Annotated in this window: 55 protein-coding genes, 1 tRNA gene, 1 pseudogene and 1 riboswitch (2 of these 58 running past the window's edge); of the genes and pseudogenes, 15 read left to right on the forward strand and 42 right to left on the reverse strand. The window is 72.6% G+C overall.

Annotated elements, in window-relative coordinates:
• On the forward strand, positions 1-254 hold the final stretch of the coding sequence (locus ACLGIH_RS04650) for an SAM-dependent methyltransferase (RefSeq protein WP_416523934.1). The gene continues 559 nt to the left of window position 1, outside the view; the window shows 254 of its 813 coding nt (coding positions 560-813); its start codon lies beyond the left edge, outside the window; its stop codon occupies positions 252-254.
• Between the two features lie 70 nt (positions 255-324).
• Positions 325-852 (forward strand): NUDIX hydrolase family protein, encoded by a 528-nt coding sequence (locus ACLGIH_RS04655; protein WP_416529279.1) that lies wholly within the window; start codon positions 325-327, stop codon positions 850-852.
• 98 nt (positions 853-950) lie between these two features.
• Here ACLGIH_RS04655 and ACLGIH_RS04660 read toward each other — a convergent pair.
• Positions 951-1,024: transfer RNA gene (locus ACLGIH_RS04660), tRNA-Pro, on the reverse strand.
• Between the two features lie 149 nt (positions 1,025-1,173).
• On the opposite strand from ACLGIH_RS04660, the gene ACLGIH_RS04665 reads away from it, so the two are divergent.
• Entirely contained in the window at positions 1,174-1,881 is a 708-nt protein-coding gene (locus ACLGIH_RS04665) for a transketolase (RefSeq protein ID WP_416523935.1), read from the forward strand.
• 115 nt (positions 1,882-1,996) lie between these two features.
• Entirely contained in the window at positions 1,997-2,917 is a 921-nt protein-coding gene (locus ACLGIH_RS04670) for a transketolase family protein (protein ID WP_416523936.1), read from the forward strand.
• Positions 2,918-2,980: 63 nt separating this feature from the next.
• Here the strand turns inward: ACLGIH_RS04670 and ACLGIH_RS04675 are convergent, their stop codons facing one another.
• The 11 genes from ACLGIH_RS04675 to ACLGIH_RS04725 form a co-directional block, all read right to left on the reverse strand.
• Complete coding sequence (locus ACLGIH_RS04675; protein WP_416523937.1) at positions 2,981-3,340, reverse strand: MmcQ/YjbR family DNA-binding protein; 360 nt, start codon at positions 3,338-3,340, stop codon at positions 2,981-2,983.
• Positions 3,341-3,370: 30 nt separating this feature from the next.
• A complete protein-coding gene (locus ACLGIH_RS04680; RefSeq protein ID WP_416523938.1) occupies positions 3,371-3,901 on the reverse strand; it encodes a GNAT family N-acetyltransferase in 531 nt (176 codons plus the stop codon).
• On the reverse strand, positions 3,898-4,473 hold the full coding sequence (locus tag ACLGIH_RS04685) for a helix-turn-helix domain-containing protein (RefSeq protein WP_416523939.1): 576 nt from the start codon (positions 4,471-4,473) through the stop codon (positions 3,898-3,900). The genes ACLGIH_RS04680 and ACLGIH_RS04685 overlap by 4 nt, the downstream gene beginning before the upstream one ends.
• Positions 4,474-4,519: 46 nt before the next feature.
• On the reverse strand, positions 4,520-5,422 hold the full coding sequence (locus tag ACLGIH_RS04690; protein WP_416523940.1) for a LysR family transcriptional regulator: 903 nt from the start codon (positions 5,420-5,422) through the stop codon (positions 4,520-4,522).
• Positions 5,423-5,451: 29 nt separating this feature from the next.
• Positions 5,452-6,651 carry a glycine C-acetyltransferase gene (locus ACLGIH_RS04695; RefSeq protein WP_416523941.1) on the reverse strand — a complete coding sequence of 400 codons (1,200 nt, stop codon included), beginning with the start codon at positions 6,649-6,651 and terminating at the stop codon, positions 5,452-5,454.
• A gap of 47 nt (positions 6,652-6,698) precedes the next feature.
• A complete protein-coding gene (gene tdh / locus ACLGIH_RS04700; RefSeq protein WP_416523942.1) occupies positions 6,699-7,727 on the reverse strand; it encodes an L-threonine 3-dehydrogenase in 1,029 nt (342 codons plus the stop codon).
• Between the two features lie 188 nt (positions 7,728-7,915).
• Positions 7,916-8,491 (reverse strand): GAF domain-containing protein, encoded by a 576-nt coding sequence (locus ACLGIH_RS04705; RefSeq protein ID WP_416523943.1) that lies wholly within the window; start codon positions 8,489-8,491, stop codon positions 7,916-7,918.
• A gap of 76 nt (positions 8,492-8,567) precedes the next feature.
• Entirely contained in the window at positions 8,568-9,203 is a 636-nt protein-coding gene (locus ACLGIH_RS04710) for a GTP-binding protein (RefSeq protein ID WP_416523944.1), read from the reverse strand.
• Positions 9,181-9,558 carry a DUF742 domain-containing protein gene (locus tag ACLGIH_RS04715; protein ID WP_416523945.1) on the reverse strand — a complete coding sequence of 126 codons (378 nt, stop codon included), beginning with the start codon at positions 9,556-9,558 and terminating at the stop codon, positions 9,181-9,183. Before ACLGIH_RS04715 ends, ACLGIH_RS04710 begins: the two co-directional genes overlap by 23 nt.
• Positions 9,555-9,989, reverse strand: a complete 435-nt coding sequence (locus tag ACLGIH_RS04720) for a roadblock/LC7 domain-containing protein (protein WP_416523946.1) — start codon at positions 9,987-9,989, stop codon at positions 9,555-9,557. Before ACLGIH_RS04720 ends, ACLGIH_RS04715 begins: the two co-directional genes overlap by 4 nt.
• 35 nt (positions 9,990-10,024) lie before the next feature.
• Positions 10,025-11,749 carry an ATP-binding protein gene (locus ACLGIH_RS04725; protein ID WP_416523947.1) on the reverse strand — a complete coding sequence of 575 codons (1,725 nt, stop codon included), beginning with the start codon at positions 11,747-11,749 and terminating at the stop codon, positions 10,025-10,027.
• Positions 11,750-12,230: 481 nt separating this feature from the next.
• Here ACLGIH_RS04725 and ACLGIH_RS04730 point away from each other — a divergent pair, with 481 nt between their 5' ends.
• Positions 12,231-13,700: a glycosyltransferase family 39 protein gene (locus ACLGIH_RS04730; RefSeq protein WP_416523948.1), complete on the forward strand. Its 1,470-nt coding sequence runs from the start codon at positions 12,231-12,233 to the stop codon at positions 13,698-13,700.
• A 111-nt stretch (positions 13,701-13,811) separates the two neighbouring features.
• On the opposite strand, the gene ACLGIH_RS04735 is transcribed toward ACLGIH_RS04730, so the two are convergent.
• Positions 13,812-15,008: an MBL fold metallo-hydrolase gene (locus tag ACLGIH_RS04735; RefSeq protein ID WP_416523949.1), complete on the reverse strand. Its 1,197-nt coding sequence runs from the start codon at positions 15,006-15,008 to the stop codon at positions 13,812-13,814.
• A 167-nt stretch (positions 15,009-15,175) separates the two neighbouring features.
• On the opposite strand from ACLGIH_RS04735, the gene ACLGIH_RS04740 reads away from it, so the two are divergent.
• Together ACLGIH_RS04740 and ACLGIH_RS04745 are read left to right on the forward strand one after the other, a co-directional pair.
• Complete coding sequence (locus tag ACLGIH_RS04740) at positions 15,176-15,754, forward strand: carboxymuconolactone decarboxylase family protein (protein WP_416523950.1); 579 nt, start codon at positions 15,176-15,178, stop codon at positions 15,752-15,754.
• A gap of 40 nt (positions 15,755-15,794) precedes the next feature.
• On the forward strand, positions 15,795-16,466 hold the full coding sequence (locus ACLGIH_RS04745) for a TetR/AcrR family transcriptional regulator (protein WP_416523951.1): 672 nt from the start codon (positions 15,795-15,797) through the stop codon (positions 16,464-16,466).
• 242 nt (positions 16,467-16,708) lie between these two features.
• Here the strand turns inward: ACLGIH_RS04745 and ACLGIH_RS04750 are convergent, their stop codons facing one another.
• Complete coding sequence (locus ACLGIH_RS04750) at positions 16,709-17,494, reverse strand: SGNH/GDSL hydrolase family protein (RefSeq protein WP_416529280.1); 786 nt, start codon at positions 17,492-17,494, stop codon at positions 16,709-16,711.
• Between the two features lie 247 nt (positions 17,495-17,741).
• Complete coding sequence (locus ACLGIH_RS04755; protein WP_416523952.1) at positions 17,742-18,707, reverse strand: M23 family metallopeptidase; 966 nt, start codon at positions 18,705-18,707, stop codon at positions 17,742-17,744.
• 4 nt (positions 18,708-18,711) lie between these two features.
• Positions 18,712-18,875, reverse strand: a riboswitch (cyclic di-AMP (ydaO/yuaA leader).
• Between the two features lie 464 nt (positions 18,876-19,339).
• Between ACLGIH_RS04755 and ACLGIH_RS04760 the strand changes: the two genes are divergently transcribed.
• Positions 19,340-20,137, forward strand: a complete 798-nt coding sequence (locus ACLGIH_RS04760; protein ID WP_416523953.1) for a tyrosine-protein phosphatase — start codon at positions 19,340-19,342, stop codon at positions 20,135-20,137.
• A gap of 29 nt (positions 20,138-20,166) precedes the next feature.
• On the opposite strand, the gene ACLGIH_RS04765 is transcribed toward ACLGIH_RS04760, so the two are convergent.
• The 20 genes and pseudogenes from ACLGIH_RS04765 to ACLGIH_RS04860 all read right to left on the reverse strand — a co-directional run bounded on the left by ACLGIH_RS04765 (position 20,167) and on the right by ACLGIH_RS04860 (position 41,299).
• Positions 20,167-20,286: a DUF6126 family protein gene (locus ACLGIH_RS04765; RefSeq protein ID WP_416523954.1), complete on the reverse strand. Its 120-nt coding sequence runs from the start codon at positions 20,284-20,286 to the stop codon at positions 20,167-20,169.
• Positions 20,283-20,903 (reverse strand): helix-turn-helix domain-containing protein, encoded by a 621-nt coding sequence (locus ACLGIH_RS04770; protein ID WP_416523955.1) that lies wholly within the window; start codon positions 20,901-20,903, stop codon positions 20,283-20,285. Before ACLGIH_RS04770 ends, ACLGIH_RS04765 begins: the two co-directional genes overlap by 4 nt.
• Positions 20,904-20,965: 62 nt before the next feature.
• Complete coding sequence (locus ACLGIH_RS04775; protein ID WP_416523956.1) at positions 20,966-22,351, reverse strand: aspartate aminotransferase family protein; 1,386 nt, start codon at positions 22,349-22,351, stop codon at positions 20,966-20,968.
• Positions 22,348-24,270 carry a 1-deoxy-D-xylulose-5-phosphate synthase gene (gene dxs, locus ACLGIH_RS04780; RefSeq protein ID WP_416523957.1) on the reverse strand — a complete coding sequence of 641 codons (1,923 nt, stop codon included), beginning with the start codon at positions 24,268-24,270 and terminating at the stop codon, positions 22,348-22,350. Before dxs ends, ACLGIH_RS04775 begins: the two co-directional genes overlap by 4 nt.
• A 27-nt stretch (positions 24,271-24,297) precedes the next feature.
• Positions 24,298-25,454: pseudogene (gene ispG, locus ACLGIH_RS04785) on the reverse strand (flavodoxin-dependent (E)-4-hydroxy-3-methylbut-2-enyl-diphosphate synthase).
• A gap of 4 nt (positions 25,455-25,458) precedes the next feature.
• A complete protein-coding gene (gene hpnH, locus ACLGIH_RS04790; protein ID WP_416523958.1) occupies positions 25,459-26,481 on the reverse strand; it encodes an adenosyl-hopene transferase HpnH in 1,023 nt (340 codons plus the stop codon).
• A gap of 5 nt (positions 26,482-26,486) precedes the next feature.
• A complete protein-coding gene (locus ACLGIH_RS04795; protein ID WP_416523959.1) occupies positions 26,487-27,128 on the reverse strand; it encodes a phosphorylase family protein in 642 nt (213 codons plus the stop codon).
• The gene (gene shc / locus ACLGIH_RS04800) at positions 27,125-29,167 is read right to left on the reverse strand and encodes a squalene--hopene cyclase (RefSeq protein WP_416523960.1); all 2,043 of its coding nucleotides are present in this window, start codon (positions 29,165-29,167) and stop codon (positions 27,125-27,127) included. Before shc ends, ACLGIH_RS04795 begins: the two co-directional genes overlap by 4 nt.
• A 119-nt stretch (positions 29,168-29,286) precedes the next feature.
• On the reverse strand, positions 29,287-30,351 hold the full coding sequence (locus ACLGIH_RS04805; RefSeq protein ID WP_416529281.1) for a polyprenyl synthetase family protein: 1,065 nt from the start codon (positions 30,349-30,351) through the stop codon (positions 29,287-29,289).
• A 65-nt stretch (positions 30,352-30,416) separates the two neighbouring features.
• A complete protein-coding gene (gene hpnE / locus ACLGIH_RS04810) occupies positions 30,417-31,874 on the reverse strand; it encodes a hydroxysqualene dehydroxylase HpnE (protein WP_416523961.1) in 1,458 nt (485 codons plus the stop codon).
• Entirely contained in the window at positions 31,871-32,026 is a 156-nt protein-coding gene (locus ACLGIH_RS04815; protein ID WP_416523962.1) for a DUF6380 family protein, read from the reverse strand. The genes hpnE and ACLGIH_RS04815 overlap by 4 nt, the downstream gene beginning before the upstream one ends.
• On the reverse strand, positions 32,026-32,976 hold the full coding sequence (gene hpnD / locus ACLGIH_RS04820) for a presqualene diphosphate synthase HpnD (RefSeq protein ID WP_416523963.1): 951 nt from the start codon (positions 32,974-32,976) through the stop codon (positions 32,026-32,028). Before hpnD ends, ACLGIH_RS04815 begins: the two co-directional genes overlap by 1 nt.
• Positions 32,973-33,884, reverse strand: coding sequence for a squalene synthase HpnC (hpnC, locus tag ACLGIH_RS04825; protein WP_416529282.1), 912 nt, complete (start codon positions 33,882-33,884; stop codon positions 32,973-32,975). Before hpnC ends, hpnD begins: the two co-directional genes overlap by 4 nt.
• Before the next feature lie 367 nt (positions 33,885-34,251).
• Entirely contained in the window at positions 34,252-35,031 is a 780-nt protein-coding gene (locus tag ACLGIH_RS04830; RefSeq protein WP_416523964.1) for an ABC transporter ATP-binding protein, read from the reverse strand.
• Entirely contained in the window at positions 35,024-35,953 is a 930-nt protein-coding gene (locus tag ACLGIH_RS04835; RefSeq protein WP_416523965.1) for an ABC transporter permease, read from the reverse strand. The genes ACLGIH_RS04830 and ACLGIH_RS04835 overlap by 8 nt, the downstream gene beginning before the upstream one ends.
• Positions 35,954-36,051: 98 nt before the next feature.
• Entirely contained in the window at positions 36,052-36,924 is an 873-nt protein-coding gene (locus ACLGIH_RS04840) for a glycosyltransferase family 2 protein (RefSeq protein ID WP_416529283.1), read from the reverse strand.
• A 5-nt stretch (positions 36,925-36,929) separates the two neighbouring features.
• On the reverse strand, positions 36,930-37,673 hold the full coding sequence (locus ACLGIH_RS04845) for a CDP-alcohol phosphatidyltransferase family protein (protein ID WP_416523966.1): 744 nt from the start codon (positions 37,671-37,673) through the stop codon (positions 36,930-36,932).
• A 13-nt stretch (positions 37,674-37,686) separates the two neighbouring features.
• The gene (locus tag ACLGIH_RS04850; protein ID WP_416523967.1) at positions 37,687-38,748 is read right to left on the reverse strand and encodes an iron-containing alcohol dehydrogenase family protein; all 1,062 of its coding nucleotides are present in this window, start codon (positions 38,746-38,748) and stop codon (positions 37,687-37,689) included.
• Positions 38,736-39,488: a phosphocholine cytidylyltransferase family protein gene (locus tag ACLGIH_RS04855; RefSeq protein WP_416523968.1), complete on the reverse strand. Its 753-nt coding sequence runs from the start codon at positions 39,486-39,488 to the stop codon at positions 38,736-38,738. The genes ACLGIH_RS04850 and ACLGIH_RS04855 overlap by 13 nt, the downstream gene beginning before the upstream one ends.
• Positions 39,485-41,299 carry a DUF5941 domain-containing protein gene (locus tag ACLGIH_RS04860; protein ID WP_416523969.1) on the reverse strand — a complete coding sequence of 605 codons (1,815 nt, stop codon included), beginning with the start codon at positions 41,297-41,299 and terminating at the stop codon, positions 39,485-39,487. Before ACLGIH_RS04860 ends, ACLGIH_RS04855 begins: the two co-directional genes overlap by 4 nt.
• Before the next feature lie 436 nt (positions 41,300-41,735).
• Between ACLGIH_RS04860 and ACLGIH_RS04865 the strand changes: the two genes are divergently transcribed.
• Positions 41,736-42,674 (forward strand): cation diffusion facilitator family transporter, encoded by a 939-nt coding sequence (locus ACLGIH_RS04865; RefSeq protein ID WP_416523970.1) that lies wholly within the window; start codon positions 41,736-41,738, stop codon positions 42,672-42,674.
• Positions 42,675-43,003: 329 nt separating this feature from the next.
• Positions 43,004-43,597 carry an isopentenyl-diphosphate Delta-isomerase gene (idi, locus tag ACLGIH_RS04870; RefSeq protein WP_416523971.1) on the forward strand — a complete coding sequence of 198 codons (594 nt, stop codon included), beginning with the start codon at positions 43,004-43,006 and terminating at the stop codon, positions 43,595-43,597.
• Positions 43,598-43,606: 9 nt separating this feature from the next.
• Here the strand turns inward: idi and ACLGIH_RS04875 are convergent, their stop codons facing one another.
• Together ACLGIH_RS04875 and ACLGIH_RS04880 are read right to left on the reverse strand one after the other, a co-directional pair.
• On the reverse strand, positions 43,607-44,116 hold the full coding sequence (locus tag ACLGIH_RS04875) for an ATP-binding protein (RefSeq protein ID WP_416529284.1): 510 nt from the start codon (positions 44,114-44,116) through the stop codon (positions 43,607-43,609).
• A gap of 205 nt (positions 44,117-44,321) precedes the next feature.
• A complete protein-coding gene (locus ACLGIH_RS04880; protein ID WP_416523972.1) occupies positions 44,322-44,936 on the reverse strand; it encodes an HdeD family acid-resistance protein in 615 nt (204 codons plus the stop codon).
• 130 nt (positions 44,937-45,066) lie between these two features.
• Between ACLGIH_RS04880 and ACLGIH_RS04885 the strand changes: the two genes are divergently transcribed.
• A complete protein-coding gene (locus tag ACLGIH_RS04885; RefSeq protein ID WP_416523973.1) occupies positions 45,067-45,870 on the forward strand; it encodes an enoyl-CoA hydratase/isomerase family protein in 804 nt (267 codons plus the stop codon).
• A gap of 52 nt (positions 45,871-45,922) precedes the next feature.
• Here ACLGIH_RS04885 and ACLGIH_RS04890 read toward each other — a convergent pair whose 3' ends face one another.
• Together ACLGIH_RS04890 and ACLGIH_RS04895 are read right to left on the reverse strand one after the other, a co-directional pair.
• Positions 45,923-46,558 carry a DJ-1/PfpI family protein gene (locus tag ACLGIH_RS04890; RefSeq protein ID WP_416523974.1) on the reverse strand — a complete coding sequence of 212 codons (636 nt, stop codon included), beginning with the start codon at positions 46,556-46,558 and terminating at the stop codon, positions 45,923-45,925.
• A 26-nt stretch (positions 46,559-46,584) separates the two neighbouring features.
• On the reverse strand, positions 46,585-47,550 hold the full coding sequence (locus ACLGIH_RS04895) for a GlxA family transcriptional regulator (RefSeq protein WP_416523975.1): 966 nt from the start codon (positions 47,548-47,550) through the stop codon (positions 46,585-46,587).
• Between the two features lie 110 nt (positions 47,551-47,660).
• On the opposite strand from ACLGIH_RS04895, the gene ACLGIH_RS04900 reads away from it, so the two are divergent.
• The 3 genes from ACLGIH_RS04900 to ACLGIH_RS04910 all read left to right on the forward strand — a co-directional run bounded on the left by ACLGIH_RS04900 (position 47,661) and on the right by ACLGIH_RS04910 (position 51,199).
• Entirely contained in the window at positions 47,661-48,530 is an 870-nt protein-coding gene (locus tag ACLGIH_RS04900; RefSeq protein WP_416523976.1) for an SCO6745 family protein, read from the forward strand.
• An 85-nt stretch (positions 48,531-48,615) separates the two neighbouring features.
• Positions 48,616-48,747 (forward strand): LPFR motif small protein, encoded by a 132-nt coding sequence (locus ACLGIH_RS04905; RefSeq protein ID WP_416523977.1) that lies wholly within the window; start codon positions 48,616-48,618, stop codon positions 48,745-48,747.
• A 118-nt stretch (positions 48,748-48,865) separates the two neighbouring features.
• A complete protein-coding gene (locus ACLGIH_RS04910) occupies positions 48,866-51,199 on the forward strand; it encodes a Tex family protein (protein ID WP_416523978.1) in 2,334 nt (777 codons plus the stop codon).
• A gap of 54 nt (positions 51,200-51,253) precedes the next feature.
• On the opposite strand, the gene ACLGIH_RS04915 is transcribed toward ACLGIH_RS04910, so the two are convergent.
• Complete coding sequence (locus ACLGIH_RS04915; protein WP_416523979.1) at positions 51,254-52,303, reverse strand: oxidoreductase; 1,050 nt, start codon at positions 52,301-52,303, stop codon at positions 51,254-51,256.
• A gap of 65 nt (positions 52,304-52,368) precedes the next feature.
• Between ACLGIH_RS04915 and ACLGIH_RS04920 the strand changes: the two genes are divergently transcribed.
• A complete protein-coding gene (locus ACLGIH_RS04920) occupies positions 52,369-53,322 on the forward strand; it encodes an FAD-dependent oxidoreductase (protein WP_416523980.1) in 954 nt (317 codons plus the stop codon).
• A gap of 14 nt (positions 53,323-53,336) precedes the next feature.
• On the opposite strand, the gene ACLGIH_RS04925 is transcribed toward ACLGIH_RS04920, so the two are convergent.
• Together ACLGIH_RS04925 and ACLGIH_RS04930 are read right to left on the reverse strand one after the other, a co-directional pair.
• Positions 53,337-55,067, reverse strand: coding sequence for a BCCT family transporter (locus tag ACLGIH_RS04925; RefSeq protein WP_416523981.1), 1,731 nt, complete (start codon positions 55,065-55,067; stop codon positions 53,337-53,339).
• An 80-nt stretch (positions 55,068-55,147) separates the two neighbouring features.
• Positions 55,148-55,453: the end of a M14 family metallopeptidase gene (locus tag ACLGIH_RS04930; RefSeq protein WP_416523982.1), read on the reverse strand. 981 nt of this gene lie beyond the right edge of the window; 306 of the gene's 1,287 nt are visible here — the last part of the coding sequence; the start codon falls outside the window, past its right edge — the gene reads right to left on this strand; its stop codon occupies positions 55,148-55,150.

Below are 55,453 nucleotides of genomic sequence, written 5' to 3' on the forward strand. Positions count from 1 at the left end.
CCGGCAGTCACCTGGCCCTCACCCACCCCACCCACGACGCCGAGTTGGGCGGCGAGGGCCAGATCCCGGCCATGAAGTTCTGGAACGAGAACGCCACCCCGCCGATCACCGCCCGCGGCCGCGCGGACATCGCCGCGTTCTTCGAGGGACTCGACCTGCTCGACCCCGGGCTGGTGTCCTGCTCGCAGTGGCGCCCGGAGCCCGACTCCCCCGCCGCCGTACCGCAGTTCGGCGCGGTGGCCGTGAAGCCCTGAGCCCGGGGTCGCGCCGGAGCGGCACACAGGAAGCGGGACACGTCGAAAGTATGATCAAGCGATGTCTGACATGACCGAAACCACGCCGGGTTGGCTGACGACCGACGAACTCGAACTCGTACGCGCCCGTATGCCGGTCCTGTACGTCGAGGCCGTGCCGGTGCGCGTCGACGACAGCGGCGAAGTCACCAGCGTCGGCCTGCTGCTGCGCATCGGCCCCGACGGCACGGTCAGCCGGACGCTGGTCTCCGGCCGGGTACTGCATCACGAACGGGTCCGTGACGCCCTGCTGCGCCACCTGGAGAAGGACCTCGGACCGGTGGCGCTCCCCCGGGTCCCGGCCTCCCTCCAGCCGTTCACGGTGGCCGAGTACTTCCCGACGCAGGGCGTCACGCCGTACCACGACCCACGCCAGCACGCAGTGTCCCTCGCCTACGTCGTCCCGGTCACCGGCGACTGCCGGCCCCGGCAGGACGCGCTCGACCTGGTCTGGTTCAGTCCGCGGGAGGCGCTGTCGCCGGCGGTGCAGAGCGAGATGCCGGGCGGGCACGGGGTGCTGCTGAAGCAGGCGCTGGCGCATGTGGGCTGCGTGGCCTGACGCCCCGCCGTCCGGTCCACGAAGCCGTCTCCTCCACGAAGCCGTCCGATCCATGAAAAAGTCCTCGCGGACCACTGTCCGCGAGGACTTCTCAGTTGTCGGGACGACAGGATTTGAACCTGCGACCCCTTGACCCCCAGTCAAGTGCGCTACCAAGCTGCGCCACGTCCCGTTGCCCGCCTGACCTGGGGTTTCCCCCGGCCGAACGTGCAGGAAAACCATACCGCACTCAGGCCGGTGGTCGCGCACCGCTTTACGGGGCACGGCCATCCGGACCCGGCGCTTGACCTCAAGTTTGGTCGAGGTTGCACGATCGTGGGCATGACGACGACCGACGAGCGCGGGCGCACCCACGGCTACGCCGACCTGCCCGGACTGATGGCACTGATGACGGGCGACGAGAAGCACGGCCCCGCGGCGACGTCCACGCTGGACGTGCTGTGGGTGCTCTACGACCGGGTGCTGCGAGTGGCCCCGGAACGGATGGACGACCCCGGCCGGGACCGGTTCCTGCTGTCCAAGGGGCACGGGCCGATGGCGTACTACGCCGTACTGGCCGCCAAGGGCTTCGTGCCCGTGGACTGGCTGCCGGGCTTCGGCTCCTACGACTCGCCCCTCGGGCACCATCCCGACCGCACGCTGGTGCCGGGGACGGAGATCGGCAGCGGCTCCCTGGGCCACGGTCTGCCGATCGCCGTGGGCACCTCGCTGGGACTGCGCGCCCAGGGACTCGACGAACCCCGGGTGTGGACCCTGATCGGGGACGCCGAACTGGACGAGGGCAGCAACCACGAGGCGATCGCCTTCGCCGGGCCCGCCGGGCTGGAGCGGCTGCACACGGTGGTGGTCGACAATTCCTCCGCCAGTCACGCCCGGCCCGGCGGCATCGCGGCCCGCTTCGAGGCCGCGGGCTGGTCGGCGGTCACCGCCGACGGGCGGGACCACGAGGCGCTGTACGCCGCGTTCACCGCGCCGCATCCGGGCCGGCCGCACGTGGTCGTGGCCCGGGTGGAGCCGAAGTCCGCCTGACCGACCCTGCCCTTCCCCCGGCCCTCTTCCCCCTCCCCCTTCCTCCTCCCTCCCCTCCTTCTGCCTTTCTCCTCCCCCTCCCTCTCTTCCCTCGTCGTCCCAGGAAGGTCCCCTCATGGACACCATGCGTGACCGTTTCGCCCCTGTCGTCTCCCGGCTGCTCGACGAGGATCCGCGCGTCGCCGTCGTGCTCGCCGAGATCGGTGTCGCCGGCTTCGACGAGGCGCGGCACCGCCACCCCGACCGGGTGATCAACGTCGGCATCCGCGAGCAGCTGCTCGTGGGGGCCGCGGCGGGGCTGGCGCTGACCGGGCTGCGGCCCGTCGTGCACACCTTCGCCAGCTTCCTCGTCGAGCGGCCCTTCGAGCAGGTCAAGCTGGACCTCGGGCACCAGGACGCGGGCGCGGTGCTGGTGAGCGCCGCCGCCTCCTTCGACTGGCCGGCTGGCGGCTACACCCACATGGCACCGGGGGACGTGGCGCTGCTCGACACCCTGGACGGCTGGACGGTGCACGTCCCCGGGCACCCGGACGAGGCCGAGACGCTGCTGCGGCACGCCGTCGCGGCCGGGGACGACAAGGTGTACGTGCGGCTGTCGGTGCAGGCGAACGCCGGGGCGCACCCGGTCGACGGGAGGCACTTCCACACCGTCCGCGAGGGCGGCTCCGGTGTGGTGATCGCCGTCGGGCCGGTGCTGGACGAGGTGCTCACCGCCACCGAGGGTCTCGACGTCACGGTCCTGTACGCCACGACCGTGCGCCCCTTCGACGCCGACACGCTGCGCCGGGCCACCCGGACGGCCGGGACGGACGTCGTCCTGGTGGAACCGTACCTGGCGGGCACCTCGACCGGGGCAGTCAACGACGCGCTCTCCGACGCCCCCCACCGGGTGCTCGGCCTCGGCGTGGGCCGCCGCGAGCTGCGGCGGTACGGGACCGTCGAGGAGCATGTCGCCGCGCACGGGTTGGACGCCCGGTCGCTGCGGGAGCGGATCGGCGGCTTCGTCGGTGCCCGCGCGGTGCCGGCCGGAGCGTGAGGGCGCGGGCCCCGCACCGGCCGGTGGGGCGCTGACACAGTCCGAGGGGCGGCGGGCGGCCTCTCAGCCCGTGGGCGGCAGCCCCAGCCGGGGGTGGGCCTCCAGCAGGCGGGACGGCGCGGCCTGCCGCCAGGAGTCGGCGAGGATGTCCCTCAGCTCGTCCTCGCCCTCCAGCGCCGCGAGGCGGACCCGCACCCAGGCGAACTGCGCCTCGTGGCCGGCGATCCAGAACTTCTCCGGTTCGGCGAGGGCCAGTTCGTCGCGCTCCTCCTTCGGACAGCGCACGGCGATGGAGGTCTCGTCCTCGGGCAGCGTGGCGAACATCTTCCCGGCGACCCGGAACGTGGGCATGCTCCAGGCGATCTTCTCCGTGGTGTCCGGCAGGGACAGGGCGATACGGCGTACGTCTTCGGCGTCCGGCATGGCAGGCACCGTAGCCGCTGCCACTGACAGTCACCCGCCGGGCCGGGGGAGGAGCCGTTTGAAGTAGAGCGTCGTCGGCCGCAGCAGTCCCTGCGGGTCGGCCGCGTAGTCGGGGATCTCGCCCGCCCGGGTCCAGCCCGCGGTGCGGTAGAGGTGCTCCGCGGGGCTTCCGGTCTCGGTGTCCAGGTGGAGCAGGGTGAGTCCGGCCGCGGCGGCGGCCTCCTCGGCGGCGGTCAGGAGCCGGCGGCCCACACCCCGGCCGCGGGCGTCCCGGCGGACCATCAGCTTCACCAGCTCGGCACGGTGCCGGCCGTTGGGCTTGTCGGGCAGGGCCAGGCTCACCGTCCCGGTGATCCGCTCGCCGTCGCGGGCCACCCATACGGCGAGCTGCCCGGCGGCCACGGCGGCGGCCCGGCCCCGCCACCAGGCGACGGCGGCCGCGCGGTCCAGCGGCGCGAGGAAGCCGACCGAGGCACCGCCGGCCACCGTGTCGGTCAGCAGGTCGGCCAGCTCCTCCGTGATCCGCGTCAGTCGGTCCGCGTCGAGTCGGCGCACGGTCACGGCAGCACCACCGCCAGCGCGTAGCGGGCCGCCTCGGGGCCGGGGCACCGGAACCGCGTCGGTCCCCACACCCGCAGCCGCAGGCAGTCGCCCGTGCCGACCTGGTGCCCGGTGTCCTGTGCCGTCACCTCCAGCTCCCCCGTCAGGACCCAGATGTGCTGTTCCAGGCCCGGTACCGGCGGCCGGTCGTAGGCGATGCCGGCGCCCGCGGCGAGCCGCCCCTCGACGAGTTCGCCGCGCAGGCCCGCGTGCGGCGGGGAGACCGATCGGCGGACGAAGCCGGAGGCCCGGTCCTCCCAGACCGGCTGGTCGGCGGCCCGCACGAGCGGCGCGGGCCGCGCCTCGACCTCGCTGAGCAGCTGGGACATGGTCCGTCCGTAGACGGCGCACAGGCGGTTCAGGAGGGCGGCGGTGGGGCTGGTCTCCGCCCGCTCGGCCCGGGACAGCGTGGACCGGCTCACTCCGCTGCGCTCCGCCAGCTCCCCCAGCGACCAGCCGCGTTCGGCACGCAGTCCGGCCAGCCGGGCACCGAGCAGCGCGTCCACAGCATCCGTATCCGTGGCGTCTCTCATATACGGGACGCTATCCCGGAGATGAGACGCCCGTGTTACGGAACGCTCACTCCCGGGCCGCCCGCTCCAGTGCCTGGAGCACCGGCCGGATCAGCGGGTGTTCCTCAGCGCCCCGGCGTACGGCCGCGAAGACCCGGCGGGTGGGGGCGTCCCCGTCGACGGGGCGGACGACCGCTCCGGTGAGGTCCGTGCCGTGCAGCGCCGAGCGCGGGACCAGGGCCACGCCCGCCCCGGCCGAGGCAAGGGCCACCACCGCCCGGAAGTCGTCCGAGGAGTGCTCCATACGGGGCTGGAAACCGGCGTTCTCGCAGGCCAGGACCACCACGTCATGGCAGGGGTTGCCGGGGTAGGGACCGATCCACGGGTCCTTGGCCAGCTCCGCGAGCGGTACCTCGGCGGAGCCGGCGAGGCGGTGGCCGACCGGGACGACCGCGTCGAACGGCTCGGCGTACAGCGGGACATGGGTCAGCCGGGGGTCGTCGGCGGGCGGGGCCCCGCGGTACTCGACGGCGACGGCCACGTCGACCTGCCGGTCCAGCACCATCGGCAGGCTGGCGTCGCCCTCGGCGTCCTGGACCCGGATGCGGATACCGGGCGCCGACGCGGCCAGAGAGGCCACCGCCGGGGCGACGACCAGGGCGATGCCGGTGGCGAAGGAAGCGACGGTGACGGTGCCGGCCTGCCCGGAGCCGTAGGCGGCCAGCTCGGCCTCGGCCCGCTCCAGCTGGGCGAGCACGGCGTTGGTGTGGCTGAGCAGGATCTCGCCGGCCGGGGTCAGCCGTACGCCCTTGGCGCCGCGCTCGACCAGGCGGTGGCCGGTCTCCTGCTCCAGGGCGGACAGCTGCTGGGAGACCGCCGACGGGGTGAGATACAGCGCGGCGGCAGCCGCCGTCACCGTACGGTGGTCCGCCACCGCACGGAGGATGTGCAGCCGCCGCGCTTCGATCACGGGATCGATTCTCTCAGGTCACCGGCGCATCAGGCGTCGAGCTGCTCCCGCGCGGCCACGAACGCGTCCACCGCGCGGTCGACGTCGTCCGTGGAGTGGGCGGCCGAGAGCTGGACCCGGATGCGGGCCTGGCCCTGCGGGACGACCGGGTAGGAGAAGCCGATCACGTACACGCCGCGCTCCAGCAGCAGTTCGGCCATCCGGCCCGCCCGCGCCGCGTCGCCGATCATCACCGGGGCGATGGCGTGGTCGCCGGGCAGGACGTCGAAGCCCTCCTCGGTCATCCGGCGGCGGAACAGCGCGGTGTTCTCGGCGAGCCGGACCCGCAGGTCGTCGGCCGACTCCAGCAGGTCGAGCACCTTGAGCGAGGCGGCGGCGATCACCGGGGCGAGGGTGTTGGAGAACAGGTACGGCCGGGAGCGCTGGCGCAGCAGGGCGACGATCTCGGCGCGGGCGGCGACGTAGCCGCCGGAGGCGCCGCCGAGGGCCTTGCCGAGGGTGCCGGTGATGATCTCCACGCGGTCCATGACGCCGTGCAGCTCGGGCGTGCCGCGCCCGCCGGGGCCGACGAAGCCGACGGCGTGCGAGTCGTCGACCATGACCATCGCGTCGTAGCGGTCGGCGAGGTCGCAGATCTCGCGCAGCGGGGCCACGTAGCCGTCCATGGAGAACACGCCGTCGGTGACGATCAGGCGGCGCCGGGCGCCTCCTTCGACGGCCTCCTTCAGCTGCCGTTCCAGGTCGGCGAGGTCGCGGTTGGCGTAGCGGAAGCGGCGGGCCTTGGACAGGCGGATCCCGTCGATGATGGAGGCGTGGTTGAGGGCGTCCGAGATCACCGCGTCCTCGGGGCCGAGGAGGGTCTCGAAGACACCGCCGTTGGCGTCGAAGCAGGAGGAGTACAGGATCGTGTCCTCCTGGCCGAGGAAGGCCGACAGCCGGGCCTCCAGCTCCTTGTGCACCTCCTGGGTGCCGCAGATGAAGCGCACGGAGGCCATGCCGTAGCCCCAGCGGTCCAGGGCCTGGTGCGCGGCGGCGATCACCTCGGGGTGGTCGGCGAGGCCGAGGTAGTTGTTGGCGCAGAAGTTGAGCACCTCGCCGGGACGGCCGCCGGCGGTGACGTTCACGGTCGCCGACTGCGGGGTGCCGATCACGCGCTCCGGCTTGTGCAGGCCGGCGGCGCGGATCTCGTCGAGGGTGGCGCGCAGGTCGTCGCGGACTGAGTCGAACACGGAAAGCTCCAAAGGGGTGCGGCTGGTGCGGCGGAACGGGCGGAGGATCAGACGGTCCAGTCGAGGATGACCTTGCCGCCCGTGCCGCTCGCCGCGTCCTCGAACGCGGCCTCGTAGTCGCGGTGGCCGTAGCGGCCGGTGATCACCGGGGAGAGGTCGAGGCCGCCCTCCAGGAGGACGGACATCGCGTACCAGGTCTCGAACATCTCCCGGCCGTAGATGCCCTTGATGGTGATCATCGAGGTGACGACGCGGGCCCAGTCGACCGGGAACTCCTCGGCGGGCAGGCCGAGCATGGCGATCCGGCCGCCGTGCGTCATGTTGGCGATCATGTCGCGCATCGCCTCGGGGCGGCCGGACATCTCCAGGCCGATGTCGAAGCCCTCGCGGAGGCCCAGCTCGCGCTGGCCGTCGGCGATCGTCATGCCGGAGACGTTCAGCGCGAGGCTGACGCCGACCTTGAGCGCCAGCTTCAGGCGCTCCTCGCTCACGTCGGTGATCACGACGTTGCGCGCCCCGGCGTGCCGGGCCACGGCGGCGGCCATCAGGCCGATCGGCCCGGCGCCGGTGATCAGGACGTCCTCGCCGACCAGCGGGAAGGACAGCGCGGTGTGCACGGCGTTGCCGAACGGGTCGAAGATCGCGGCGACGTCGAGGTCGACGGGGACGCGGTGCACCCAGACGTTGGACGCGGGCAGGGCGACGTACTCGGCGAACGCCCCGTCCCGGCCGACGCCGAGACCGACCGTGGCCCGGCACAGGTGCCGGCGGCCGGCCAGGCAGTTGCGGCACTTGCCGCACACCAGGTGGCCCTCGCCGCTGACCCGGTCGCCGATCTTGATGTCGGTGACGTCCCGGCCGGTCTCGACGACCTCGCCGACGAACTCGTGGCCGACGACCAGCGGGGCGTTGATGGCCTGCTGCGCCCAGCCGTCCCAGGCCCGGATGTGCAGGTCGGTACCGCAGATACCGGTGCGCAGCACCTTGATCAGTACGTCACCCGGTCCGACGGCGGGCTCGGGGACGTCCGCGAGCCACAGCCCGGGTTCGGCCTTCTCCTTGACCAGCGCCTTCAACGCTTCGGCTCCTGAGGGGTGAGATCCCGGCACCGGGCATGCCGAAGCGGCCCGCGTCCGGGGAGGTGAGGGGGATCGCACAGCAATCTGCCCTACCCGGCCCGCCCCGTCCATCGAGGTTTTCTAAAACGGCGCCACAGCTTTCCTTCACACGGCTCCCGCGGGCTTCCGTCTCCCACCCCCGCCCCTCACGGCGGCAGGCCGTCGTCCGCGCTCCGTTCCAGGCGCCGCACCAGCTCCGCCGCCGTCGACTTGATCGTCTCCAGCCCTTCCCTCCCCCAGGGCCGCGGCCGCACGTCGGCGGCGCTCACCGTGCCCAGCACCGTCCCCGTGCTGTCGATGAGCGGGGCGCCGAGGTAGGAGCGGATGCCGAACTCGTCGACGACCGGATTGCCCGCGAACCGCGGATAGTCGCGGACGTCCTCCAGCACCAGCGCCTTGCGCCGGGCCGCCACATGGGGGCAGAAGCCGTGGTCGCGGGGCTGGACGCGGCCGAACTCGGGTGCGGTGCCGTCACCCCGCAGAACGGGCGGGACCTCGGGGACATGCAGCCCGGCGAAGAACTGCCCGTCCTCGACCAGGAAGTTGACCATGCCGTACGGGGTACCGGCGTGCGCGGCGAGCCGGTCCGCGAAGACGTCGAGCGTGGGTTCCGGGCGGTGCCCGAGCCCGAGCCGGCGCAGCCGCCGGATCCGGTCGGGGGCCTCCCGGTCCTCGGGCGTGAGCAGCAGACGTCCGACCGGGCGCGGCGGGTCGTAGCTCATGGGCGGGCTCCGTCGCTGAGGGCGTACGTCATGGGCGGCTCCGTGGCGGTGTGTGCGGGGATCACATGGGTCGGGATCACATGTGGGCGCCGTACCCCGAAGCGGGGGCCGGCGTATGGGCGATGAGGTGGCGCACGAGGGTCAGCAGGGTCTGTACGCCGGAGCTGGAGATACGGGCGTCGCAGCGCACGACGGGGATCTCGGGCGGGAGGTCCATCGCCAGGCGCACCTCCGCGGTGTCGTAGCGGTGGGCGCCGTCGAACTCGTTGACGGCGACGACGAAGGCCAGGCCGCGCTGCTCGAAGAAGTCGACGGCCGCGAAGGATTCCTCCAGCCGGCGGGTGTCGGCGAGGACGACCGCGCCGAGGGCCCCCTCGCACAGTTCGTCCCACATGAACCAGAACCGCTCCTGCCCCGGCGTGCCGAACAGGTACAGGACGTGTTCCGGGTCGAGGGTGATGCGGCCGAAGTCCATCGCCACGGTGGTCTCGAGTTTGTTCTCGATGCCGTCGAGGCTGTCGGTGGCGGCGCTGACCGTGGTGAGCAGTTCCTCCGTGCTCAGCGGCGCGATCTCGCTCACCGCGCCGACAAAGGTCGTCTTGCCCACGCCGAACCCGCCCGCGACCAGGATCTTGAGCGCGGTGGGGAACGGGTCGGTGCCGTCGGCTCCGTCGGGTCCGTGGGCGTAGTCAGAGCTGTCGTCGTAGTCCATCGAGCACTGCCTCCAGAAGGGCCCGGTCCGTGGGGTTGTGGTGGAACGCGGGGGGCTTGGTGGTCAGCGCCCCGCAGTCGACGAGATCCGACAGCAGCACCTTGGTGACCGCCACCGGCAGCCTCAGATGGGCGGCGACCTCGGCGACCGGGACCGGGGCGCGGCACAGGTCGAGGACCTGCGCGTGTTCGGGTCCGAGGTAGCCGAGGGGGGTGGCTCCGGTGGCCATCACCTGCGACATCAGGTCGAGCGCGACGCTGGGCCGGGTGCGGCCGTTGCTGACCGTGAAGGGGCGCACCAGCCGTCCGGCCGCGTCGTCGAGCCAGGGCCCGTCGCCGGTCGCCGCCGCGCTCAAGGCCTCATCGCCGGGGTTTCGACGGCATGCTGCCGGGGTGCGGTGACCAGGTAGGGGCGGACGCTCTTGACCAGCATCGCCATCTCGTAGCCGAGGACCGCGGCGTCGGCCTCGCGGCCGGCCAGCACGGCGAGGCAGGTGCCGGAGCCGGCGGTGGTGACGAACAGCAGGGTCGAGTCGAGTTCGACGACGACCTGCCGCACGTCCCCGCCGTCGCCGAAGCGGACACCGGCGCTGCGGCCGAGGGAGTACAGGCCGGAGGCCAGGGCGGCCATGTGGTCGGCGCTGTCCGGGTCCAGGCCGTGGACGGACTTCACCAGCCCGTCGCAGGACAGGAGCACCGCGCTCCTGGTGTGCGGTACGCGCTGCACGAGGCCGCTCATCAGCCAGTCGAGATCGGATACCTGGCCGGTCGGCGCGTCGCTCGCCATGGTGGATCGACTCCTTGAAGTGGTAAGGGGGGTGGTCATCCGGCCGGTGCGCTCCCGTCGTGCCGGGCGTGCTCCCGGTGGGGTGGTTCGGTGGGCTGCTGCGCCTCGGCGAGGCCGATGCCCCGCTGGAAGGCGGCCATCAGGCCGGGGTCGTGGCCGGCGAGGTGTTCGGGGTCCTGCCGGGGGGCGGGACCGTCGCGGAGCTGGGGTGCGATGTGCTCCTGCGCGCGGCGGCGGGGCAGTTGGGGTTTGCCCATGGTGCCGCGCACGGCCGCGTGGCGCGGTAACGGCGGAGTGTCGGCGTGCTCGGCGAGGGCGGGCCGGTCGTCGGGCCGGACGCCGGGCACGGCCTCGGCCGGGTTGGGCCGGTCCTCGTGGGGGCCGCGCACGGGCAGCGGCTGGGGCGCGGTGCCGTGCGCGGGCGCCGGCCCGGGCGGTACGGCGGCCGGTACGACGGTGGGTGCGGGCGCGGGGTCCTGCTGCTGGCGGAGCGGCGGTACGGGAACCGGCTGCGGGGAGGTATCCGGCCGGGTTGCGGCGTCCGGGAGTCCCGGTTCCGTTCCCAGCAGGGCCTGGGGGACGACGAGCACCGCCTGTACGCCGCCGTAGATGTTGGACTGGAGGCGGACGGTGATGCCGTGCCGCTTGGCCAGTTGGGACACGACGAACAGCCCGATCCGGCCGTCCGCGAGCAGCCGGGCCACGTTGACCTGGTCGGGGTCGGCGAGGAGGGCGTTCATGCGGTGCTGTTCGGCGACGGGCATGCCCAGGCCGCGGTCCTCGACCTCGACGGCGAGCCCGGAGGTGACCAGACCGGCGCGCAGCAGCACTTGGGTGTGGGGGGCGGAGAACACGGTGGCGTTCTCGACGAGTTCGGCCAGCAGGTGGATGACGTCGGCGACGGCGTGGCCGCGCAGGGTGCCGTCGATCGGCGGGACCAGCCGGACCCGGGAGTACTGCTCGACCTCGGCGATGGCCGAGCGCAGCACCTCGGTCATGGAGACGGGGTGGCTCCACTGGCGGCGGGAGACGGCGCCGCCGAGCACGGCCAGGTTCTCGGCGTGGCGGCGGATGCGGGTGGCGAGGTGGTCGACGTGGAAGAGCCCCTTGAGCAGGTCGGGGTCCTCCATCTCGTTCTCCAGCTCGTCGAGGATGGAGATCTCCCGGTGGACCAGGGACTGCAGCCGCCGGGCCAGGTTGACGAAGACCTCCAGCTTCTGTTCGCTGCCGGCCTGGCTGGAGAGCTGGGCGGCCCGGACGACGGCGGCGACCGCACTGTCGTGGGCGCGGGCCAGGTCGGCGGCGAGCAGGTCGAAGTCGTCGGCGTCGGCGGGGGGTTCGCCGCGGGCCGGCCGCTCGGGCGGACCCTCGCCGCGGCGCAGCGCCTCGACCACGGCGCGCAGGTCGCCCTCGCCACGTGCGGTGCTGCGGCGCAGTACACCGACGCGGTCGTGCACGGCCCGGGCGGCGCGGTCCGCGGCGACGGCGGCGATGACGACGGCCGCCAGCGTCACCGAGACGGCGCCGCCGAGCACGCCCCACAAGGTGGGCCCGGGCGCGATGCCCGTGGAGCGGACCGTGAACAGCACGGCCGCGCAGCCGCTGAGGGCCACGGCGACGGGTGGCAGGACGGCGAGACGCAGCAGTTGGGGCCGTATGTGGGTCTCGGGCAGCGCGGGAGCGGTGCGGGCGGCCGGCCGTCCGTGCCGCCCGCCCTCACGTCGGTCTGCGCGCGCGGCCGGGGCGCGGAGGTGAGACATCGGTGTCCTCGTACTGGTCCGTCGGGGCTGGGTGCTCGCGCGTGGTGCGCCACGCGGACATGCGCCATCGCGGTGTCGGCCGTGCGGACCGAGAGGCGGTCCCCTGTCGCCCGACGGACACTGACAGTAGTCGCCTGTGCATCATGTGCGGTGGGCAGTTGACAAACTCCCCCGGACATCGTCCTGCTCTGGTATGAGGCCTCGTACGACAGACCGATAACCCGGTGAGACACCCATTCCGGATCAGTCGGAGACGGACCGGAACCGATCGAAATTGATCACGTTCGGTTACAACGCCGGGCCGGGCACGGGAGTTGACGCTCCAGAGGCTCCCGTGAGCCGCCTCACACGAAGCGTGCAAAGTACATCTTTCAGGTAAGATCATCTCCGTGGTGCCGGGCCCTCCGTTACTCGGATGCACGCCGAACGCCACTTCTCGCGAACGATCGCGTGGAACCGGCCGGCCGGGGGGCGGACCACATTGACGAAACGCACGGCTGCCCGTCCTCGATACCGCCGCCTTCTCGTCTGGCTGGTTCCGTTCCTCTGGACCGTCGCTCTCGGCCTGTGGGGGCTGTCGCGGCAGCGCAGTGTCTGGCGGGACGAGGCCGCGACCTGGCAGGTCGCCCTCCGGTCCACCGGCGAGACAGTGCACATGCTGAAGCACACCGACGTCGTGCACGGCCTCTACTACCTGTGCATGCACGAGCTGTTCGCGTGCTTCGGCCCTTCGACCACGGTGTTGCGCCTGCCCTCCGTGCTGGCCGTCGCGGTGGGAGCGGCATGTGTGGCGCAGCTCGGGCGGCGGCTGGCCGGGAGCGTGGCGGGCCTGGGCGGCGGCATGGTGTTCGGGCTGCTCCCCTCCGTGCAGTTCCACCTCCAGGAGGGCCGTCCGTACGCCCTGGTGGCGGCCGGGGCCGGGCTCTCGACACTGCTGCTCGTGGTGATCCTGCAGGAACGACGGGAGCGGTGGGTGTACTGGGCCGGCTACGGCTGCGCGGTCCTCGTGTGCGGCCTGCTGAACTGGCTCTCGTTGCTGATCCTGCCCGCGCACCTGGCGACTCTGGCGTGGGCGCGTGCCGGGCGCGGCACGTGGGCGCGCTGGGCCGTGTCCGCCACGGCCGCGACGGCAGGCGCCGCACCGCTGATCCTCTTCAGCCGGACCCAGTCCGATCAGGTGTCCTGGATACCGCCGCTGACCTGGCACATGCTGATCGGGCCGGCGGTCCTGCTGGCGATCGCCGGTCTCGGGACCCTGCTGGACCGGCCCCGGGCGGGACGGCTTTCGGCGGCGACCGTCGGGCTGCCGCTGCTTGCGGTTCCGCAGCTCGGTCTCGTCGGGCTCTCCCTGTTCAAGCCCCTGTTCGTGGACCGGTACGTCCTGTTCAGCCTCCTCGGACTGGCCCTGATGATCGGTGTCGTTCTCCGCGCGCTGGTGCGGGCGGTGTCACGCCGGTCGTGGAGCGCGTCGCGGTGGGTCCTTCCCGTCGCGATCGCCGTCGCGTCGGCAGGTCTGCTCCCGCAGGCGCTGGCGAAACGCTCTCCGCAGAGCCGCGTGGACGACGTCCTGGCAGCGGCGGCGCAGGTGGAGCGGCTGAAGAAGCCCGCGGACGCCGTACTCTTCGTCCCGGCGGCGCGGCGGGACACCAGAATGGTCTCCCCGCACGCCTTCACGGGCCTCCAGGACATCGCCCTGGAGGAGACCCCGGAACGTTCCGGAACGCTGAAGGGCGTGGAGTGGGGCCCTGCGCGCATACGGACGGAGATGCTCGCCCGACAGCGCATCATTCTCGTCACCGACGCGGCGGAGGTGGCGAGGCCGACGAGGTCGGCCCGGGACAGGACGAAGATCTCCACGTTGCGGAGGTACTTCGCGCCGGTGGCCGACGAGCAGGTCCGCGGCCGGAGAGTGACGGTGTACGAGAGGCTCGCGCCCGGGCCGCGGTCGTGACCTCTGCCCGCGGGGCGCCCCGTCCAGGGCGCTCGCACCGCACGGTCGCGGCCTGCCGACGGGAGACGCCCCGGCAGCCGCACATCCCGGGGATGCCGTGCCCGATGGACGTCACCGCTCACCCACGAGGCCGTGATCGCCGCTGCGCCTCTCGGCCCCGGCCCCGACGCGCCCGGAGTGGCGCCACGGGCGTGCGATCGGGTGCGACACCGCCCGCCACCACGGCTCCCCGGGCGTCTTCCCGGCAGGCTCGAACGGCTCGCCGGGCCGGGGGAACGCCACCGCCTGGCCCGCCTCTTCGGCCACATCCTTCATCCACTCCCCCGGCTCCGCCCACGGATGCGGCGCCAGGTTGAAGGTGGCCCAGTGGATCGGCAGCAGCACACCGGCGTCGCCCGCCCCGCCCTGGAGGTCGAGGTGGGCGCGCAGCCCCTCGGCGGGGGTCATGTGGATGTCGGGCCAGAACTCGGAGTACGCCCCGACCTGGATCATCGTCGCGTCGAACGGGCCGTGCGCGGCGCCGATCCCCGCGAAGCCCTCGAAGTAGCCGGTGTCTCCGCTGTGGTAGACGCGGTGCTCCTCACCGGCGACGACCCAGGAGGCCCACAGCGTGTGCTGGGTGTTGCGCAGGCCGCGTCCGCAGAAGTGGCGGGCCGGCGTGGCGGTCAGGGTGAGACCGCCGACCCGCCTGGATTCGTGCCAGTCCAGTTCGCGCAGCCGGCCGGTGGACACCCCCCAGTGCTCCAGGTGCGCGCCGACGCCCAGGGGCACGGCGAACAGGGTGTCCGTGCCGGCCAGCGCCTTGATCGTGGGCATGTCCAGGTGGTCGTAGTGGTCGTGCGAGACGACGACCACGTCGACGGGGCCGAGCGCGGCCGGCGGCAGTGGCAGCGGGTGGAGCCGCCTGGGGCCGGCGAAGGGGAACGGGGAGCAGCGCTCGCCCCAGACCGGGTCGAACAGCACCCGCTGCCCGTCGATCTCGGCGAGCACGCTGGAGTGCCCCAGCCAGGTCAGCCGGAGCCCGGTGGCCGGCGGGCGGGCGAGGTCGGCGAGCGTGGTGGCGTGCACCGGGACCGGGCCCCGCGGAGTGCGGCGCGCCCGTGCCTCGCGCTCGAAGTAGATCCGGGCGAAGTCCAGGGCCGAACCGGAGGGACGGGTCCGGGCCGGGCCGCCGGGGTTCTGGAAGACGCCGTCCTTGAAATGCGGCGATCTGCGGATACGCGCCATGCGCTCACCGCTGGGGTCCACGCCGAAGGCCGCGGGCCGCGGTGTGCGGAACGCGGTGCTCGGAAGACGGAAGCCGGCCACGGTACCTCCAGACGGAGTCGGTCAGGCTCCCATTATGGTCGGAGGGTGTGACAGCCCCGGCGGGCCGGATGTCACGCCCGCGCCCCCTGCCTTCGTCGTACCGGTGACGGCGCCCGCACCGGGCGTCCCGCGCGCAACCGCGCGTCCGACGTACAGGAGGTCGTCTCATGGCCCGCGTATCGCTCACCCCGCCCCGGACACTCGTCCTCCGTGTCGTGGAGTGGTACTCCCGGCGCACCTACGGAAAGTCCCTCGACCCCGTCAACGCGCTCGGGCACCACTCCCGCGCCCTGCGGGGCTATCTGCGGTTCGAGCAGTCCGTGGCCAGGTGGAACAAGCTCGACTCCGATCTCAAGGCGCTCGCCGTGATGGCCTCGGCGGCCTCGATCGGCTGCTCGTGGTGCATGGATTTCGGGTATTGGGCGAACGCCGAACGCGGTATGGACACGCGGAAACTGCGCGAGGTGCCGGTGTGGCGGGACAGTGACGCCTACACACCGCTGGAGCGGGACGTGATGGAGTACGCCGAGGCGATGACGGCGAACCCGCCGACCGTCACCGACGACCTCGCCGAACGGCTGCGCGCCCGGCTCGGCGAGCCCGCCTTCGTGGAGCTGACGGCCGTCGTCGCCGTGGAGAACCTGCGCTCCCGGATCAACTCGGCGCTCGGCCTGACCAGCCAGGGCTTCAAGGACTCCTGCGGCCTGCGGGAGGCGCCGGGCCGGGCCGCGACCGCCGCGGAATGAACGGGCGGGCGGCCGCGGGCGCCTGTGTAGGGTGACCGGCGTGGCGAGGGTTCGATTGAGTGTGCGAGAGAGGCGCGAGGAGCTGCTGTACGCCGCGATCGAGCAGATAGCGGCACGCGGCGTGGCCGCGGTGCGGATCTCCGACGTGGCCTCCGCCCTCGGCGTCAGCAACGCCCTGGTGCTCTATCACTTCTCGACCAAGGAGAAGCTGGTCGCGGCGGCGTTCACGCACGCCGCCGAGGACGACCTGGCGCGCCTGCGCAAGCTGCTCGGCCGCCGCACCTCGGCGTTACGCCGGCTGCGCGCGGCCGTGCGCTGGTACGCCCCGACCGGACCGGCCAAGGGCTGGCGGCTGTGGATCGAGGGCTGGGCGGCGGCGCTGCGCGAGCCGGTGCTGCGCGAGGTCGCGCGTGACCTGGACGCGCAGTGGAAGGCCGCGCTCACCGACGTCATCACCGAAGGGGTGGCCGCCGGAGAGTTCCCCTGTCCCGACCCGGCCGGCGCCGCCCTGCGGCTGACGGCCCTGCTCGACGGGCTGGCCGTACAGCTGACGTCGTACGGCGGCAGCGTGTCCCGGGCGCGCGCCCAGGAGTGGGTGGACGACGCGCTCGCCCGCGAGCTGGGGGTGGCACGGGAGGCCCTGACCACGCCACGCCGACGAGCCCGCCCCGCCGGCGGGCCCGTCACCCGGGTGAGCCCGCCCCGCGAGTGACCACGGGCCCGCCGACGCACGCATCCAGCCCGCGGGCCCACCAGGCCGGGAGCGCGGGCCCGCCCATGAGCCCGGGCAACGGGAAAGCGTCCCGCCGACGCACGCCGGCCACCGGCCCACGTCGGCCCCGCCCGTTGGTCACGCCGCCGGCCGTCGGCCGCACACGCCGGTGAGCGCCGGCCGCCCCTGAGGCACTCCGCGAGAACCGCCCCGGTCCCTCGTCCCGGCGTCCGTGCGCCCCGTCAGGCCACCGAGGTGATCCGCATCCGGATGTCGTCCGGCGAGAGGGTCCCCTTGGCGGTCACGTGGTCGCCCGAGGACTCGCCGCGCAGCCGCCGTCCGATCCATGGCACCAGGTACTCGCGCGCCCAGTGGACGTCGTCCCGCCGGATGTCGAGGGTGCCGCGCGGCGGCAGCGGAGGCCAGGGCTGCTCCGGGTCGGCCGGGACCGGGAGGCCGAGCACCTGTCCGGCGCGCAGCGCCACGCGCGTGTGCCCCTCGGGCGACAGGTGCAGCCGGTCCGTGTCCCAGGCCCGGCGGTCCTGCACGCTGCGCAGCGACCACAGGTCGAGCACCGGGCAGCCGTACCGGTCGGCGACGGCCCGCACATGTCCGTTGTACGTGGCGATCTTGCCGCGCAGGTGCTTGAGGAGCGGCACCCTGCGGGTGTCGAACCCGGTCGTCACCAGGACGGTGCCGGCCACCGCCGCCAGCTCGGCGACCGCCCGCTCGAACCGCTCGGCCACCTCGTCGGGGTCGGTGCCGGGCCGGATGATGTCGTTGCCGCCCGCACAGAACGAGACCAGGTCCGGGGCGAGTTCGACGGCCCTGGGAACCTGGTCGGCCACGATCTGGTCGAGCAGCTTCCCGCGCACCGCGAGGTTGGTGTAGCCGAAGTCGCCCTCGGGCCGCCGGTCGGCGAGCAGGACGGCGAGGCGGTCGGCCCAGCCGACGAACGCCCCGTCGGGGCCGGGGTCGCCGACGCCCTCGGTGAAGCTGTCCCCCACCGCCACGTACGACCCGATCACTGATCTGCTGTCACTCTTCGAATCGTCTGCCACGTCGCACCATGATTCACCGTGGAATGTGACTTACGCGACCGTAGGCAGGGGTTGACGGGCGGTGAGAAAGGCCACTCGTAAATCATTTGCCAACTCCGGAACCACGGGCCGCCATTCCCGGGCCCTCTTCCCGGCCCCGCTTCCGGACCCGCACGCACCGAAGGCCGGACCCGGGGATCGGGGTCCGGCCTTCGGTCGCGCGAGAGGCGGAGCGTCAGAGGGAGACGCCCTTGGAGCGCAGGTAGGCGACCGGGTCCACGTCGGAGCCGTAGCTCGGCGTGGTGCGGATCTCGAAGTGCAGGTGCGGCCCGGTCGAGTTGCCGGTCGAGCCGGAGAGGCCGACCTGCTGGCCCGCGCTCACCGACTGACCGCTGGAGACGGAGAGCGAGGACAGGTGGGCGTACTGGGCGTAGTGGCCGTCGGCCAGCTTGAGGACGACCTGGTTGCCGTACGCGCCCGCCCAGCCGGCCGAGACGACCGTACCGGCGCCCACGGCCTTCAGGGAGGTGCCCGTCGGGACGGCGAAGTCGGTGCCGGTGTGGTAGCCGCTGGACCACATGCTGCCCGACTGGCGGTACGGCGTGCCGACGGTGCCGCCCGGCACCGGGGAGACGAAGCCGCTGGAGGCGTTGGCGGAGGTACCGGCGGACTGAGCGCGGGCGCCCTCGGAGGAGGACTCCTTCGCCGGGGCGTCCGAGGACGACTTCTGCTTCTGCGGCGCGGCCGGCTTCGACGGCTCGGCGGCCTTCGACGACTTGCCGGACGACTTGCCGGCGCCCGCCTCGGCCGCGCCGCCGATGGCGAGCTTCAGGCCCGGGTGGATGAGCGAGGGGTCCTCGCCGACGGCCTGGAGGTTGTCGGCCCACAGCTGCTGCCAGCCGCCGTCGACGTTCTGCTCGTCGGCGATCTTCGCGAGGTAGTCACCGGAGCGCACGGTGTAGGTGCGCTTGTCCGAGGACTTCGCGTTGCCGGCGGTGCCGGCGCTCTTCTCGGCGGCCTTCTGCTGGGCCACCGGAAGGGAGGAAACGGCCTTTTCGGACACGGACTGCGCGGGAGCGGCCTGGGCGTTCGCAGCACCCATGAGCGGGAGCGCGAGCGCGGCTCCACCGGTTCCGGCGAAAGCGATGACGCGGGTCAGACGCTGGGTCTTGGTACGGCGGTGCTTACCCTTCGCGGGCATGGCGAATTCCTCTCCGGCGCCTACGAGGTGAGCTGTCGGGTTCGGGCTGGAGATGCCCGGCCGGGCCGAAGCACGGCTTAACCCCTAGCCGTTCCGGAGACCGGAACAGGCGGTGATACCTGTGGGTCCCCCGCTCCTGCCGTGTACGGGTGTGGGTGAGTGCGGGCTCCGGTCGGCGGCAGGATTAGGCGTCCGTCCGGATCGGTGGTGAACGTAAGGGACCAAGACGCACAGAAACAAGCGACGGTTTCCCGATGCGGGGTTTTCACGTGATCCCCTTGGGGAAAGAGTGGTCACACTCCGTCGACTCTCCGGGCACCATCACCGGCAAACACCCTTGAAAACAGCTGGAATTACGTGAGCATGATGGGCAACGCACCGTCACGGATATGACCCTCCTCACGCACCGCCTCTCCAGCCCCCCTTATTCCAGAGCGAGTTGGAACTAAGACACCAATTCGGACAGAATTCCCGAATGCACCACCAATGAATAAGTGCCGCATCGAGTCGCCCGGCGTCGTGCCCGGTGTACCGCCTGTGGACAACTCATTGCCCCAGGCAAGGGATGCCGTATCGTCGAGTCGGTGCCCGTCGACGAGCAGCGTCGGCGGGGCGGAGTGGGAGGAGTCCCCGTGACGCAGCAGGTCCCGTCGACCGAGCCCGAGCTGGCCGGTGTGCGCAACTTCCGTGACGTGGGCGGACTGCCGACCGCGGACGGCCGACGGGTGCGGTACGGCGTGCTGTACCGCAGCGGCCACCTGGCGCACGCCACCGCGGAGGACGCCGCCTTCCTCGACTCCCTGGGGCTGCACACGATCTTCGACTTCCGCAACGCGGCCGACCAGAAGCTCGAGGGCCCGGACATCGCGCTGCCCGGCGTGCGCAACGTGAACCTGCCGCTGTCCGACCCCGCCGACGGCGCCGAGTTCTGGAAGATGGTCCGCGACGGCGACCTCGACCAGCTCCGGGAGATCCTGGCGGACGGCAAGGGCGCGCACCGGATGATCGCCTCGTACCGCATGATCATCAAGGAGCGCACGGCGGAGCACTCCCAGGTGCTGCACGCGCTCGCCGAGGACAGCGTGCCCGCCCTGATGCACTGCGCGGCCGGCAAGGACCGGGCCGGCCTGTCGGTGGCGGTGACGCTGCTCGCCGTGGGCGTGGAGCGCGAGGCCATCGTCGAGGACTACCTGAAGTCGGGCGCCGCCCACCGCCGCTACAAGGTGCGCCGCAGCGGCAGCTCCGACTCGGCCTACTCCCCCGAGGTCATGGAGCTGCTCAGCCCCCTGTTCGACGCCCGCGCCGAATACCTGGCGGCGGCCTTCGACACGATCGAGGAGACCTGGGGCGGCGTCGACACCTATCTGGAGCGGGGTCTGCGGATCACACCGGACATCCGGGAGCGGCTGCGCGAGCGCCTGCTCGACTGAGCCACGCCACCGCCCCGCCACCGCCCCGGCTACTTGGCGCCGGCCTCGAACAGCAGGTAGACGAAGGCGGCGAAGACGTGCCCCACGGCGATGTAGACGATCAGCCGCACCCACAGCGCACGCGGGAACTTCTCCTCCATGTCGCTCACGGCGTCTCCCCGGGGGCGTGCCCCAGGCACAGCGCGGCCGTGGGGCTCTGCAGCAGCGTGTGGACGAACAGCAGGTCGACGCCGTCGGTGTCCACGGCGGCGATCCAGTGCGGGGTCAGCGAGTCGAAGTGCGCACTGTCGCCGGGCGCGAGCCGGTGCACGGTGTCGCCGAGGCGCAGCCGCAGCCGGCCCCGCAGGACGTGGAGCCACTCCTCGCCGGGGTGCACGCGCACGATGTCGCCCTGCGAGCCGAAGGGCACGTGGACCCGCAGCGCCTGCATCCCGCGCCCGGGCGCGCCGGCCGGCCAGTACGTCCAGCCGCCCGCCCGGGTCGGCTCCATGTCGGCCGCCCGGACGACGGCGTCGCGGTCCGCGACCGTCTCGCCGAGCAGCTCCGAGACCGTCGTACCGTAGATCCGGGCCAGCGCGAGCAGCATCGGCAGCGAGGGCTGGCGCTGACCGGTCTCCAGCCGGGAGAGATGGGCGGGCGACAGCCCCGCGGCGCGGGCCGCCGCCTCCAGCGTGAGACCGGCCCGCCGGCGCAGGGCGCGCAGCTGTGGCGCCACGACGGACACCGTCCCGGCGGGTCCGTCCGGCGCGGACTCGGGAGAGTTCATGCCTCCATTCAGCCCGAGCCTTGCCCCCGGGGCAATTTTCTTGCCTCTGAGGCAAAAGATCCCTAGCGGCCGGCCACCGCCTGCTTCACCAGCGTCTTGCCGAAGTCCCACATCAGGCCGCCGCCGCTGTGCGCGTCGTCCATGACCTCGGTGAAGGCGTCCACGAACCGGTCCACCTCCCGCTCACCGATGATCAGCGGCGGGATGAGCTTGATCACCTCCAGGTGGTCGCCGGAGACCTGGGTGAGGATGCGGTGCCGGTGCATCAGCGGGGCGACCACCATCTGTGCAAACAGCCCCTTGCGCGCCGCCTGCAGCATGGACCACCGGCTGCGCAGCTTCATCGACCGCGGCCGGCCGAACTCGATGCCGATCATCAGCCCCCGCCCGCGCACGTCGGAGACCAGCTCGTAGGAGTCCGCCATCGCAGTCAGCCGGGACTTCAGCCGCTCGCCCATGGCCGCCGCGTTGGCGACGACCTGTTCGTCCTCCAGCACGTGCAGCACCGCGAGCCCGGCGGCCATGGCCTGGGCGTTGGAACCGAAGCTCGCCGAGTGCACCAGCACACGGTCCATCGACGAGAACACCTTCTTGAAGATCCAGTCCCTGCCGAGAGTGGCCCCCACCGGGACGTATCCGCCGGAGAGCGCCTTGGCCACGCACACCAGGTCCGGCTCGACGCCCTCTTCGTCCTGGTAGGCGTAGAAGGTCCCGGTCCGCCCCAGGCCCGTCTGCACCTCGTCGGCGATGAGCAGCGCCTTGTGCCGGTGCAGCAGCTCCTGGGCGGCGCGCAGGTAGCCGGGCGGGGCCTCGTGCACGCCCTTGCCCTGGATGGGCTCGACGATCAGCGCGGCGACGTCGCCCTTGTTCAGTTCCCGGGCCAGGGCGTCGAGGTCGCCGAGCGGGACGGCGGTGTCCGGCAGCAGCGGGGCGAAGCCGTCCCGGAACCCCGCCTCGCCGTTGACCGACAGGGAGCCGGCCGTCAGCCCGTGGAACGCGTGCGCGCAGTACAGGACCCTGGGCCGGCCGGTCGCGTACCGGGCGAACTTCAGCGCGGTCTCCACCGCCTCGGTGCCGCTGTTGCCGAAGAACACCTTCTCCAGGTGCGGGCTGTACGACAGCAGCCGCTCGGCCAGCAGACCTGGCAGCGGAGGGCAGTCGAAGCGGGTCAGGTCGGCGAGCGAGGCGTCGAGCACGTCGTGCAGCGCCTTGCGGAGGACGGGGTGGTGGCGGCCCAGGCCCATCACCCCGAAGCCGGCGAGCATGTCCAGGTAGTCGTTGCCGTCAGCGTCCCAGAAGTACGCGCCCTCCGCGCGCTCGTAGACCTTGTCGAAGCCGATGGTGCGCAGCATCCGCGGGAGCTGGTGGTTGACGTGCCTGCCGTGCAGCTCGTACCGCTCTGCTCCGCGCTCGGCCAACAGGGCGCCGAGGTCGAACTCCTTGGTCATTCCGTTTCTCCTTGCGCTGACGCGACGGGTGGAACGCCCCCCGGCTGCCGCCCCCCGACGGCGAGGCCCGCGCTGATCCGGCCGGCGATCTCGACGGGCGTGAGCCCGATGTCGGCGAGCACCTCGGCCCGTTTGGCGTGCGCGAGGAACTGCTCGGGGATGCCGAACCGCCGTACGGGCACGTCGACCCCGGCGTCGCCCAGCGCCAGTGCCAGCGCCGAGCCGACCCCGGCCGCCCGGCTGTTGTCCTCCACGACGGCGACCAGGCGGTGCCGGGCGGCCAGCGGGGGCAGGGCCGGGTCGACGGGCTTGACCCAGCGGGGGTCCACCACGGTGCAGCCGATGCCCCGGGCCTCGAGCAGTTCGGCGGCCCGGAGGCAGACCGGCGCCATCACACCCACGGCGACGAGCAGCACCCCGGGCCGTTCCGCGGCGTGCAGGACGTCCATGCCGCCGACCCGGCCGACAGCGGGCAGGGCCGGGCCCACCGACTCCTTGGGGAAGCGCAGCAGGGTCGGCGCGTCGTCGACGGCGACCGCCTCACGGAGCTGGGCGCGCAGCTGGTCGGCGTCGCGCGGGGCGGCGATGCGCAGGCCGGGGACGACCTGGAGGACGGACAGGTCCCACATGCCGTTGTGCGAGGCGCCGTCGACGCCGGTGACGCCGGCCCGGTCCAGCACGAAGGTCACACCGCAGCGGTGCAGCGCGACATCCATCAGCAACTGGTCGAAGGCCCGGTTGAGGAAGGTGGCGTAGACGGCGACGACCGGGTGCAGCCCGCCGGTCGCCAGCCCGGCCGCGGACACCGCCGCGTGCTGCTCGGCGATGCCGACGTCCCACACCCGGTCGGGGAACCGCTCCGCGAACCTGCCCAGGCCGACCGGGTGCAGCATGGCCGCCGTGATCGCGACGACGTCCTCGCGTTCCTCCCCGATCCGCACCATCTCGTCGCCGAACACCGACGTCCAGGACGGGCCGCCGGACGGAGCGAGCGGGGCGCAGGTGAGCGGGTCCATCACGCCGACGGTGTGGAAGTGGTCCTCCTCGTGGGCCAGCGCGGGTTCGTAGCCGCGGCCCTTCTCGGTCAGGCAGTGCACCAGCACGGGCCCGTGGAACCGCTTGGCCCGGCGCAGCGCCGACTCGACCGCGCCGATGTCGTGCCCGTCGATCGGGCCGACGTACTTCAGCCCCAGGTCCTCGAAGAGGCCCTGGGGGGCGAAGGCGTACTTGAAGCCCTTCTTCGCGCCGTGCAGGGCCTCGTAGACGGTGTTGCCGACGACCGGCGTGCGCTGGAGTACGTCCTTGCCCCAGGCCAGCATCTTCTCGTAGCCGTCGGTGGTGCGCAGGGTCGCGAGGTGGTGGGCGAGACCGCCGATGGTCGGGGCGTAGGAGCGCTCGTTGTCGTTGACGACGATGATCAGCGGCCGGTTCCTGGCGGCCGCGATGTTGTTCAGCGCCTCCCAGGCCATGCCGCCGGTCAGCGCGCCGTCGCCGATCACCGCGACGACGTGGTCCTTCTCCCCCCGCACCTGTCGGGCCTTGGCGAGTCCGTCGGCCCAGCCGAGCGCCGTGGAGGCGTGGCTGTTCTCGATGATGTCGTGCTCGGACTCCTCGCGTGACGGGTACCCGGAGAGGCCGCCCTTGCCGCGCAGCTTGGAGAAGTCCTGGCGACCCGTCAGGAGTTTGTGGACGTAGCTCTGGTGACCGGTGTCCCACAGGAGGCGGTCGGCCGGCGACTCGAAGACCCGGTGCAGAGCGACCGTGAGTTCGACCACCCCCAGGTTGGGTCCGAGGTGCCCGCCGGTCCGGGCCACCGACCGGATCAGGAAGTCGCGGATCTCCTGGGACAGTTCGCCGAGTTCCGCCTCGGACAGCGCCTTCAGGTCGCGTGGTTGCCGGATCCTCTCCAGGATCGTCACGCTCGGCCCCCTCTCGGTCCGTGCTGTTCAGTTCACGGTGACGGCCGGCTCCCCCTGCGCGATGCCGTCCTGCTCCATCTGCTCGGCGAGCTTCATCGCCTCGTCGATCAGCGTTTCCACGATCTTGGACTCCGGGACCGTCTTGATGACCTCGCCCTTGACGAAGATCTGCCCCTTGCCGTTACCGGAGGCGACACCGAGATCGGCCTCCCGGGCCTCACCCGGACCGTTGACGACACAGCCCATCACGGCCACCCGCAGCGGCACGTCCATACCGGTCAGACCGGCGGTGACCTCTTCGGCCAGCTTGTACACGTCCACCTGGGCCCGGCCGCAGGACGGACACGACACGATCTCCAGACCCCGCTGCCGCAGGTTCAGCGACTCCAAAATCTGGATGCCGACCTTGACCTCCTCCGCCGCGGAGCCGACAGCGAGACACGGATGGTGTCGCCGATACCCTGCGAGAGCAGCGCACCGAACGCGACGGCCGACTTGATCGTGCCCTGGAACGCCGGACCGGCCTCGGTCACCCCGAGGTGCAGCGGGTACTCGCACCGCTCCGCCAGCTGCCGGTAGGCCTCGATCATCACCACCGGGTCGTTGTGCTTCACCGAGATCTTGATGTCCCGGAAGTCGTGCTCCTCGAACAGCGACGCCTCCCACAGCGCCGACTCCACCAGCGCCTCCGGCGTCGCCTTGCCGTACTTCTGCAGCAGCCGCCTGTCCAGCGACCCCGCGTTCACGCCGATCCGGATCGGCGTCCCGTGGTCGCGGGCCGCCTTCGCGATCTCCCTGACCTGGTCGTCGAACTTCTTGATGTTGCCCGGATTGACCCGGACCGCCGCACAGCCCGCCTCGATCGCCGCGAACACGTACTTCGGCTGGAAGTGGATGTCGGCGATCACCGGGATCTGCGACTTGCGCGCGATCGTCGCCAGCGCGTCCGCGTCGTCCTGCGTCGGACACGCCACCCGCACGATCTGGCACCCCGACGCCGTCAGCTCCGCGATCTGCTGCAGCGTCGCCCCCACGTCCGACGTACGCGTCGTCGTCATCGACTGCACGGACACCGGGGCGTCCCCACCGACCGCCACGGATCCGACCTGGATCCGCCGCGACACCCGCCGCTCGGCGACCGGCCGGACCGGTACCTCGGGGAGGCCCAAGGGGATGGCGGTCATGACGTCACCCCTGGCTTCCGGAGACCGTCTCGCGCATCGCGCGCAGCGACTCCTTCAGCGAACCCATGGTGGCCAGTACGGCGGTGGGCTCGTAGCCGCAGTGCGCCATGCAGTTGGCGCAGCGCGGGTCCTTGCCGCGGCCGTACTGGTCCCAGTCGGTGTCCTCGATCAGCTCCCGGTAGGTGGACACGTAGCCGTCGCTCATCAGGTAGCAGGGCCGCTGCCAGCCGAAGAGGGAGTAGTTCGGGATCGCCCAGGCGGTGCAGGGGAAGTCGACCTTGCCCTCCAGGAAGTCCAGGAAGAGCGGCGAGTGGTTGAGCCGCCAGCGGCGCCGGTTGCCGCCGGCGAAGGCCTTCTTGAACAGCTCGCGGGTCTGTTCCACGCCCAGGAAGTGCTCCTGGTCGGGGGCCTTCTCGTAGGCGTAGGCGGGCGAGATCATCATCTCGTCGACCTTCAGGTCGTCGTTGAGGTAGTCGAGGACCTCGACGACGGTCTGCGGGGTGTCGGTGTTGAAGAAGGTCGAGTTGGTGGTCACCCGGAAGCCGCGTCGCTTGGCCTCCTTGATGGCCGCCACGGCCTCGTCGAAGACGCCCTCCTTCGCCACGGACTCGTCGTGCCGCTCGCGCAGTCCGTCGATGTGCACGGCGAAGGCGAAGTACGGGGAGGGCGAGAAGTTGTCCATCTTCTTGCGCAGCAGCATGGCGTTGGTGCACAGGAAGACGTACTTCCGCTTCGCCACCAACTGGCGCACGATCTCGTCGATCTGGGGGTGCATCAGCGGTTCGCCGCCGGCAATGGAGACCATCGGGGCACCGGATTCCAGCACCGCCCCGACGGCCTGGGCGACCGGCATGCGCTGCTTGAGCACGCCCGCCGGGTGCTGGATCTTGCCGCATCCCTCGCACTTCAGGTTGCAGGCGTACAGCGGTTCCAGCTCGACGATGAGCGGAAACTTGTCCCGCCGGCGGAGCTTCTGTTCGGCCAAGTAAGTAGCGACCTTGATGGACTGGCGCAGCGGCATGGCCATCTGGCTCACCTCCTGGGGAGCAGCAACGATCGGTGCCATTCAAAGAAAGCGGGAAGTACGGAACGGAGAACGCGGAAAGCCGATATTCCACCGCGCACGGTGCCGATCCGGACCAGTTCATGTTCCGGAGCGTCCACGACCACCCGGACGGCCGCAACGGGGCGCACGCCCGTGCGCACGGCGCTCAGCAGCGTGGCCGCGGACTCCATGTCCACCGCGATCGCGCCGGTCGCCCGCAGGTCCGCCCGTTCGGGGCCGCGGACCACGTGGCCGGAGCCGGTCAGCGGCCCGGTGTGGACGGTGCGCCCGGGCACGGCCCGGGTGAGCGCCTTGACGAGCAGCTCGGTCCCGACGCAGCCGACGGTGCCGCGCGGGTCCCGGGTCTCCCCGGCGACGACCAGGTCGCCGGGGTGCATGCCGGGGGCCAGTCCCGCACAGAAGCCGGTGGCCAGCACAGCGGCGTCGGCGAGCGCGGGATCGGCCAGCACCCGGGTGACGGAGCGCTCGGCCGCCTTCGGCCCCATGCCGGTGCGCAGCACGGTGACCGGCCCGTCGGCGCCGCCGCGGTCACCGGCGCGCAGGGCGAGGTGCTCGATGCCGAGCGCGCAGGCGACCAGCAGCGGGGCCGGAGCGGGCGTGGTGCTCATCCGCTGCCCTTCGCCTCGGCGAGCGGTTTGCCGGCGATGGATGTGCCGGCGACCGGCTTCTCGGCGAACGGCTCGCCGTTCACGTACCGGCCGAGGGCCGTGAGCGGGAACACCTGCCGGTAGAGGTGGTAGTTGATGGAGAAGTCCCAGGGGAAGCCGGTGCCGGTGAAGTACGGCTCGTCCCAGGAGCCGTCCTCCCGCTGGGTGGCGGCGAGCCACTCGACGCCGCGTTCGACGGCCTCGGACTCCTTCTGTCCCGCCGCCAGCAGGGCCATCAGCGCCCAGGCCGTCTGGGAGGCGGTGGAGGCGCCCTTGCCGCTCCACTCCCTGACGTACTTGTAGGAGCGCAGGTCCTCGCCCCAGCCGCCGTCGTCGTTCTGGACGGACTCCAGCCAGGTGACCGCCCGGCGGATCGCCGGGTGCGAAGCGGGCAGGCCGGCCGCGACCAGGGCGGGGACGACGGAGCCGGTGCCGTAGACGTAGTTGACGCCCCAGCGGCCGAACCACGAGCCGTCCGGCTCCTGTTCGGCGAGCAGCCACTCGATGCCGCGCCGGGTGCGCGGGTGGTGGGCCAGGCCCTCGACCGCGAGCATCTCGACCACGTGCGCGGTGACGTCGGCCGACGGCGGGTCGATGACCTCGCCGAAGTCGCAGAACGGCAGCCGGTTGGGGAAGGGGCTGGTGTTGTCGGCGTCGAAGGCGCCCCAGGCACCGTTCTTCGACTGCATCCCGAGGTTCCAGCGCACCCCGCGCTCGATGGCCTTCTCCACCCGCTCCGGGTCGTGGTGCTTGACGCGGCGCAGCGCGAGCACCACCTCGGCGGTGTCGTCGATGTCGGGGTAGTTGTCGTTGTGGAACTCGAACGCCCAGCCGCCGGGCGGGAGTCCGGGCCGGCGCACCGACCAGTCGCCGGGGCGCACGACCTGCTCGCCGAGCATCCAGTCGGCGGCCTTGACCAGTTGGGTGTGGTCGGCGGGCACTCCGGCGTCGGCGAGCGCGATGGTCGCCAGGCAGGTGTCCCACACCGGGGACTGGCAGGCCTCGATCATCCGGGCGCCGTCCTCGCGCCACACCGCGAACCGGTCCAGCGACTTCAGTCCCTCGCGCATGACGGGGTGTTCGAGGTCGTAGCCGAGCAGGTAGAGCGCGATGATCGAGTAGACGGCGGGGGGCTGGATGCCGCCCCAGCAGCCGTCGTTCTCCTGCCGCTCGATGATCCAGCGGGCCGCGGTGTTCATCGCGGCCCTGCGCAGCCGCTTCGGCACCGCCCGGCGCAGCGCGTGCAGCCCTTTGTCCAGCCGCTGGAAGGCGCCGTCCCAGGTGGCCGCCGGGGCGAGCGGCCGGGGCGGGTTGGGGTCGGCCGGGTCGGTGTGCAGTTCGTCGAGCGGGAAGGGCGCGGGGCGCACCGGGCGCTTGGCCGAGACGATCGTCAGCGGGACGATGGTCTGCCGGGCCCAGCAGCCGAAGTCGTAGACGTTGAGGGGCATCCAGCTCGGGAACCAGATCAGCTCGGGCGGGAGTTCGGGCAGGTCCTCCCACTTCCACCAGCCGAACAGGGCGAGCCAGATCCGGGTGAAGACACGGGCGGCGGCGATGCCCCCCTGGTCGCGGATCCAGGCGGAGGCCCTCGCCATGTGCGGGTCGTCGGGCGCGTCGCCGGCCAGGCGCAGGGCGACGTACGCCTCGATGGTGGCGGACAGGTCGCCCGGACCGCCGTAGAACGTGGCCCAGGTGCCGTCCTCGCGCTGCTCGCCGCGGATGAACAGGGCGGCGGCTCGCGTCGTCTCCTCGTCCAGGATGCCCAGGAACTGGCGGAGCAGGAGATCCTCGGCGTCCATGGTGACGTTCGTCTCGAGGTCGCCCTTCCACCAGCCCTCCGCGTCCTGCCGCGAGAGCAGGAAGTCGGTGGCGCGCCGGACGGCGTGTGCGGCTGCCTGCTGTACCCCGGCCGCTTCGGGGGTTCGACTGTCGGTTTCGCTGGCCGCGGCTGCGCGGGGCGGCAGGGTGGCCCCGGTGCTTCCGTCGGTCGTCGCTGTCATGGCTTCCCCTTCGTGCAGTGTGCAAGTGGTGCGTCTGCTGTGGGTCCGCCGTCGGCCGGTGCCTGGTGTGCCCGAGGCACCGGCCGGCGACTACGCGAGGACTATTCGACCGATAGTGATCATCTCTTTCGTACGACGACGAAGTCGGCGAGCGCCGTGAACCGGTCCCGGACGTCACCCGGCATGTCGACGGCGTCGAGTGCTTCGATGGCGATGGTGTGCTGGCGGCGCGCCTCCTCGGCGGTCCACTCCCGGCCGCCCGCCTCCTCGATGAGGGCGGCGCGGGCCGCGAACTCCTCCTCGGAGAAGTTCTCGATGTCGCTGGTCTTGGCGTCGGCGGCGAGGATCTCGCCGAGCCGCTCGGAGGCGGCGCCGCCCGCCGCGAGCGCGGCGACGACCGGGAGGGACTTCTTGCGCTGGCGCAGGTCGCTCCAGGTCTGCTTGCCGGTGGCCTCCGGGTCGCCCCAGATGCCGAGGAGGTCGTCGACGGCCTGGAAGGCCAGGCCGAGGTGGTAGCCGTACCGCTCCAGGGCGTCGGCGGTGCGCTCGTCGGCGCCGCCGAGGACCGCGCCGATGGAGCTGGCGCAGGCCAGCAGGGCGCCGGTCTTGTTGCCCTCCATCTCCAGGCACTCCTCGACGCTGACGCGGTCGCGGTGCTCGTAGGACATGTCCTGCGCCTGACCGTCGATCAGGGCGCGGGTGGCGGTGGTCAGGCGGCGGGCGGCCCGGCCCGCCTCCACCGTGCCCAGTTCCAGCAGGACCTCGCCCGCGAGGGCGAACAGGGCGTCGCCGACCAGGATGGCCTGGGCGGGGCCGTGCACCTTCCAGACCGTGTCCCGGTGGCGGCGCTGCTCGTCGCCGTCCATCAGATCGTCGTGCAGGAGGGAGAAGTTGTGGACCAGCTCCACGGCCACGGCGCCGGGGACACCGGTCTCGGGGGCGGCGCCGGTGACCTCCGCGGAGAGCACCGCCAGGGCGGGACGGACGGCCTTGCCGCCGTCGCCGTCCGCGGGGTTGCCCTGGGCGTCGATCCAGCCGAAGTGGTAGGCGGCGACGGTGTCCATGGGAGGTGCCAGACGGTCGACGGCGGCCCGCAGCACCGGCGTGGCCAGGGTCCGGCCGCGCTCCAGCAGCGCGGTCACGTCCACCGTGGTCCGTCGAGCGGCCGTCGAGGCCGGGGGCACAGTGGGCACAGTCTCTCCTCCAGTTGCGGTGCCGGGAGTGCGGATGGTCCCACGCGGCTCGGTCTTCATGCCGCCTCCTCGAAGAAGTCCGGGAGGAGATCGCGGGACCGGCCCAGGGCGGCGAGCGCGGCGCCCGCCGCGCCGACTCCGCTGCGGACCGCACTCTCCATGGTCGCGGGCCACCCGGTGGCGGTCCACGCGCCGGCCAGGTAGAGGCCGGGTGCCTGGGTACGGGCGCCGGGCCTGAGGCGTCCGACGCCGGGGGCGGGAGCGAAGGTCGCCGTGCGCTCCCTGGTCACGAAGAAGTCCTTCACCTCGGCGCCCCGGATGCGGGGCAGCAGCCGCTCCAGCTCGGGCAGGTACCGCTCGCGCAGCACGGCGACGGGCCGGTCGATGTCGTCCTGCGCGGCCGACTGCGACAACGCCAGGTACTGGCCCTCCTTCAGACCGGAGGCCTCGGTGCGGTCGAACACCCACTGCACCGGGGTGCCGAGGGCGGTGAGGAAGGGGGCGCCGAGCACCTTCCGGTCGTAGATCACGTGCACGTTGAGGATGGGTGCGGTGCCGATCTCCAGCAGCCTGCCGGGTGCGTCGAGCGCGCCCTCGGGCAGCAGGTCGTGCGCCTCGCACTGCGGTACGGCGAGCACGACGGCGTCCGCGTCGAGCGTCTCGCCGGGAAGGCGAACGCTCCAGCCACCGTCCACGTTCGAGGAGACGGCGGTGACGCGTGCCCGGACCTCGGTGCGGACGCCCGCGGAGTCGAGCGCCCTGCGGGCCAGCCGGTCGTGCAGATCACCCAGCGGGACGCGCGCCCAGCCGATGTCGGCCGCGCCCGGGTCGGACAGCAGACCGGTCTTGAACACCATCGCGGCGAGCGACAGGGAGGCGTCGCCCGCGACCGCGTTGAGGGTGGCGACCCCGACCAGGTCCCACAGGGCCTCGACGGCACGCGGCGACTGGCCGTGCGCGGCCAGCCAGCTGCCGAAGTCCTGGGCGTCCAGGGCCGGATCGGCGAGGTCGAGCCCCTTGAGCGCGAGCGCGGCCCGGCCCACTCTGGCCCGGTCGGCGAGCGAGAGGTGCGGGTAGGCGGCGAGGCTGCGTCCCAGGTGCAGCGGTACGGGCAGCGGGTCGCGCCGCAGCCGGCCGAGCCGCCGCCCCTCGGGCTTGGCCAGGTCGACGACGGGCACGTCGAGGCGGTTCTGCAGCGGAGCCAGCTCCGCGCCCCGGATGCGGTCGAGGAACCAGCGGTAGGCGGTGCAGCAGCGCAGGTACACGTGCTGGCCGTTGTCGACGGTCAGGTCGCCGCGCTGGAAGGAGAAGGCGAGACCGCCCAGGCGCGGCCGGCCTTCGAGGAGCGTCACCCGCACCCCCGCGTCGGCGAGCGCGAGCGCCGCGGTGATGCCGGCGAGCCCGCCGCCCACCACGACGGCGTGCCTGCCGGGCGGGGCCGCCCGGTCGGCCAGGTTGCGGGCCGGGACGTCCGCGAGCGCCCTGTCGGGACGCGAGCCGTTGCCGTGGGTCATCGTGCGCCCTTCCCTGTGCGGTGGCCGTGGTTGAACGGTGCACGGCCGACCGTCTCAGTCAGGGACGCCGGGCGCCACCGGAGGGTTGCCCGCCGTTCGTCCCCGGCGGCATCACCGTGGGCCGGTGCGTCGGATGTGCCGGCAGAGGTCATCAGGCGCGCCTCCTGACGGTCCGGCGGGTCACGTGCCGGGCGTCCAGTCCGGACAGACCGCGCACGGCGACATAGGCCTTCTCGCGTCCGGGCAGCGACACCCGGCCGCGCAGCACTGCCTCGGGGTCGCGCTCGATGCGGTCGAGGAGGCGGCGGTAGATGCCGGCCATCGCGGCGACGCACGCGCCGCTGCGCCGGTCGAGCATGGGGAGCAGCCGGTAGCCCTCGGCGAACAGGGCCCGGGCCCGGCGCACCTCGAAGTGCACCAGGCCGGCGAAGTCGGAGCCCTCCGGCGGGGCCGCTCCCGCGAACCCGGCCGAGCAGCCGAACTTGGCCAGGTCGTCCGCGGGCAGGTAGGTGCGCCCGTCCTCGGCGTCCTCACGGACGTCCCGCAGGATGTTGGTCAGCTGAAGCGCGAGCCCGAGCGTGTCTGCGTACTCAGGCGCGCGCTCGGCGCCGCGCGCCCCCGGTTCGGTGCCGAACACGCCGAGCGAGAGGCGTCCGATGGCACCCGCCACGAAGCGGCAGTAGAGCTTCAGGTCGTCCCACGTCTCGTAGGTCTCGCCGCGGACGTCCATCTGGACGCCGTCGATCAGCTCGTCGAGGCCGCCGAGCGGAATCGGGAAGGCCCGCGCGGCGTGGGCGAGGGCGACGGCGACCGGGTCGGTGTCGTCCTCGCCGACCGCGCCCTCGCGGATGCGGGTGAGCAGCGAGCGGGTGTCCTCCAGCCGGGCCACCTTGACGTCGTCGGCGAGGACGCCGTCGCCGATGTCGTCGACGCGGCGCGAGAAGGCGTACAGCGCCGACATCGCCCGGCGCTTGGGCGTCGGCAGCAGCCGGATGCCGTACGCGAAATTACGTGCCTGCTGTCCGGTGACGGCCTCGCAGTAGCGGTAGGCGGCGAGTACCGGTGCGGACACGTGTGCCGGCGACTCCACGGTCCGGATCACCCCTCTCCTCGCAGGGTCGCGCCCACCTCGCGGAGCAACCCGGCCTTGCCGGGCTTGGGCGGACCGGGAAGTACGTCGTGGTCGGCGGCGGCGATCGCCCGGAGGGCCGCCCTTCCTCCCGCCACGAACCCGGCGAGCAGCAGCCTCAGCCTGCCGTGGACGCTCCTCACCAGGGGGGTCCCCTCGTCCAGCAGGTCGCGGGCCTGTCGGGCTTCGTAGGCGATCAGTGCGCGCACCGACGCGCCGGCCGAATCCGCCGCGAGGTCCGCCTCCCGGACGTGGAAGCGCTTCATGTCCGCGGCGGGCAGGTAGATCCGGTCCCGGGCGAGGTCCTCGGCGACGTCCTGGAGGTGTTCGACGATCTGCAGGGCGGTGCAGATCGCGTCGGAGCGGCGGACCCGCTCGGGCGTGACGGTGCCGGTGACGGCGAGCACCAGTCGGCCGACCGGGTTGGCGGACAGCTCGCAGTAGGCGAGCAGGTCGTCGTAGGTCTGGTAGCGGCGGACGAGCTGGTCCTGGCGGTTGGCGGCGATCAGGCCGAGGAACGGCTCGGGGGTGAGCGCGCAGCGGCGCACGGTCGGCAGCAGCCGCCGCAGGAGTGGGTGACGCGGTGCCTGGCCGCGGGGCTCGAAGACCCGGCGCAGGTCGGCCTCGAAGGCGTCGAGCAGGGCGAGCCGGTCGTCGGCGCGCTCGGGCGCGACGCCGAGGAGGCGGGCGTCGGCACCGCCGGGGGCCAGGTCGCCGTCACCGATGTCGTCGACCAGCCGGGCGAAGCCGTACACGGCCATGAGGTCGGCGCGCCAGGCGCGGGGCAGGAAGAAGGGGGCCACGGGGAAGTTCTCCTCCGCGGCCTTGTCGAGCGTGCCGCGCACGGGGTCGGCGGCGCGCGCCGCGCCGGTGACCGTCACCGCCGGCTGCCCAGGGCCGGAACGGCACATACTGCGACGGCACGCGCTGCGCGGAGGTGGGGAGTATCCGTAGCCATTGCCGTCACATCTCCCGTTCTACACTGCCGACCCAATACACACTATTTTGGACACGCCGCCCGTGCGGCGGCCCCGGCCGAGGGTGTCGGGCACTATTGCCCCATGTGCCGCGTTTGGGGACCGGTACAGCTTACGTCGTAGAAGCCCTCCAGGAGCGCCGGGGTGTCCTGCGCACCACCCCAACACATCAGGCACCGTCAGGATTCCGGCCGCGGGTGGGAGTTGACGGTTCTTTTGCAGAGGCCGGGACGCGCCGGAGCACTTCCGGCAGGTCCCGGCGGAGCACCGGTTACTTGCCGGTGAACTTCTCGTACTCCTTGAGCACCTCGTCGGTCGGGCCGTCCATGCGCAGCTCGCCGCGTTCCAGCCACAGGACGCGGTTGCAGGTGTCTCGGATGGACTTGTTGTTGTGGCTGACCAGGAAGACCGTACCGGCCTCCTTGCGCAGCTCGCGGATGCGCGCCTCGGAGCGGGTCTGGAACTTGCGGTCGCCGGTGGCCAGGGCCTCGTCGATCATGAGGACGTCGTGGTCCTTGGCGGCGGCGATGGAGAAGCGCAGGCGGGCCGCCATGCCGGAGGAGTACGTGCGCATCGGCAGGGTGATGAAGTCGCCCTTCTCGTTGATGCCGGAGAAGTCGACGATGTCCTGGTAGCGGGCCCTGATCTGCTCGCGGGACATGCCCATGGCCAGGCCGCCCAATATGACGTTGCGCTCGCCCGTCAGGTCGTTCATCAGGGCCGCGTTCACGCCCAGCAGCGACGGCTGGCCGTCGGTGTAGACCTTGCCCTTCTCGGCGGGCAGCAGGCCGGCGATGGCCCGCAGCAGGGTGGACTTGCCGGAGCCGTTGGAGCCGATCAGGCCGATGGCCTCGCCCCGGTAGGCGACGAAGGAGACACCGCGTACGGCGTGCACCTTGCGCACGCCGCGGTCGTCACCGCGCTTGAGGATGCGGCTGAGCGCGGCCGTGGCGCTGCCCTTGCCGGTCCTGGCGCCGTTGACCCGGTAGACGATGTGCAGGTCGTCGGCGATGACGGTGGGCACCCGCTCGCCCTGCTGCTGCTCAGCCACGGCCGTACCTCTCCTCCGCCTTCCAGAAGTACACGAAGCCGCCCACGGCGACCAGCACGGCCCAGCCGAGCGCGACCGCCCAGACGTGCGGCGGCAGGTGCTCGGAGCCGTATCCGTCGATCAGCGCGAAGCGCATCAGGTCCATGTAGATGGCGGCCGGGTTCCACTGGAGGATGTCCGCGATCCAGGACGGGCGGTCCTTGAGCATGATCGGGATGGAGAACATGACGCCGGAGGCGTACATCCAGGTCCGCATGATGAACGGCATCAGCTGGGCCAGGTCGGGTGTCTTCGCGCCCATGCGCGCCACGATCAGGGCGAGGCCGGTGTTGAACAGGAACTGCAGGGCGAGCACCGGGACGATCAGCAGCCAGGACATCCTCGGGTAGCTGCCGAAGCCGATCGTCACCGAGAACAGCACGATCATGGAGGCCAGCAGCTGCTGGAGTTGCTGGAGCGAGAAGGAGATCGGCAGTGAGGCGCGCGGGAAGTGCAGGGCCCGCACCAGCCCGAGGTTGCCGGAGATCGCGCGGACGCCCGCCATCGCCGAGGACTGGGTGAAGGTGAACACGAACACCCCCGTCACCAGGAACGGGATGTAGACGTCCCTCGGCATGCCGCGGCCGGCCTTCAGGATCAGACCGAAGATCAGGAAGTAGACGAGCGCGTTCAGCAGCGGCGTGGCCACCTGCCACAGCTGGCCCAGCTTGGCCTGGCTGTACTGGGCGGTCAGTTTGGCCTGGGAGAAGGCGATGATGAAGTGCCGTCGTCCCCAGAGCTGACGGACGTACTCGACGAGGGACGGGCGGGCGCCGCTCACGGACAGGCCGTACTTGGCGGCCAGCTCGGCCGCCGTGAGGCCCTCGTCGGGTGACACGGGTGCGGCCACCGCGACCCTGCCGTCGTGCGTTGTCTCACTCACTAGTGGAAACTTTCGTCTTCGAGATGCGCGGCCCACGCGGACGGGCGCCGGCCTGCGGCCCGGGACGGGGCGCCCCGAGGTGCTCGGACACGAGCTTGTCAGATCACCGGGGGCCGGCCCAGTCGGGTCAGCCGCCACACCGTACGCCACTTCATGGGGCGGCGGGGACCGCACGGGGTGCTCCAGCCCTCGCGGAAGCCGCCGAACCAGGCCTTGAGGGCCGGGCGGGAGGGGCGGCGGGCCAGGGTGAGCAGCAGCCAGACCCCGAGGTAGACCGGGACCACGGGGGCGGGCAGGTTGCGGCGGGCGAGCCAGACCCGGTTGCGGGCGACCATGCGGTGGTAGACCGCGTGCCGCGAGGGGGCGGTCGTCGGGTGGTACAGCACCATGTCCGACCGGTAGTCGATCATCCAGCCCGCGTCGAGGGCCCGCCAGGCCAGGTCGGTCTCCTCGTGGGCGTAGAAGAACTCGTCCGGCAGGCCGCCGACCTGCCCGAAGACCTCGGTGCGGACGGCGTTGGCGCCGCCGAGGAAGGTGGTGACCCGGGAGGAGCGCATCGGGTCGGAGGCGCGCAGCCGGGGCACGTGCCGGCGCTGGGTGACCCCGGTGTCCGGGTCGGCGATCCGGAAGCTGATGATGCCGAGGGCCGGGTCGGCGGCGAAGGCCTCCCGGCACAGCTCGGCGGTGTCGGTGCGGGCCAGCAGGCCGTCGTCGTCCAGGAAGAGCAGGACGTCGACGTCCCGGCCGCCGGGGCCGAAGGCCTCGATGCCGACGTTGCGGCCGCCGGGGATGCCGAGGTTCTCGGGCAGCTCGACGGTGCGCACGCCCTCGGGGACGTCCGGGACCGGGGAACCGTTGCCGACCACGACGACCTCGACCGGGTCGCCGTCCTGCTTGGCGACGGAGTCGATCAGGGCGCGCAGCTCGTCGGGGCGGTTGCCCATGGTGATGATGACGGCCCCGACCTTCATGGCGCTCACCGCAGCCTGCTGGAGGCCAGGACGGACACCAGGTGCAGCAGCGTCTGGAGCAGCGCGATGCCGGCCAGGACGGCGGTGCCGAGGCGGGTGAAGAACAGGTCGCCGTGGATCGTGTCGGCGATCGCGAGGACCAGGATGAGCAGGGAGGCCTCGATGCCGAGGATCAGGCGGTGGAACTTCAGGGCGGCGGCGGCCCGTCGGGCCAGCGCCATGCCGGAGGAGCGCGGCTCGGCGGCGGCCTCCTTCACCGGCGGCATCCCGGCCTGGTGGCGGGCGACGCCGACCAGGTCGGTCTCGGCCTTGATCAGGATGGCGCCGAGGGCGGCCAGGGTGCCGAGGAAGGCCCACAGCCAGTCGATGCGGCCGGTGCCCCACAGGTCGGCTGCGCGCAGACCGAGGCCGACCAGGACGGCGGCGTCGGTGAGATAGGCGCCGACCCGGTCGAGGTAGACGCCGCCGAGGGAGTACTGCTTCCTCCAGCGGGCGATCTCGCCGTCCACGCAGTCCAGCAGCAGGTACAGCTGGACCGCGACCACGCCGAGCACGGCGCCCCAGATCCCCGGCACCAGCAGGGCCGGGGCCGCGAGGACGCCGCAGACGGTCATCAGGTACGTGAGCTGGTTGGGCGTGATCCTGGTGTTCACCAGGTAGCGGTCGACGCGCAGGGACACCTCGCGCATGTAGAGGCGTCCCGCCCAGTGCTCACCGCTGCGCCGGTCCTTGACCCCGGCGGGGTGCACGACCGGTCGTAGTTCAGCTACCGATGGCCTTGACATAGTCGGCGTAGATGTCCTTGATCTGTTCGGTCTTCAGGTCGAGGTGCTCGAGGATCGTGAAGCGGCCGGGCCGGGTCTCCGGGGCGAACTCCACGGCGCGGACGAACTCGTCCGGGGTGAAGCCGATCTCCTCCGGCAGCACCGGCAGCCCGTGCCGCCGCAGCACCGAGGCCATGTACGCCGACTCCTCGTGGGCCCCGCGCAGGTACATCGCGAAGCACGCGCCCAGGCCGCACTGCTCGCCGTGGGCCGCCGCCCGCTGCGGGAACAGCAGGTCGAAGGCGTGGTTGATCTCGTGGCAGGCCCCGGAGGAAGGCCGGGAGTCGCCCGAGACGGACATGGCGATGCCACTGAGCACGAGGGCCTCGGCGAGCACCTGGAGGAAGTCGTTGTCGCCGATGCCGCCCGGGTGGCGCAGCACCGCCTCGCCGGCCTGGCGGGCCATCGCGGCGGCGAGGCCGTCGATCTTCTCGCCGTTGACGCGGTTGGCCAGCTCCCAGTCCGCGATCGCGGAGACGTTGGAGACGGCGTCGCCGATCCCGGCCCGTACGAAGCGCACGGGGGCGTCGCGGATGACGTCGAGGTCGATGACGACCGCGATCGGGTTCGGCACGCCGTACGAGCCGCGGCCCGCGTCGTTGTCGAGGGTGGCGACCGGGGAGCACAGGCCGTCGTGCGCCAGGTTGGTGGGCACGGCGACCAGCGGGAGGCCGACGCGTGCCGCCGCGAACTTGGCGCAGTCGATGATCTTGCCGCCGCCGAGCCCGACGACCGCGTCGTAGTGGCCGCTCTTCATCTCGCCCGCGAGCCGGATCGCGTCGTCCAGGGTGCCGCCGCCCACCTCGTACCAGGTGGCGCCGGGCAGCGAGGGGGCGACGCGCTCGCGCAGCCGGGCACCGGAGCCGCCGCTGACCGCGACGGCGAGCCGGCCGGAGTGCGAGACACGCTCGTCGGCGAGCACGCAGCCGAGGTCGTCCAGGGCGCCGGGGCGGATGTCGACGACGACCGGGGTGGGGATGAGCCTGGTCAGTACCGGCACGCGATCTCCCGTCCCTTGGCGAGGTCGTCGTGGTTGTCGATCTCGACCCAGCTGACGTCGCCGATCGGCGCCACGTCGATCCTGAAGCCGCGGTTCACCAGTTCCTGGTAACCGTCCTCGTAGTACAGCTGCGGGTCACGCTCGAAGGTCGCCCGCAGCGCGTCGGCCAGCTCGGCGGCGGCCTCGCCCTCGATCAGGGTCACGCCGATGTACTCGCCGGTCGCCTCCGCCGGGTCCATCAGCTTCGTGATCTTCCGCACGCCCTTGTCGGGGTCGACGACGACCTTCATCTCCTCGTCGGCGAGCCGCTTGACCGTGTCCAGCGCCAGGATGATCTTCTTGCCGTCACCGCGCGCGGCCAGCAGCGTCTTCTCGACCGAGACCGGGTGCACGGTGTCGCCGTTGGCCAGGATCACGCCGTCCTTCAGCGCGTCCCGCCCGCACCACAGGGAGTAGGCGTTGTTCCACTCCTCGGCCTTGTCGTTGTCGATCAAGGTGAGCTTCAGGCCGTACTTCGCCTCCAGCGCCTCCCTGCGCTCGTACACCGCCTCCTTGCGGTAACCGACGATGATCCCGGCCTCGGTCAGACCCACCTCGGCGAAGTTGCCGAGCGTCAGGTCCAGGACGGTGAGGCTGTCCTCGGCGCCCTCGGGCCCCACCGGCACCAGCGCCTTGGGCAGGGTGTCGGTGTAAGGGCGCAGACGCCGTCCGGCGCCGGCCGCCAGCACGAGGCCGATCATGCGGGTTCTCCTTCATCGTGTACGGCGGGCGCGCCACCCTTGTGGGCGGCGGCCCAGAAGCGGATGCTCTCGGCGAGCACCACCAGAGCCACGGCCACGGCGAGAACCGTGAGCGCGATCGTGAACTGTGCGCCGGTGAGCAGCGCGGCCAGCACGGCGACCACCAGCGCGCGGCCCTCGTGCCCCCCGGTCACCCGCACCAGCCAGTGCGGGGGCGCGCCCGCGTTGCCGCGGATGCGGTAGACCGTGTCGTAGTGATGGTAGGCGACCGCCGCCACCAGCCCGAAAGCCGCCGGAAGCGCCCCGTTCACCTCCGCTTTGGCGGCGAGCAGCAGCACGGTGCCGTACTCGGCGGCCCTCAGCATCGGCGGGACCAGCCAGTCCAGGGCGCCCTTGAGGGGCTGGGCGACGGCGGCGGCCGAGGTCACGACGTAGAGCGCCGCCATGGCGACCGGCAGGGCGCTGCCGTACGAGGAGACTCCCGCCGCCAGGAGCAGCAGCGCGGCGCCGGGCAGGGCCAGGAGTGCGCGCGATCCGAGCGGGCCGCCGGCGGGCAGCCTGCGCAGCGCGCCGGAGAACGCCTCCGCGAGCGGCCCGGAGTCCGTGAGGTCGTACAGGGCCCGTGCGGCCCGGTCGGTGCGGCGGGCCTTGCGGGTCACCGAGCGCAGGACGCGGCCCGCCGTGGTGTACGTCGCCGCGAAGGCGCAGCCGATGAGCAGGGCGCAGAAGGTGATCCGCGGGGTGGTGACCGCGGTCAGGACGGCGATCATCGCCCAGCGTTCGCCGATGGGCAGGACGATCACGCGGCGCAGCCAGACCGTCCAGCCGACGCCGTCGAGCTTGTCGGAGAGGGCGGCGGTGGGGCTGGTGTTGGCCGTCGCGTCGTGATTGGCCTCGTTGAAGGAGAAGTCGACCACGTGCCGGCAGGTCTGCAGGATCATCGCGGCGAGCGCGAGGGTCCATACATCGTCGCCGCCGCGGGCGGCGCCGAGGGCCAGGCCGGCGTAGTAGGCGTACTCCTTCGCCCGGTCGAAGGTGGCGTCGAGCCAGGCGCCGAGGGTGGAGTACTGCAGGGAGTAGCGGGCGAGCTGGCCGTCGGTGCAGTCCAGCACGAAGGAGAGGAGCAGAAGCAGGCCGGCGGCGACGAACCCGCCACGGGTGCCGGTGGCCGCGCAGCCCGCCGCTATGAGGGCGGTGATCAGGGACGCGGTGGTGACCTGGTTCGGGGTCAGGCCGCGACGCGCGCACCAGCGGGCGAGGTGGCGCGAGTAGGGGCTGACGAAGAAGGTGGTGAAGAAGCCGTCGCGGGACTTCACGGCCGTCTTCAGGCGGACGGCCTCGTCGTCGACGGCGGCGACGGCCTGCCGGGCCTCGTTGCGGGCCTGCGGGTCGGCCGGGACCGCGGCGACGAGGCTGCCCAGCTCGGGGCGGTGCACGTCGGCGCCGTCGGCGTCCAGGGCGGTGACGATGCGGTCGGCGAGGCTGCCGACCAGGGTGGTGCCTCCGCCGGCGGAGTTCTCGCGGGCCATGGCCCGGGCGAGGGCCTGGCGGCCGGCCGGCCGGGCCGTCACGGCACCCGGGATCGCGGCGAGCGGGAAGCGGGGGTCGGTGAGGCCGAGGCGCAGGGCGTGCGGGTGACCGACGAAGCGGGCGTCGACCAGGGCGACGCGCTCCGCGTCCGGCACCCGGGCCAGCTGGGTCTCGGCGTCGGCGGCGTCGGCCGCGCGGCGCACCTCGAAACCGAGGGACCGCAGATCGTCCTCGATCGACGAACCGGGGACCGGCTGGCCGGTCAGGATGGCGGTCGACAACCGAACTCACTCCCTGGGTACCGACGGCTCGCGCCGGGGCTGTGCATGGTGGGGCGCCCGCGCCTGCGGCACCCGGGCGGCATGTCGGCAGAGGCTATCGGATGAACAGAACGCCGTGTTCATCGCCCGTTCGGCGGGCGGTCGACGCGGCGTGGGCACGCCTTTGCCGCGATCATCATCGGGGATGCGGGGTCCGGCCGACAAACCGCGGCCCCGGAACACGGACGCGCGCGGGGCATCGCACCGGTTGCCGGCGGACGCCTCCGCACGCGTGGCGCGACCGCTCTCCCGATCGCTTCAAGGCTCTGACCTGCGCACCGTTTCCGCAGGTCAGAGCATATGACAACGGTGTTCAGTGCCGCGTTGCCGGGTACCCCCCGGCCGTAGTTCACTGTGATCCGGACGGACGGCTACGGAGCGCTGGGAGGCGGCTTTCATGGGGGCTGGGCACGATCACGGACACACGCACGGCGCACCCGCCGGCGGCACCGCGACCGCCGCCTACCGCGGGCGGCTGCGGGTGGCCCTGGCGATCACGCTCACCGTCATGGTCGTGGAGGTCGTCGGCGGTGTGCTCGCCGACTCGCTGGCGCTGATCGCCGACGCGGCCCACATGGCGACGGACGCGGTGGGTCTGGGCCTGGCCCTGCTGGCGATCCACTTCGCGAACCGGCCGCCGAGCGACCGGCGCACGTTCGGCTACGCCCGTGCCGAGATCCTCGCCGCGCTGGCCAACTCGCTGCTGCTGCTGGGGGTGGGCGGCTATGTGCTGTACGAGGCCGTCGAGCGGTTCATCACGCCCGCCGGCACCGAGGGCGGGCTGACCATGGTCTTCGGCGCCGTCGGCCTGGTGGCGAACTCGGTCTCGCTGGCGCTGCTGATGCGCGGCCAGCGGGAGAGCCTGAACGTGCGGGGCGCGTTCCTGGAGGTGGCGGCGGACGCGCTCGGCTCGGTCGCGGTGATCGTGTCGGCGCTGGTGATCCTGGCCACGGGCTGGCAGGCGGCCGACCCGATCGCGTCGATCGCCATCGGCCTGATGATCGTGCCGCGGACGCTTCGGCTGCTGCGGGAGACCCTGGACGTGCTGCTGGAGGCGGCGCCCAAGGGCGTCGACATGGCCGAGGTGCGCGCCCACATACTGGCGCTGGACGGCGTCGAGGACGTGCACGACCTGCACGCCTGGACGATCACGTCGGGCATGCCGGTGCTGTCGGCGCACGTGGTGGTCAGCACCGAGGCCCTGACCGCGATAGGTCACGAGAAGATGCTGCACGAGCTGCAGGGTTGCCTGGGCGACCACTTCGACGTCGAGCACTGCACCTTCCAGCTGGAGCCCAGTGGGCACGCGGAGCACGAGGCCCGGTTGTGCCACTGACGGGCGCGCGGCGGGCGGCCGACCGTCATTCGCCGCGCGGCTCCGGGCGCCGTCCGGGGCACACGGCGGGGCGCGTGCGTCGGGCAGCGCGCCGGGGAACGCAGCCGTCCGCCGCCGTGGCGGCGTTCTGACCGGCGACGGGCCCGGCGCCGACGGTTCCCGGGCGGCAGCGCCGGGCACGATCATCCATCGAGCCCCTCCCCGGTGTACGCCCGGTGACGCCCGTGGCTCCGCGCGTCGCGCGGGACATGCGGGCGGGCCGGGAAGTGCCGGGAGTGCCGGATTCGTACGGCACACTTGGGGCGCGAGGACCGATGCGAAGGATGGGTATGCCGATCACACCTGCTACCGCGACGCACAGTTCGTCGAACGGCACCGCAGACGCGATTTTGCTGGAACTGGTCGACGAGCACGGCGCGACGATCGGCACGGCGGAGAAGCTCGCCGCACACCAGCCGCCGGGGCAGCTGCACCGCGCCTTCTCCGTGTTCCTCTTCGACGAGCGGGGCAGGCTGCTCCTGCAGCAGCGGGCGCTCGGCAAGTACCACTCCCCCGGCGTGTGGTCCAACACATGCTGCGGCCACCCCTATCCCGGTGAGGCGCCGTTCGCCGCGGCGGCCCGGCGGACGTACGAGGAGCTGGGGATCTCGCCGTCGCTGCTCGCCGAGGCGGGCACGGTGCGCTACAACCACCCGGACCCGGCCTCGGGCCTGGTGGAGCAGGAGTACAACCACCTGTTCGTCGGCCTGGTCCAGGCGCCCCTGCGGCCGGACCCCGACGAGGTGGCCGAGACCGCTTTCGTGTCGGCGGCCGAACTGGTCGGGCGGCACGCGAGGGACACGTTCTCGGCGTGGTTCATGACGGTGCTGGACGCGGCCCGTCCAGCGATCAGGGAGCTGACGGGCCCGTCCGCCGACTGGTGACGGACGGTCCTACGGCAGCCGCGCGTGCTGGAGCGGCAGGGCGGCCCAGATCACCTTGCCGCCGCCCGCCGTGTGCGCGACGTCGCACACCCCGCCGGCCTCCCGGGCGGTCTCGCGCACCAGGAGCAGGCCCCGGCCGCCGGTCTGCCCGTGGTCGGCCTCCAGCGCGGTCGGCCGGTAGGGGTGGTCGTCCTCCACGGAGACCCGGATCCACTCGGGGCCGACGGCGACCTCGACGGCGAGCACGGGGGACAGCACCGCCGCGTGCCGGACGGCGTTCGTGACGAGCTCCGAGACGATCAGCAGCAGGCCGTGCGCCACCTCGTCCGAGACCGGCACCCCCTGACGTGCCAGCAGGTCCCGCACGGCGTGCCGCGCCTGCGGGACCGAGGCGTCGACGGCGGGGGCGGTGAACCGCCACACGCCCTCGTACGGCAGCGGCCGCCCGAAGCTCTGCACGCCGTGGGACGCCCCGGGGTCCTCGGGGCGTGGGCCGGGCCCGCGCCCGTCGTCGTCCATCGTCCGGTCGCCACCCTCGCGCTCGATTGTCACCACACCCCTGAGTGTTGGTAACGCGTCGCTCCGCCCCGGATGCCTGAACGCAAGTCAGCGGGTATCGAGCGGTTCTGATCGCGTGCGCATGACCTGGTCGGTCCCGGGACTGTTCCTGTCCCGGTTGTACCGGCTCGGCGAACTATTCGGGTTGTACGTGTTTGGCGGCCGGTCAGTCCCCTATGTCCCTCCGCCCGGACTCCTCCCCGGCCAGCCGGTCGGAGACCATGCCCACGATGCGGCGCCCGCCGAAGCCGGCGGCGATCAGGCCGAGGCCGTCGAAGAGCAGGGCCAGCGAGAAGAACGTGCCGATGACGTACTGGCTGTCGCTCGGCCAGGAGGCCAGCACCAGGATGCCCAGCAGCAGGTCGAAGGCGCCCAGCAGCAGCGTCCAGCCGAACTGGGGGCCGCGCACCACGACACTGCCGACCAGCCGGAAGAGCCCGGCGGTGAGGAACAGCAGCGCGGCGAACATGGTCAGCGCGGCGGCCGCCGTGCCCGGCCTGCTGATGATCACCACCCCGGCCGCGATGTTCAGCGCCGCGACGATGACGCCCAGCCAGAAGAAGCTGGTGCCGCGCGACTGGATCGCGTGCAGCAGTCCGACGACGCCTCCGATCAGCAGCAACCAGCCGAAGAGCAGCATCGAGGTCAGAGTGGCGACCCCGGTGTAGACGAGCCCGACGGTCCCGGCGATCACCAAGAGCACGCCGAGGGCGGCGAGCCGGCCGAAGCCGCGGTTCAGCTCCGCGGCGCCGCCGCCGCGTGCCTCGGTGGACGTGGTCATGAGCGCCTCCTCGGGGCCGCGTCTCTCCTCTCCCCGTGTGTCTCCTTGTGCCCGCCGTGGCGTAACTCTCACCCCGCGCCGACCGCCCGCTCTTGATCACGTCCGCTGCCCGGCCGATAGCATCCGGCGCATGGAGCCCCAGCTGCTGCACCACGTCGCCGACTCGGTGGCCACGGTCGTCATCCGGCATCCGGCCAAGCGCAACGCCATGACGGCCGCGATGTGGAGCGCCCTGCCGCCGCTGCTCGACGCGCTGGCCCACGATCCGGGGGTGCGGGCGCTGGTGCTCACCGGTGAGGGCGGGACGTTCTGCGCCGGGGCCGACATCTCGACGCTGCGCGGTTCGGCGGCGGCGGCTCAGCGGCTCGCGGTGGCCGCCGAGGAGGCGCTGGCCGCGTTCCCGAAGCCCACGCTGGCGGCCGTGCGCGGGCACTGCGTCGGCGGCGGGGCACAGCTGGCGGCCGCCTGTGACCTGCGGTTCGCCGAGGAGGGTGCGCTGTTCGGGGTGACCCCGGCGAAGCTGGGGGTCGTCTATCCGGCGTCCGCTACCCGGCGGCTGGTGTCCTTGGTGGGGCCGGCCACCGCCAAGTACCTGCTGTTCTCCGGCGAATTGATCGACACCGAGCGGGCGCTGCGCACGGGTCTGGTCGACGAGGTGCGGCCGGCGGGCGAGTTGGACGGGCGGGTCGCGGAGTTCACCCGCGTCCTGGTCTCGCGGTCGCAGCTGACGCAGGCGGCGGCGAAGGAGTTCGCCGACGGCCGCACCGACCGGGACGGCCACTGGGCCGCGCAGGCGCACGGCAGCGGCGACACCGCGGAGGGCGTCGCCGCGTTCCTGGAGCGCAGACAGCCGCGCTTCACCTGGTCCACGTCGGGACGAGCCGGTCCACGTGAGGATGTGCGGGCCCGCTTGGGGACGAGGGGGTCCGCGTGAGGGTGAGGCGGCCCACCCCAGGGTGAAGCGGCCCACCTGAGGGTGAAGCCGCCTACGTCAGGACGAAGCGGCTGCGGGCGTGGAACTCCTCGACGAGGTGCGCGGGCGCCTTCTGCGGGGAGCCGGCGTCGTAGGGCGGCTGCGGGTCGTACTCGGTCAGCAGCTGCACGGCCCGCGCGTGGTCGTCGCCGGCGATCCGGCCGAGCAGGGTGAGGCCCATGTCGATGCCGGCGGAGACACCGGCGGCGGTGACGTACTTGCCGTCGGTGACCACCCGATCGCCGGTCGGCTCGGCCCCGAACCGCTTCAGGTGGTCCAGGGCCAGCCAGTGCGAGGTGGCGCGGCGGCCGTCGAGCAGACCGGCGGCGGCGAGCAGCAGGGAGCCGGTGCACACCGAGGTCGTCCAGACGCTGGTGGCGTCGGCGGCGCGCAGCCAGTCCAGGAGGGCCGCGTTCTCCATCTGCGGGCTCTGACCGGGGCCGCCGGGGACGACGACGATGTCCGGGGCCGGTACCTCGGCCAGGCTGCGGTCGGCGACGAGGGCGAGGTTCCCCGTGTCGGTGCGGACGGGGCCGGTCCGTTCGGCGACGAAGACGGTGTCCGCGTCCGGGAGGCGGCCGAGGGTCTCGTACGGGCCCACGGCGTCCAGGGCGGTGAAGCGGTCGTAGAGGACGATGGCGATCTGCATGGCTTCCTTCCGGTGGGTGGTGCCGGTCAGCGGGCGGGGGGCGAGGCGGGCCGGAAACGGCGGCGGTACTCGGCCGGGCCGGTCCCGAGGGTCCTGACGAAGGCGCGGCGCATGGCCTCGGGCGTGCCGTAGCCGCTGGCGCGGGAGATCTCCTCGACGCCGTCGCCGGTGTCCTCCAGCAGGCGGCGGGCGTGTTCGAGGCGCACCCGGTCCACGTACCGGCCGGGCGTCATGCCGGTCTCGGCCCGGAAGGCGCGGGCGAAGTGGCGCGGGGAGAGTCCGGCGCGGGCGGCGAGCGCCTCGACGCCCAGGTCGGCGCCGGGGTGCTCGGTGATCCACTGCTGAACGTCGCGCAGGGGCGCACGGCGGGCGGTCTGGGCGGCGAGCTGGGCGCTGAACTGTGCCTGGTTGCCGGGCCGGCGCAGGAAGACCACCAGGTGGCGGGCGATGGTGAGGGCCGCCTCCCGGCCGAGGTCCTCCTCGACCAGCGCGAGGGCGAGGTCGATCCCCGAGGTGACGCCGGCGGACGTGGCGACGTGTCCGTCCCGGATGTAGATGGGGTCGGGGTCCACGACGACGGCCGGGTGGTCGCGGGCGAGCTTGTCGCAGTACGCCCAGTGCGTGGTGGCCCGGCGGCCGTCCAGCAGGCCGGCCTGGGCGAGCAGGACGGCGCCCGTGCAGACGGAGACCAGGCGCCGGGCTCGCGGCGCGCGCTCGCGCAGCCAGTCGGTCAGGCGCGGGTCGGGGCTGCGGGTGCCCTGGCCGCCGGGGACGAGCAGCAGGTCCGGGTCCGGTGCGTCGGCGAGCGCCTGGTCCGGTACGAGGGTCAGGCCGCCGGAGGTGCGCACGGGGCCGCCGTCGAGGGAGGCCGTCCGGACGCGGTAGATGCCCGGCGTGTGCTTCTCGGCGCCCGCGAAGACCTCCACGGGGCCGGTGACGTCGAGGCTCTGCACGGCGTCGAAGAGGACGACGAGAACGCTCCGCTGCGGCATGGACACGATTCTTCGGCCTCCCGTCGGCGTCCGCAATGACGACTTCCCCACCTTTCCTGCCATCGGCACACCCCTGGATGACGTACTGAGCGGTTGGTAACCTGCGCGGCATGACGACTGCCGCCATCGACCGGCGCCCCGGGCGCCGCTGTCACAACGCGCTCAACTCGCTGCACTCGACGCACTACTTCTCGCCCGACCTGGGCCGGGAGATGGGCGCGTTCGGGGTCACCGACCCCCGGGCCGTCAACTTCGCCGCGCGGGCCGCCGCGCTCGGGCCGGTGGGGCCGGGCACGGTGACGGCGACGTTCTACAACTACAAGTACGACCTCGTGGCGCGGCACCTGCCGGCCGTGTGGCAGACCGTCTCCCCGGAGCAGGCGCTGGCCGCACGCGTGCGCGCCGTCGACGCGACCCTGCGCCGCCTGCTGGGCGAGGAGGCGCTGGCGTCGGCGGAGATGGCCGAGGCCGCGCGGCTGGCGCTGCGGGCCGCCGAGGCCTGTTCGCGCGGCGCCCGGCCGCTGTACGCCGCGCACGCCGACCTCCCCGTGCCCGAGGAGCCGCACCTCGCCTACTGGCACGCCGCCACCCTGCTGCGCGAGCACCGGGGCGACGGGCACCTCGCCGCGCTGATGGCCGCCGGCCTGGACGGGCTGGAGGCGTTGGTGAGCCACACCGCGACCGGCAAGGGCATGACGCCGAAGTGGGCGTGCGGCACGCGCGGCTGGTCCCGGGAGGACTGGGACGCCGCGGCGGACCGGCTGCGGGACCGCGGGCTGCTCGACGACGGCGGCGAGCTGACCGAGCGGGGCGTGGCGCTGCGCGAGGAGATCGAGCAGGAGACGGACCGGCTGGACGCGGCTCCGTACGAGCATCTGGGCGCCAAGGGCGTAGCCCGGCTGACGGAGCTCGGGACGGCGTTCGCGCGCGCGGCGTTCGCCGCCGGCGCGTTCCCGGCGGACCTGGTCGGCAAGAGCTGACCGGGCCGGGCGGGCATGCCGGAGCAGTGACGAGGTACCCGTCTCTGCCGGTCACCGCGGCCGGGAGAGAACCAGGGAGGACTTCGTGTTCCGTGCCATCGCAGACGTTCTGCGCCAGATCGGCGGCGCCGTCGCCACCGTCGTGACGCTGCCCTTCCGGGCCCTGGCCCGGCTGTTCGGCGGCGCTTCGGGCTCGACCCGCGGCCGCCGGGTCTGAGCGCGCCCCGCCGGAGCGGCCCTGATCCCCGGTTGCCGGTGCCACCTGCCACAATTGCCGCGCAACCTCAGTGAGAAGGCGGTACGGGATCGTGACGACACCCGGGTCCAGCGGGTCCATGGCAGTAGGGTCGATCGAAGGCAGGATCGCCGAGGAGCTCGGCGTACGGGAGCGGCAGGTGAAGGCCGCGGTCGAACTGCTGGACGGCGGTTCGACGGTGCCCTTCATCGCGCGCTACCGCAAGGAAGCGACCGAGATGCTCGACGACGCGCAGCTGCGCGCGATCGAGGAGCGGCTGCGCTATCTGCGGGAGCTGGAGGAGCGGCGTACGGCGATCCTCGACTCCGTGCGCGAGCAGGGCAAGCTCACCGAGGAGCTGGAGCGGCGGATCCGCGAGGCGGAGACCAAGGCGCGCCTGGAGGACGTCTATCTGCCGTTCAAGCCCAAGCGGCGGACGAAGGCCCAGATCGCTCGCGAGGCGGGGCTGGAGCCGCTGGCGGAGGGCCTGCTCGGCGACCCGGGTCTGGAGCCGCTCGCCGCGGCGGCGGCGTACGTCGACGCCGGCAAGGGTGTCGCCGATCCGCAGGCCGCCCTCGACGGCGCGCGGGCGATCCTCACGGAGAAGTTCTCGGAGGACGCGGACCTGATCGGCGAGCTGCGCGAGCGGATGTGGGTGCGCGGGCGGCTCGCCGCCAAGGTCAAGGAGGGCAAGGAGGAGGCCGGCGCCAAGTTCGCCGACTACTTCGACTTCGCCGAGCCGTTCACCGAGCTGCCCTCGCACCGGATCCTGGCCATGCTGCGCGGCGAGAAGGAGGAGGTCCTCGACCTCGTCCTGGAGCCGGAGGAGCCGACCGACGGGCCGTCGTCGTACGAGGGGATCGTCGCCAACCGGTTCGGGATCGCCGACCGCGGCCGGCCGGGCGACAAGTGGCTCACGGACACCGTCCGCTGGGCCTGGCGCACCCGGATCCTCGTCCACCTCGGCATCGACCTGCGGATGCGGCTGCGCACGGCCGCCGAGGACGACGCCGTGAACGTCTTCGCCGCGAACCTGCGCGACCTGCTGCTGGCCGCCCCGGCCGGCACCCGCGCCACGCTCGGCCTGGACCCGGGCTTCCGTACGGGCGTGAAGGTCGCCGTCGTCGACGCCACCGGCAAGGTGGTCGCCACCGACGTCGTCCACCCCCATGTGCCGGCCAACAAGTGGGACCAGGCGATCGCCCGGCTGGCCCGGCTGGCCGAGGAGCACGCGGTCGAGCTGATCGCCATCGGCAACGGCACGGCGTCCCGCGAGACCGACAAGCTCGCCGGGGAACTGATCGCCAGGCACCCGGAGTTGAAGCTGACGAAGGTGATGGTGTCTGAGGCCGGCGCGTCGGTGTACTCGGCCTCCGCCTTCGCCTCGCAGGAGCTGCCCGACCTGGACGTGTCGCTGCGCGGCGCGGTGTCCATCGCCCGCCGGCTCCAGGACCCGCTGGCCGAGCTGGTGAAGATCGACCCCAAGTCCATCGGGGTCGGCCAGTACCAGCACGACCTGTCCGAGGTGAAGCTGTCGCGCTCACTGGACGCGGTGGTCGAGGACTGTGTGAACGGCGTGGGCGTGGACGTCAACACGGCCTCCGCGCCGCTGCTGGCCCGCGTCTCCGGGATCACCTCGGGGCTCGCCGAGAACATCGTGGCGCACCGGGACGCCAACGGACCGTTCACCTCCCGGGGCCAGCTGAAGAAGGTGCCGCGGCTCGGCCCGAAGGCGTACGAGCAGTGCGCGGGCTTCCTGCGCATCCGCGGCGGTGACGATCCGCTGGACGCCTCCAGCGTGCACCCGGAGGCGTATCCGGTGGTGCGCCGGATGGTGAAGACCTCCGGGCAGGAGGTGGCCGCGCTGATCGGCAACACCTCGGTGCTGCGGTCGCTGAAGCCGGCGGACTTCGTGGACGACACGTTCGGCCTGCCGACGGTCACGGACATTCTGAAGGAGCTGGAGAAGCCGGGGCGCGACCCGCGGCCCGCGTTCCGGACGGCCACCTTCAAGGAGGGTGTGGAGAAGATCTCCGACCTGTCGGCCGGGATGGTGCTGGAGGGCGTCGTGACGAACGTCGCGGCGTTCGGGGCGTTCGTGGACGTCGGTGTGCATCAGGACGGGCTGGTGCATGTGTCCGCGATGTCCAAGACGTTCGTGAAGGATCCGCGGGACGTGGTCAAGCCCGGGGACATCGTGAAGGTGAAGGTGCTGGACGTCGACATTCCGCGGAAGCGGATTTCGCTGACGCTGCGGCTGGACGACGAGGCCGCTCCGCAGGGCGAGCGGCAGCGCGGCGGGCGGCCGCCGCAGCAGCGGCAGCAACAGCGGCAGGGCCAGGGCCGGCAAGGGCGGTCCGGGGGCAAGCCGCGGCAGGCGCCGCCGGCCAACGGGGCGATGGCCGACGCCCTGAGGCGGGCCGGGTTGGCGTAGGCGGCCGGTGCGCCGGGTGCCCCCATCGTTGCCGGGGCGCCGGCCGCCCGCGGACTAGGATCCCACCGGTGTCACCAGGACGCTGGTCGATGCCCTCGCCACCAGGTAGGACTGGCCCCGGAGCGCCTTGGGGACGAGGGGGACGCGGTGGGTGCCCGGTTCGAGGTGGGCGTCGGCCAGGTCGTGGGTGTGGGTGCGGTGCAGGCGGTCGAGGCGGTACGCGGTGAGGCGGACCCGGCAGGGTGAGGTGACCTCGATGCGGGCCGCGCCGTCGGTCACGGACAGGCGGGTCAGGCGGCGCCGCTCGGCCGGCACCCGGTCCAGGGCGTGCTCGATCTGGGCGACCAGGAGCGGGACGATCGGGGCGAGGCCGTCGACGTACGCCACGTCGAGTCCGGCGCGCTCGAAGGCCGTGCGCACGGCGGCGCGTTCCGCCTCGGGGACCGCGCGGCCGAAGGCGACGGCGGCGTAGCAGCTCAGCTCCTCCGGCGGGACGTCACCGGCGTCGCGGGTGATGTCGGCGCCGATGCCGATGGTGCGCAGGGCGGCGGCCAGTCTGGCCAGCACGGCGACCCGGGCGCCGATCAGCAGGACGCGGCTGCGCGGACCGGCTGCGGCGCCGTCGAGCAGGGCGGTGAGCGCCGCGCGGTACTCGGCGCCGGCGAAGCGGAACGGGCCTATGCCGTGGTAGCCGTTGAGCTCCAGGTCGGCCCGTTCGCCGGTCTGCCAGGCGAAGTCGCGCCAGACGTAGTCCTCGCCGTCCTCGCCGTCCTCGCCGTCCTCGCCGTCGCGCCGGATCACGGCGGTCACGGCGCCGCAGGCCAGGTCCGCGCACTCGGGACAGCCGTAGATGACGTACCGGCCACCGGCCAGGGGCGCCTCGGCCTCCAGGAGCAGTGCGCGGACCTGCGCGGTGAAGATGGCGGGCGGGATGTCGGAGGCGAGCGGGGAGACGGCGTCGAGGTCGCTGAGGCGGTACAGCAGCGGGCGTCCGTCGACGATGAAGTCCACGAAGTCGCGGTGCGCCTGGTAGTCCCCGTCGGTGCGGACGCCCCCGGCCCGCATCGCCGGTGCCAGGCCGAAGGTCGCGTACTCGGCAGCCATGCGGTGAGTATTCCCGCACCGGGTGCGGTCTGCGCACGGCTGACACATTCCGCTAACGTCCCCGTGTGACAGGCGGACGAGATGACGAGACCGTCGTGGTCGGCGGCGGGGTGATCGGGCTGACGACCGCCGTGCTGCTCGCCGAGCGGGGGCGACGGGTGCGGCTGTGGGCGCGGGAGCCCGTCGAGCGGACCACCTCGGCGGTCGCGGGGGCGCTGTGGTGGCCGTACCGGATCGAGCCGGTGGCGCTCGCGCGCAGGTGGGCGCTGCGCTCGCTGGAGGTGTACGAGGAGCTCGCGGCGCGGCCGGAGGTGACCGGCGTGCGGATGGCCGAGGGGGTGCTGGGCGAGACCGGGCTCGGCGACGTGGACGGGTGGGCCGCGGCCCGGCTGCCGGGGCTGCGGGCGGCGACCGCCGCGGAGTACGGCGGCTCCGGCCTGTGGGCACGGCTGCCGCTCATCGACATGTCGACTCATCTGCCGTGGCTGCGGCAGCGGTTGCTGGCGGCGGGCGGCGTGGTGGAGGAGCGTGCGGTGACCGGCCTGGCCGAGGCCGCGGCGCCGGTCGTGGTCAACTGCACGGGACTGGGCGCCCGTACGCTCGTGCCCGACCCGTCGGTGCGCCCGGTGCGCGGGCAGCTGGTCGTCGTGGAGAACCCCGGCATCCGGACCTGGACGGTGTCGACGGACCCCGTCTCCGGCGAGATGGCGTACTTCTTCCCGCAGCCCGGCCGGCTGGTGCTGGGCGGGACGGCGCAGGAGGACGACTGGTCCGAGGAGCCGGACCCGGCGGTGGCGGCGGCGATCGTCCGGCGGTGTGCGGCGCTGCGGCCGGAGATCGCCGGTGCGCGGGTGCTGGAGCACCGGGTGGGGCTGCGGCCCGCCCGGCACGCGGTGCGGCTGGAGCGCGAAGCGCTGCCGGACGGGCGGCTGCTGGTGCACAACTACGGACACGGCGGCGCCGGGGTGACCGTGGCGTGGGGGTGTGCGCGGGAGGCGGTGCGGCTCGCCTCCCGCTGAACAGATCCCTCCGGTCAGCCGTGCTTGCCGATCGGGTCGCCCTCGACGTCCGTGCCGGGGCCCGGCCCGATGCGGATCTCGAAGTCGCCCTCGTACCGCTTGTGCCCCTCGATGACGGCCAGCTCCACGGCTTCGTCGGCCATGGCGCCGCGCACGATCACCGGGTCGCGGCGCAGGTCGCGCATGAGGGCGACGCACATGAAGATCATCACGACGATGAAGGGTGCCGCCGCGAGGATCGTGAGGTTCTGCAGGCCGGTCAGCGCGTCGCCCTGACCGCTGCCGACCAGCAGCATGATGGCGGCCACCGCTCCGGTGACCACACCCCAGAACACCACGACGACACGGCTCGGTTCGAGCGCCCCCTTCTGCGAGAGGGCGCCCATCACGATGGAGGCCGCGTCGGCGCCCGAGACGAAGAAGATGGCGACGAGGATCATCACCAGCAGGCTGGTGACGGTGGCCACGGGGAACTCCTGGAGCACCGCGAAGAGCCGGCCCTCCGGCGTCGCCTCCTCGGGGAGCCGGCCCTGCTCCTGGAGCTTCATCGCCGATCCGCCGAAGACGGCGAACCAGATCAGGCTGACCGTGCTGGGCACGAGGATGACACCGCCGATGAACTGGCGGATCGTCCGGCCGCGGCTGATCCGGGCGATGAACATGCCGACGAACGGCGTCCAGGAGATCCACCACGCCCAGTAGAAGACCGTCCAGCTGCTCAGCCAGTCGGCGACGCCCTCGCCGCCACTGGCCTCGGTGCGGGCCGCCAGGTCCGGCAGTTCGCCGAGGTAGGAGAAGACCGAGGTGGGCAGCAGGTCCAGCACGACGACGGTGGGGCCCGCCACGAACACGAACAGGGCGAGGATCAGGGCGAGCACCATGTTGGTGTTGGACAGCCACTGGATGCCGCGCTCCACGCCCGAGACGGCGGACGCGACGAACGCCACGGTCAGCACCGCGATGATGCCGACGAGCAGCCCGGTGCTCACCGTGTCCATCCAGTCCAGCTCCTGCACCCCGGAGCCGATCTGCAGGGCGCCGAGGCCGAGCGAGGCCGCGGAGCCGAAGACGGTCGCCACGATCGCCAGGATGTCGATGACCCGGCCCCCGACGCCGCCGGCGTGCTTCTCGCCGATCAGCGGGGTGAAGACGGCGCTGATGGTCTGGCGGCGGCGCCTGCGGAAGGTGCTGTAGGCGATGCCGAGGCCGACCACCGCGTAGATCGCCCACGGGTGCAGCGTCCAGTGGAAGAGGGTGGTGGCCATGGCCGTCTCCATGCGCTCACCGGAGTCGCCCGGCGAGGTGCCCGGCGGGGGCGCCATGTAGTGCGCCAGCGGCTCGCTCACGCCGTAGAACATCAGGCCGATGCCCATGCCTGCGCTGAACATCATCGCGACCCAGGACACGGTGCGGAATTCGGGTTCCTCGCCCTCCGCACCGAGGTGGATCCGACCGTAGCGGCTGGCCGCGAGCCAGAGGGCGAAGACGACGAAGCCCGAGGCGGCCAGCATGAACGCCCAGCCGCCGTTGTGCATCAGGCCGCTGAGCATGCTGCTGGAGGCGTCCTCCAGCGAGTCGGTGGCGGCGGCGCCCCACACGACGAAGGCCAGGGTGAGCGCCGCCGTGACGCCGAACACGACCCGGTCGGTCCGGGGGCGTTTCTCCTGCCCGGGAAGACCCGCCTCCGAACCCGGAAGCGCGGTTCCCTCCGGATGCTCTGCGTCACTTGGCCGATCGTGCGTCACAGGCGGCACCTTTCACCGAATCGATGAGGCGGATGTTGCTGGGTACGCCCCTACCACAGTTGGCGCAAAACAAGCCCCTCTCAACAGCTCATGTCCGGTTCGCCCTCTGCTACGTGGTATGTCGCGCGCTCGTCGAGGAGCAGCGGCACGAGGGCGCGCAGCGGCTGCCGCAACGGTACGTAGGCGCCGTCGCCGGTGCGCTGTGCGCGTACGCCGTGCAGGGCGAGTTCGTCCTTCAGCTCCGCGTACTGGGCGGAGGTGAGCCGGTACCCGCAGGGCGGGTCCCCGATCACCTCGGACGGCTCGGGCGCGTCGTTGTCGGCGCCACCGAGGTAGACCGGGCCGCGGTCGGCGTAGCCGGAGTACCGGGCGGCGAGCGTGGCGGC

Origin of the sequence: Streptomyces hamibioticus (assembly GCF_047946815.1) — a bacterium.
In the GTDB taxonomy this organism is placed as follows: Bacteria; Actinomycetota; Actinomycetes; order Streptomycetales; family Streptomycetaceae; genus Streptomyces.

Excerpts from the sequence above, each read along its gene's own strand:
- ACLGIH_RS04670 (WP_416523936.1), top strand. The coding sequence starts at position 1,997 with ATGGACACCATGCGTGACCGTTTCGCCCCTGTCGTCTCCCGGCTGCTC.
- idi (WP_416523971.1), top strand. The coding sequence starts at position 43,004 with ATGCCGATCACACCTGCTACCGCGACGCACAGTTCGTCGAACGGCACC.
- ACLGIH_RS04665 (WP_416523935.1), top strand. The coding sequence starts at position 1,174 with ATGACGACGACCGACGAGCGCGGGCGCACCCACGGCTACGCCGACCTG.
- ACLGIH_RS04775 (WP_416523956.1), bottom strand. The coding sequence starts at position 22,351 with ATGACCAAGGAGTTCGACCTCGGCGCCCTGTTGGCCGAGCGCGGAGCA.
- ACLGIH_RS04815 (WP_416523962.1), bottom strand. The coding sequence starts at position 32,026 with ATGACCTCTGCCGGCACATCCGACGCACCGGCCCACGGTGATGCCGCC.
- ACLGIH_RS04890 (WP_416523974.1), bottom strand. The coding sequence starts at position 46,558 with ATGCAGATCGCCATCGTCCTCTACGACCGCTTCACCGCCCTGGACGCC.
- ACLGIH_RS04910 (WP_416523978.1), top strand. The coding sequence starts at position 48,866 with ATGGCAGTAGGGTCGATCGAAGGCAGGATCGCCGAGGAGCTCGGCGTA.
- ACLGIH_RS04720 (WP_416523946.1), bottom strand. The coding sequence starts at position 9,989 with ATGGCGAGCGACGCGCCGACCGGCCAGGTATCCGATCTCGACTGGCTG.
- ACLGIH_RS04915 (WP_416523979.1), bottom strand. The coding sequence starts at position 52,303 with ATGGCTGCCGAGTACGCGACCTTCGGCCTGGCACCGGCGATGCGGGCC.
- ACLGIH_RS04685 (WP_416523939.1), bottom strand. The coding sequence starts at position 4,473 with ATGAGAGACGCCACGGATACGGATGCTGTGGACGCGCTGCTCGGTGCC.
- ACLGIH_RS04770 (WP_416523955.1), bottom strand. The coding sequence starts at position 20,903 with ATGAACTCTCCCGAGTCCGCGCCGGACGGACCCGCCGGGACGGTGTCC.
- ACLGIH_RS04865 (WP_416523970.1), top strand. The coding sequence starts at position 41,736 with ATGGGGGCTGGGCACGATCACGGACACACGCACGGCGCACCCGCCGGC.
- ACLGIH_RS04725 (WP_416523947.1), bottom strand. The coding sequence starts at position 11,749 with ATGTCTCACCTCCGCGCCCCGGCCGCGCGCGCAGACCGACGTGAGGGC.
- ACLGIH_RS04855 (WP_416523968.1), bottom strand. The coding sequence starts at position 39,488 with ATGATCGGCCTCGTGCTGGCGGCCGGCGCCGGACGGCGTCTGCGCCCT.
- ACLGIH_RS04895 (WP_416523975.1), bottom strand. The coding sequence starts at position 47,550 with ATGCCGCAGCGGAGCGTTCTCGTCGTCCTCTTCGACGCCGTGCAGAGC.
- ACLGIH_RS04885 (WP_416523973.1), top strand. The coding sequence starts at position 45,067 with ATGGAGCCCCAGCTGCTGCACCACGTCGCCGACTCGGTGGCCACGGTC.
- ACLGIH_RS04705 (WP_416523943.1), bottom strand. The coding sequence starts at position 8,491 with ATGAGCTACGACCCGCCGCGCCCGGTCGGACGTCTGCTGCTCACGCCC.
- ACLGIH_RS04710 (WP_416523944.1), bottom strand. The coding sequence starts at position 9,203 with ATGGACTACGACGACAGCTCTGACTACGCCCACGGACCCGACGGAGCC.
- hpnH (WP_416523958.1), bottom strand. The coding sequence starts at position 26,481 with ATGGCCATGCCGCTGCGCCAGTCCATCAAGGTCGCTACTTACTTGGCC.
- ACLGIH_RS04875 (WP_416529284.1), bottom strand. The coding sequence starts at position 44,116 with ATGGACGACGACGGGCGCGGGCCCGGCCCACGCCCCGAGGACCCCGGG.
- ACLGIH_RS04840 (WP_416529283.1), bottom strand. The coding sequence starts at position 36,924 with ATGAAGGTCGGGGCCGTCATCATCACCATGGGCAACCGCCCCGACGAG.
- ACLGIH_RS04900 (WP_416523976.1), top strand. The coding sequence starts at position 47,661 with ATGACGACTGCCGCCATCGACCGGCGCCCCGGGCGCCGCTGTCACAAC.
- ACLGIH_RS04740 (WP_416523950.1), top strand. The coding sequence starts at position 15,176 with ATGGCCCGCGTATCGCTCACCCCGCCCCGGACACTCGTCCTCCGTGTC.
- ACLGIH_RS04675 (WP_416523937.1), bottom strand. The coding sequence starts at position 3,340 with ATGCCGGACGCCGAAGACGTACGCCGTATCGCCCTGTCCCTGCCGGAC.
- ACLGIH_RS04655 (WP_416529279.1), top strand. The coding sequence starts at position 325 with ATGACCGAAACCACGCCGGGTTGGCTGACGACCGACGAACTCGAACTC.
- ACLGIH_RS04880 (WP_416523972.1), bottom strand. The coding sequence starts at position 44,936 with ATGACCACGTCCACCGAGGCACGCGGCGGCGGCGCCGCGGAGCTGAAC.
- ACLGIH_RS04795 (WP_416523959.1), bottom strand. The coding sequence starts at position 27,128 with ATGAGCACCACGCCCGCTCCGGCCCCGCTGCTGGTCGCCTGCGCGCTC.
- shc (WP_416523960.1), bottom strand. The coding sequence starts at position 29,167 with ATGACAGCGACGACCGACGGAAGCACCGGGGCCACCCTGCCGCCCCGC.
- hpnE (WP_416523961.1), bottom strand. The coding sequence starts at position 31,874 with ATGACCCACGGCAACGGCTCGCGTCCCGACAGGGCGCTCGCGGACGTC.
- ACLGIH_RS04755 (WP_416523952.1), bottom strand. The coding sequence starts at position 18,707 with ATGCCCGCGAAGGGTAAGCACCGCCGTACCAAGACCCAGCGTCTGACC.